The organism is Dorea sp. 210702-DFI.3.17, assembly GCF_020560825.1.
GTDB classification, from domain to species: domain Bacteria; phylum Bacillota; class Clostridia; order Lachnospirales; family Lachnospiraceae; genus Dorea; species Dorea formicigenerans.
On sequence record NZ_JAJCNB010000001.1, the window covers coordinates 115,343 to 173,013 of the forward strand.

At 40.7% G+C, this 57,671-nt stretch carries 52 protein-coding genes (2 of these 52 running past the window's edge); 47 read left to right on the plus strand and 5 right to left on the minus strand.

Features of this window, described 5'->3' with window-relative positions:
• The 7 genes from rnc to LI149_RS00575 all read left to right on the plus strand — a co-directional run.
• Positions 1-385 carry the 3' portion of a ribonuclease III gene (gene rnc / locus LI149_RS00545; RefSeq protein WP_040015439.1) on the plus strand. It extends 311 nt beyond the left edge of the window, so the window shows 385 of its 696 coding nt (coding positions 312-696); the start codon falls outside the window, past its left edge; its stop codon occupies positions 383-385.
• A gap of 7 nt (positions 386-392) precedes the next feature.
• Positions 393-3,953 (plus strand): chromosome segregation protein SMC, encoded by a 3,561-nt coding sequence (smc, locus tag LI149_RS00550; RefSeq protein ID WP_227086577.1) that lies wholly within the window; start codon positions 393-395, stop codon positions 3,951-3,953.
• Between the two features lie 68 nt (positions 3,954-4,021).
• The gene (gene ftsY, locus LI149_RS00555) at positions 4,022-4,969 is read left to right on the plus strand and encodes a signal recognition particle-docking protein FtsY (RefSeq protein WP_227078241.1); all 948 of its coding nucleotides are present in this window, start codon (positions 4,022-4,024) and stop codon (positions 4,967-4,969) included.
• Entirely contained in the window at positions 4,963-6,177 is a 1,215-nt protein-coding gene (gene ilvA / locus LI149_RS00560) for a threonine ammonia-lyase (protein WP_005332608.1), read from the plus strand. The genes ftsY and ilvA overlap by 7 nt, the downstream gene beginning before the upstream one ends.
• Before the next feature lie 220 nt (positions 6,178-6,397).
• Positions 6,398-7,054: a GntR family transcriptional regulator gene (locus LI149_RS00565; protein ID WP_005336501.1), complete on the plus strand. Its 657-nt coding sequence runs from the start codon at positions 6,398-6,400 to the stop codon at positions 7,052-7,054.
• A 59-nt stretch (positions 7,055-7,113) separates the two neighbouring features.
• Positions 7,114-8,313 (plus strand): NADP-dependent isocitrate dehydrogenase, encoded by a 1,200-nt coding sequence (locus LI149_RS00570; RefSeq protein ID WP_117494265.1) that lies wholly within the window; start codon positions 7,114-7,116, stop codon positions 8,311-8,313.
• Positions 8,314-8,328: 15 nt separating this feature from the next.
• Complete coding sequence (locus LI149_RS00575) at positions 8,329-8,832, plus strand: NUDIX domain-containing protein (protein WP_227078242.1); 504 nt, start codon at positions 8,329-8,331, stop codon at positions 8,830-8,832.
• A gap of 14 nt (positions 8,833-8,846) precedes the next feature.
• On the opposite strand, the gene LI149_RS00580 is transcribed toward LI149_RS00575, so the two are convergent.
• The gene (locus tag LI149_RS00580) at positions 8,847-10,772 is read right to left on the minus strand and encodes an ABC-F family ATP-binding cassette domain-containing protein (RefSeq protein ID WP_173785754.1); all 1,926 of its coding nucleotides are present in this window, start codon (positions 10,770-10,772) and stop codon (positions 8,847-8,849) included.
• Positions 10,773-10,974: 202 nt separating this feature from the next.
• Between LI149_RS00580 and LI149_RS00585 the strand changes: the two genes are divergently transcribed.
• From LI149_RS00585 to LI149_RS00650, 14 genes are all read left to right on the plus strand, one after another.
• On the plus strand, positions 10,975-11,616 hold the full coding sequence (locus tag LI149_RS00585) for a redox-sensing transcriptional repressor Rex (RefSeq protein ID WP_117656921.1): 642 nt from the start codon (positions 10,975-10,977) through the stop codon (positions 11,614-11,616).
• A gap of 80 nt (positions 11,617-11,696) precedes the next feature.
• Entirely contained in the window at positions 11,697-13,211 is a 1,515-nt protein-coding gene (locus LI149_RS00590; protein WP_173785755.1) for an NAD(P)H-hydrate dehydratase, read from the plus strand.
• 3 nt (positions 13,212-13,214) lie between these two features.
• Positions 13,215-14,384, plus strand: a complete 1,170-nt coding sequence (alr, locus tag LI149_RS00595; RefSeq protein WP_117656923.1) for an alanine racemase — start codon at positions 13,215-13,217, stop codon at positions 14,382-14,384.
• A 136-nt stretch (positions 14,385-14,520) separates the two neighbouring features.
• Positions 14,521-14,868: a type II toxin-antitoxin system PemK/MazF family toxin gene (locus LI149_RS00600; protein WP_005336494.1), complete on the plus strand. Its 348-nt coding sequence runs from the start codon at positions 14,521-14,523 to the stop codon at positions 14,866-14,868.
• 8 nt (positions 14,869-14,876) lie between these two features.
• Positions 14,877-15,632, plus strand: a complete 756-nt coding sequence (locus tag LI149_RS00605; RefSeq protein ID WP_227098407.1) for a hemolysin family protein — start codon at positions 14,877-14,879, stop codon at positions 15,630-15,632.
• A gap of 44 nt (positions 15,633-15,676) precedes the next feature.
• Positions 15,677-16,408, plus strand: a complete 732-nt coding sequence (locus LI149_RS00610; RefSeq protein WP_005332628.1) for a YebC/PmpR family DNA-binding transcriptional regulator — start codon at positions 15,677-15,679, stop codon at positions 16,406-16,408.
• 22 nt (positions 16,409-16,430) lie between these two features.
• Positions 16,431-17,711: an O-acetylhomoserine aminocarboxypropyltransferase/cysteine synthase family protein gene (locus LI149_RS00615; protein WP_005332630.1), complete on the plus strand. Its 1,281-nt coding sequence runs from the start codon at positions 16,431-16,433 to the stop codon at positions 17,709-17,711.
• 49 nt (positions 17,712-17,760) lie between these two features.
• On the plus strand, positions 17,761-18,432 hold the full coding sequence (locus LI149_RS00620) for a ClpP family protease (protein WP_005336485.1): 672 nt from the start codon (positions 17,761-17,763) through the stop codon (positions 18,430-18,432).
• 55 nt (positions 18,433-18,487) lie between these two features.
• On the plus strand, positions 18,488-20,950 hold the full coding sequence (locus tag LI149_RS00625) for a DNA translocase FtsK (RefSeq protein WP_173785758.1): 2,463 nt from the start codon (positions 18,488-18,490) through the stop codon (positions 20,948-20,950).
• Positions 20,951-20,972: 22 nt separating this feature from the next.
• Entirely contained in the window at positions 20,973-22,235 is a 1,263-nt protein-coding gene (locus LI149_RS00630; protein ID WP_227142863.1) for a chitobiase/beta-hexosaminidase C-terminal domain-containing protein, read from the plus strand.
• A 123-nt stretch (positions 22,236-22,358) separates the two neighbouring features.
• Positions 22,359-23,540: an iron-containing alcohol dehydrogenase gene (locus LI149_RS00635; protein WP_005332637.1), complete on the plus strand. Its 1,182-nt coding sequence runs from the start codon at positions 22,359-22,361 to the stop codon at positions 23,538-23,540.
• 217 nt (positions 23,541-23,757) lie between these two features.
• Positions 23,758-24,645: a sulfide/dihydroorotate dehydrogenase-like FAD/NAD-binding protein gene (locus LI149_RS00640; RefSeq protein WP_005332642.1), complete on the plus strand. Its 888-nt coding sequence runs from the start codon at positions 23,758-23,760 to the stop codon at positions 24,643-24,645.
• Positions 24,645-26,033 (plus strand): NADPH-dependent glutamate synthase, encoded by a 1,389-nt coding sequence (gene gltA / locus LI149_RS00645; protein WP_227078244.1) that lies wholly within the window; start codon positions 24,645-24,647, stop codon positions 26,031-26,033. The genes LI149_RS00640 and gltA overlap by 1 nt, the downstream gene beginning before the upstream one ends.
• 252 nt (positions 26,034-26,285) lie before the next feature.
• Entirely contained in the window at positions 26,286-27,059 is a 774-nt protein-coding gene (locus tag LI149_RS00650; RefSeq protein WP_227078245.1) for a ZIP family metal transporter, read from the plus strand.
• A 121-nt stretch (positions 27,060-27,180) separates the two neighbouring features.
• Here LI149_RS00650 and rlmH read toward each other — a convergent pair whose 3' ends face one another.
• Both rlmH and LI149_RS00660 read right to left on the minus strand, forming a co-directional pair.
• Complete coding sequence (rlmH, locus tag LI149_RS00655; RefSeq protein WP_168933092.1) at positions 27,181-27,660, minus strand: 23S rRNA (pseudouridine(1915)-N(3))-methyltransferase RlmH; 480 nt, start codon at positions 27,658-27,660, stop codon at positions 27,181-27,183.
• A gap of 45 nt (positions 27,661-27,705) precedes the next feature.
• Complete coding sequence (locus tag LI149_RS00660; RefSeq protein ID WP_005332646.1) at positions 27,706-27,984, minus strand: type II toxin-antitoxin system HicB family antitoxin; 279 nt, start codon at positions 27,982-27,984, stop codon at positions 27,706-27,708.
• A gap of 180 nt (positions 27,985-28,164) precedes the next feature.
• On the opposite strand from LI149_RS00660, the gene LI149_RS00665 reads away from it, so the two are divergent.
• Both LI149_RS00665 and LI149_RS00670 read left to right on the plus strand, forming a co-directional pair.
• Positions 28,165-28,509, plus strand: a complete 345-nt coding sequence (locus LI149_RS00665) for a cupin domain-containing protein (protein WP_005332647.1) — start codon at positions 28,165-28,167, stop codon at positions 28,507-28,509.
• A gap of 43 nt (positions 28,510-28,552) precedes the next feature.
• Complete coding sequence (locus tag LI149_RS00670) at positions 28,553-29,692, plus strand: glycerate kinase (RefSeq protein ID WP_117656929.1); 1,140 nt, start codon at positions 28,553-28,555, stop codon at positions 29,690-29,692.
• A gap of 11 nt (positions 29,693-29,703) precedes the next feature.
• On the opposite strand, the gene LI149_RS00675 is transcribed toward LI149_RS00670, so the two are convergent.
• Positions 29,704-30,597: a LysR family transcriptional regulator gene (locus tag LI149_RS00675; RefSeq protein WP_227142928.1), complete on the minus strand. Its 894-nt coding sequence runs from the start codon at positions 30,595-30,597 to the stop codon at positions 29,704-29,706.
• Between the two features lie 121 nt (positions 30,598-30,718).
• On the opposite strand from LI149_RS00675, the gene LI149_RS00680 reads away from it, so the two are divergent.
• Positions 30,719-31,477, plus strand: coding sequence for a DUF4866 domain-containing protein (locus LI149_RS00680; protein ID WP_227142864.1), 759 nt, complete (start codon positions 30,719-30,721; stop codon positions 31,475-31,477).
• A gap of 134 nt (positions 31,478-31,611) precedes the next feature.
• Here LI149_RS00680 and LI149_RS00685 read toward each other — a convergent pair whose 3' ends face one another.
• Positions 31,612-32,967 carry a threonine/serine exporter family protein gene (locus tag LI149_RS00685; protein ID WP_227142865.1) on the minus strand — a complete coding sequence of 452 codons (1,356 nt, stop codon included), beginning with the start codon at positions 32,965-32,967 and terminating at the stop codon, positions 31,612-31,614.
• Positions 32,968-33,173: 206 nt separating this feature from the next.
• Between LI149_RS00685 and nadA the strand changes: the two genes are divergently transcribed.
• The 23 genes from nadA to LI149_RS00800 form a co-directional block, all read left to right on the plus strand.
• Positions 33,174-34,079 (plus strand): quinolinate synthase NadA, encoded by a 906-nt coding sequence (gene nadA, locus LI149_RS00690; protein ID WP_227142866.1) that lies wholly within the window; start codon positions 33,174-33,176, stop codon positions 34,077-34,079.
• Positions 34,080-34,089: 10 nt separating this feature from the next.
• The gene (locus tag LI149_RS00695) at positions 34,090-35,319 is read left to right on the plus strand and encodes an L-aspartate oxidase (protein WP_227142867.1); all 1,230 of its coding nucleotides are present in this window, start codon (positions 34,090-34,092) and stop codon (positions 35,317-35,319) included.
• A 43-nt stretch (positions 35,320-35,362) separates the two neighbouring features.
• Entirely contained in the window at positions 35,363-36,214 is an 852-nt protein-coding gene (gene nadC / locus LI149_RS00700; protein WP_227142868.1) for a carboxylating nicotinate-nucleotide diphosphorylase, read from the plus strand.
• A 76-nt stretch (positions 36,215-36,290) separates the two neighbouring features.
• Positions 36,291-36,503, plus strand: coding sequence for a FeoA domain-containing protein (locus LI149_RS00705; protein WP_005332670.1), 213 nt, complete (start codon positions 36,291-36,293; stop codon positions 36,501-36,503).
• Positions 36,504-36,915: 412 nt separating this feature from the next.
• On the plus strand, positions 36,916-39,168 hold the full coding sequence (gene pflB, locus LI149_RS00710) for a formate C-acetyltransferase (protein WP_005336433.1): 2,253 nt from the start codon (positions 36,916-36,918) through the stop codon (positions 39,166-39,168).
• A 133-nt stretch (positions 39,169-39,301) separates the two neighbouring features.
• Positions 39,302-40,027, plus strand: coding sequence for a pyruvate formate-lyase-activating protein (gene pflA, locus LI149_RS00715; RefSeq protein ID WP_005332673.1), 726 nt, complete (start codon positions 39,302-39,304; stop codon positions 40,025-40,027).
• A gap of 148 nt (positions 40,028-40,175) precedes the next feature.
• Complete coding sequence (gene yqfC / locus LI149_RS00720; protein ID WP_005332674.1) at positions 40,176-40,454, plus strand: sporulation protein YqfC; 279 nt, start codon at positions 40,176-40,178, stop codon at positions 40,452-40,454.
• A gap of 17 nt (positions 40,455-40,471) precedes the next feature.
• The gene (locus LI149_RS00725; protein WP_173786036.1) at positions 40,472-41,758 is read left to right on the plus strand and encodes a sporulation protein YqfD; all 1,287 of its coding nucleotides are present in this window, start codon (positions 40,472-40,474) and stop codon (positions 41,756-41,758) included.
• A 5-nt stretch (positions 41,759-41,763) separates the two neighbouring features.
• Positions 41,764-42,768, plus strand: a complete 1,005-nt coding sequence (locus tag LI149_RS00730; RefSeq protein WP_227142869.1) for a PhoH family protein — start codon at positions 41,764-41,766, stop codon at positions 42,766-42,768.
• Positions 42,765-43,259 carry an rRNA maturation RNase YbeY gene (gene ybeY, locus LI149_RS00735; RefSeq protein WP_005332677.1) on the plus strand — a complete coding sequence of 165 codons (495 nt, stop codon included), beginning with the start codon at positions 42,765-42,767 and terminating at the stop codon, positions 43,257-43,259. Before LI149_RS00730 ends, ybeY begins: the two co-directional genes overlap by 4 nt.
• Positions 43,260-43,272: 13 nt before the next feature.
• Positions 43,273-44,934: a polysaccharide biosynthesis protein gene (locus LI149_RS00740; RefSeq protein ID WP_173786034.1), complete on the plus strand. Its 1,662-nt coding sequence runs from the start codon at positions 43,273-43,275 to the stop codon at positions 44,932-44,934.
• Between the two features lie 83 nt (positions 44,935-45,017).
• Complete coding sequence (locus LI149_RS00745) at positions 45,018-45,395, plus strand: hypothetical protein (protein WP_117494288.1); 378 nt, start codon at positions 45,018-45,020, stop codon at positions 45,393-45,395.
• Between the two features lie 108 nt (positions 45,396-45,503).
• Entirely contained in the window at positions 45,504-45,725 is a 222-nt protein-coding gene (locus tag LI149_RS00750; protein WP_005336417.1) for a DUF896 domain-containing protein, read from the plus strand.
• Positions 45,703-46,257 (plus strand): 5-formyltetrahydrofolate cyclo-ligase, encoded by a 555-nt coding sequence (locus LI149_RS00755; RefSeq protein WP_173786032.1) that lies wholly within the window; start codon positions 45,703-45,705, stop codon positions 46,255-46,257. Before LI149_RS00750 ends, LI149_RS00755 begins: the two co-directional genes overlap by 23 nt.
• Positions 46,258-46,265: 8 nt before the next feature.
• Positions 46,266-46,442, plus strand: a complete 177-nt coding sequence (locus LI149_RS00760) for a DUF4250 domain-containing protein (protein WP_005332682.1) — start codon at positions 46,266-46,268, stop codon at positions 46,440-46,442.
• Positions 46,408-47,847 (plus strand): tRNA (N6-isopentenyl adenosine(37)-C2)-methylthiotransferase MiaB, encoded by a 1,440-nt coding sequence (gene miaB / locus LI149_RS00765; protein WP_227142870.1) that lies wholly within the window; start codon positions 46,408-46,410, stop codon positions 47,845-47,847. Before LI149_RS00760 ends, miaB begins: the two co-directional genes overlap by 35 nt.
• An 85-nt stretch (positions 47,848-47,932) precedes the next feature.
• Positions 47,933-48,382, plus strand: a complete 450-nt coding sequence (locus LI149_RS00770) for a hypothetical protein (RefSeq protein WP_173786031.1) — start codon at positions 47,933-47,935, stop codon at positions 48,380-48,382.
• A gap of 205 nt (positions 48,383-48,587) precedes the next feature.
• Entirely contained in the window at positions 48,588-51,212 is a 2,625-nt protein-coding gene (gene mutS / locus LI149_RS00775) for a DNA mismatch repair protein MutS (RefSeq protein ID WP_173786051.1), read from the plus strand.
• Between the two features lie 3 nt (positions 51,213-51,215).
• Entirely contained in the window at positions 51,216-53,312 is a 2,097-nt protein-coding gene (gene mutL / locus LI149_RS00780; protein WP_227078250.1) for a DNA mismatch repair endonuclease MutL, read from the plus strand.
• 34 nt (positions 53,313-53,346) lie between these two features.
• Positions 53,347-54,306 (plus strand): tRNA (adenosine(37)-N6)-dimethylallyltransferase MiaA, encoded by a 960-nt coding sequence (miaA, locus tag LI149_RS00785; RefSeq protein ID WP_227142871.1) that lies wholly within the window; start codon positions 53,347-53,349, stop codon positions 54,304-54,306.
• Positions 54,300-55,586 carry a methionine gamma-lyase family protein gene (locus LI149_RS00790; RefSeq protein WP_227142872.1) on the plus strand — a complete coding sequence of 429 codons (1,287 nt, stop codon included), beginning with the start codon at positions 54,300-54,302 and terminating at the stop codon, positions 55,584-55,586. Before miaA ends, LI149_RS00790 begins: the two co-directional genes overlap by 7 nt.
• Positions 55,587-55,608: 22 nt before the next feature.
• Positions 55,609-56,847 carry an NAD(P)/FAD-dependent oxidoreductase gene (locus tag LI149_RS00795; RefSeq protein ID WP_173786027.1) on the plus strand — a complete coding sequence of 413 codons (1,239 nt, stop codon included), beginning with the start codon at positions 55,609-55,611 and terminating at the stop codon, positions 56,845-56,847.
• Between the two features lie 58 nt (positions 56,848-56,905).
• A protein-coding gene (locus LI149_RS00800) for a response regulator (RefSeq protein WP_227142873.1) crosses the window boundary here: on the plus strand, positions 56,906-57,671 show its 5' end (the start). 833 nt of this gene lie beyond the right edge of the window; only the first 766 of its 1,599 coding nucleotides appear in the window; the start codon lies at positions 56,906-56,908; its stop codon lies beyond the right edge, outside the window.

Consider the following 57,671-nt stretch of genomic DNA (forward strand, 5'->3'; position numbering starts at 1 on the left):
AGGAGAGGATGCAACAGGAGGAAGGAAGAGAGAATCTGTTACTTCTGATGCTATGGAGGCACTGATTGGTGCAATCTATGTAGATGGTGGTTTTGCTAATGCAAAAGAGTTTATCAACCGATTCATTTTAAAAGACCTGGAGAATAAAAAGCTCTTTTATGATAGCAAGACTATCCTGCAGGAAATTGTGCAGGCACATTTTAAAGAAGAACTTTCTTACCATCTGGTTGGGGAAGAGGGCCCAGATCACGATAAAACTTTCCAGGTCGAACTTCAGATCGGAGAACAGGTCTATGGAATCGGAAAAGGACGTACAAAAAAGAGCGCAGAACAGGAAGCTGCCTACAAGACCATTCTGATGCTCCGCAAAAAGAATATAAAGTAGGTGTTGTATGTATTTAAAAAGCATAGAAGTGCAGGGGTTTAAGTCCTTTGCAAACAAGATAAAATTCGATTTTCACAACGGTATTACAGGAATTGTCGGACCAAATGGAAGTGGTAAGAGTAATGTAGCCGATGCGGTGCGGTGGGTACTTGGTGAACAGCGTGTCAAGCAGCTTCGAGGCGGCACAATGCAAGATGTTATCTTTTCCGGTACAGAGAACCGTAAACCGTTAAGCTATGCGTCTGTAGCAATCACATTGGATAATTCAGATCATAAACTTGCGATTGATTTCGAAGAAGTTACGGTAACAAGAAAGTTATACCGTTCTGGTGAAAGTGAATATCTGATCAATGGCAGTGCATGCAGGCTGAAAGATATTAATGAATTATTTTATGATACAGGTATCGGTAAAGAAGGATACTCCATTATCGGACAGGGACAGATTGACAAGATCTTAAGTGGTAAACCGGAAGAGCGGCGAGAGTTGTTTGATGAGGCTGCCGGTATTGTAAAATTCAAAAGACGTAAGAGTATGTCTGTGAAGAAGCTGGAAGAGGAACAGCAGAATCTGATCCGTGTCAATGATATTCTTTCGGAGCTTGAGAAGCAGGTCGGCCCATTGGAACGGCAGTCTGAGAAAGCAAGAGAATATCTGAAGAAAAAAGAAGAACTGAAGACTTATGATATCAATATGTTTCTGTTAGAAGCAGACCGCCTGAAAGAGCAGATCCGGGATGTGGAAGCAAAAGATAATCTGACAAAGGCTCAGATGGAAGAAGCAAACCGCTTGTATGAAGATACAAAGCAGGAATATGAAAGTATTGAAGAACAAGTCGATACGATGGACGCGTCTATTGAGACTTATAATCGCAAGCTTACTGAGACAAGCATGTTAAAACAACAGTTGGAGAATCAGATTGCTCTTTTGAAGGAGCAGATCCACAGTGCCAGAATGAATGATGAGCATTACGCGAATCGTGCTCAGTCCATTGAACGGGAACTTTCCGAGCGTGAGGAACAGCTTGGTACTCTGATTTCGGATCAGACAAGACTCCAGGCAGAATTAGATTCCGGCCGAAAAGCAGAAACACTTGAAAAAGAGAATCTGAACAAGCTTCAGATCCGTATTGCAAGTCTTAGTTCTGATATTGAAAAGAACCAGAATGATATTCGGGAAATTCTCGGAAACCGTGCATCCACAAAAGCTCAGATCCAGAAGTTCGATACTATGATGGAACAGATCCAGGTGCGGAAATCCGGACTGAACCAGAGATATTTTGGTGCGCAAAGTGAAGCCGGTCTTCAGAAAGAACAATATGAGACATTTTATGCGGAGTTAAAAGAAGTATCAGATCAGATTATTTCCTTTGCAGAAGAGAAGAAGAACTATGAATCACAGATTCAGGAACTTCAAAAGTCTTTAAATGAAAAAAATGAGCAGATCCGTGCAAGTCAGAGCGCTTACCACAGAGAGCATTCACGCCTGGAGTCTCTTAGAAATATGACTGAACGCTATGACGGATACGGTAACAGTATTAAGCGTGTTATGGATAACCGCAGTCATGAAAAAGGGCTGTTAGGTGTTGTTGCAGATATTATTAAAGTAGAGAAAAAATATGAGACAGCCATTGAGACGGCTCTTGGCGGCAGTATCCAGAATATTGTTACAGATAACGAACAGACAGCAAAACGTATGATTGAATTTTTGAAAAAGAATAAATTCGGTCGTGCAACATTTCTCCCACTGACGCAGATCCGTTCCCATGGAGGAATCGCTCAGCCACAGGCATTGAATGAAGCAGGAGTTATCGGTCTTGCAGACACTCTTGTTATGGTGGAAGACAAGTACCTGGAACTGGCAGGCTCTCTTCTTGGCAGAACACTGGTTGTCGATCATATTGATCACGGACTTGCCATTGCAAGAAAATACAGGCAGTCTATTCGAATTGTAACGCTGGAAGGTGATCTGATCAATCCAGGCGGTTCTATGACTGGTGGAGCATTCAAGAATTCCAGCACCCTTTTAAGTAGACGCCGTGAGATAGAAGAGCTGGAGCAGGCTGTCCAAAAACTCCGTGCGGATGTAGCAAAGACAGAGCAGGAGATCGCGGAGCTGAAAAACAATCGTTCCGGTTACTATAATAAAATCGAACAGATCAAAGATTTACTACAGAAAGCATATGTCCGCCAAAATACAGCGAAGATGAATGCCGATCAGGCAAAGAGCAAGATTGAAGCAGCGAATCAGACTGCGCTGGAAATTCAGAAAGAGACACAGCAACTGGATCAGGAGATCAGTGATATCATGGATAATCAGCAGTCCATCAATGTAGAGCTGGATACGTCTGAACAGTTAGAACGTGACCTGAATAAACAGATTGAAGAAGGGCAGACAAAGTTAGATGATCTGAAACATCAGGAAATATTACAGCAGCAGGCTTCGGAAAATGCACATTTATCCTGTGCTGCTACAGAACAAAAGGTTCTGTTCGTAATGGAAAATGCAGAACGTATTCAGGAAGAGATGCAAAAATTCCGCGAAGAGTTGAAGGGGCTGGAAGCAAGTAAAGGCGGTACGAGCAAAGAAATCGAGGAAAAAGAATCTCAGATTCAGGAACTGCGCCAGACGATTGAGAATTCCGGAGAATTATTTGTGGAAATTCAGGATGAGATTGAAAAGGCGAAGAAGACACGTGAAGATCTGAACCAGCGCCATAAAGATTTCTTACAGAAGCGTGAAGATCTCTCCAGGCAGATTTCTGATCTGGATAAAGAAATCTTTCGTCTGGAGAGCCAGAAGAACAGTTATGAAGAAGCTGCCGAGAAGCAGTTCAATTATATGTGGGAAGAGTATGAACTCACTTATAATCGTGCGATGGAGCTTAGGAATGAAAATTTAACGGATGTTGCGAAGATGAAAAAGCGTATTCAGGAATTAAAAGGAGAAATACGCGCTTTGGGAAATGTTAATGTCAATGCCATTGAGGACTATAAAAATGTATCGGAGCGATATGAGTTCTTAAAGACGCAGCATGATGATCTCGTGGAAGCAGAAGCAACACTGGAAAAAATTATCGCAGAATTGGACGAAGCGATGCGAAAGCAGTTCACAGAGCAGTTCGCACACATTTGTCAGGAATTCGACCACGTATTCAAGCAATTGTTCGGAGGCGGAAAAGGTACATTGGAACTGATGGACGATGAAGATGTTCTGGAAGCAGGAATTCGTATTATTGCTCAGCCACCTGGAAAGAAACTGCAGAATATGATGCAGTTATCTGGTGGAGAGAAGGCTCTGACAGCAATCTCATTATTATTTGCAATTCAGAATCTCAAGCCGTCCCCGTTCTGTCTGCTTGACGAGATTGAGGCAGCACTGGACGATAGCAATGTTGACCGTTTTGCACAGTATCTGCATAAGCTTACAAAGAATACACAGTTCATTGTCATTACGCACAGACGAGGTACAATGACTGCGGCAGACCGTCTGTACGGAATCACCATGCAGGAAAAAGGAATTTCGACACTTGTGTCCGTCAGTCTTCTGGAAGATGAACTGGACGATTAGAGAAAGCGCAGGTAAGATAGAACAAAGAAATATATTGGCAGGGAGCCGGCCTTGAAAGGAGTAAAAGTATGGCAGAAGAAAAGAAAGGTTTTTTCAGACGACTTGTCGATGGTCTCACAAAGACAAGAGATAATATTGTGTCCGGCATGGACAGTATTTTTAACGGATTTACACATATTGATGAGGACTTTTATGAAGAACTGGAGGAAGTCCTCATCATGGGCGATCTCGGAGTTCAGGCAACTTATGATATTCTGGACAAATTAAGAGAAAAGGTAAAAACCCAGCATATCAAAGAACCTGTTGAATGCAGACAAATCCTGATTGACAGCATCAAAGAGCAGATGGACGTCGGAGAAGCTGCTTATGAATTTGAAGAGAGAACTTCGGTGGTCATGGTCATTGGAGTGAATGGTGTCGGAAAGACAACTACGATTGGTAAATTAGCTGGAAAACTCCGCAGTCAGAATAAAAAAGTTGTGCTGGCTGCCGCAGATACATTTCGTGCTGCAGCGGGAGATCAGTTGAAAGAGTGGGCGAACCGTGCACAAGCAGAATTGATCGGAGGCCAGGAAGGTTCTGATCCTGCAGCCGTTGTCTATGACGCAGTTGCAGCTGCCAAGGCAAGACATGCCGATGTACTTTTGATTGATACTGCCGGACGGCTTCACAATAAGAAGAACCTGATGGAAGAGCTTCGTAAAATGAATAAAATCATTGACCGTGAATTTCCGGACGCATATCGTGAGACACTGGTAGTGCTAGATGCCACAACAGGTCAGAATGCACTTGCTCAGGCAAAGGAATTTAATGAAGTTGCTGATATTACCGGTGTTATCCTGACAAAAATGGATGGAACTGCAAAAGGTGGTATTGCAGTTGCAATCCAGGCGGAACTTGGTATTCCGGTAAAATATATCGGTGTCGGCGAGACGATTGATGATTTGCAGAAATTTAATTCTGATACATTTGTAAATGCATTGTTTGATGTAAAAGGAGAGAATGAAGTATGTTAACATTAGAAAAATTTGAAGAGGCAAGCGAAATTGTAAAAAACGTAACTCTTCCGACGAAACTGGTATACAGTGAAAACTTAAGCCAGCAGACGGGCGGTAAGGTTTATCTGAAGCCGGAAAATATGCAGTATACAGGAGCTTATAAAGTGCGTGGCGCATATTATAAGATCAGCACAATGTCTGAAGAGGCAAGAGCAAAAGGACTGGTGGCTGCATCAGCCGGAAACCATGCACAGGGTGTTGCATACGCAGCACAGAAATTCGGATGCAAGGCTACAATCGTTATGCCGACAGTAACACCATTGATCAAAGTAAATCGTACAAAAAGCTACGGCGCAGAGGTGATCCTTTACGGAGATGTCTATGATGATTCCTGTGCGTATGCCGAAAAACTGGCTCAGGAGCGCGGAAGTACATTTGTACATCCGTTTGATGACCTGGACATCGTAGCAGGTCAGGGAAGTATTGCAATGGAAATTGTGCAGGAGCTTCCAACCGTCGATTATATTCTTGCGCCAGTTGGCGGCGGCGGATTGATTACAGGTGTATCTACACTTGCAAAAATGTTGAATCCAAAGATTAAAGTGATTGGTGTTGAGCCTGCTGCTGCGCCAAGTATGACAATGGCACTTGCTTCTGGCGAGCCGGTTACATTGGACAGTGCAAATACCATAGCAGACGGTACTGCAGTAAAACGTGTCGGAGACCGCATTTTCGAGTATGCAAAGAAGAACATCGACCAGATGCTGACTGTAGAAGATGATGAGCTTGTCGGAGCTTTCCTCGATATGGTCGAAAATCATAAAATGATTGTTGAGAATTCCGGACTGCTGACAGTTGCAGCACTCAAGCAGTTAGATTTGAAAGGAAAGAAGGCGGTTGCAATTTTAAGTGGAGGCAACATGGATGTTATCACAATGTCTTCCATTGTACAGCATGGACTGATTCAGAGAGACCGTATCTTTTCGGCATCTGTATTACTTCCGGATAAACCGGGACAGCTTGCGCTTGTTGCTCAGACGATTGCTGATGCCCAGGGAAATGTTATTAAACTGGAGCATAATCAGTTCGTTAGCACCAACCGTAATGCTGCTGTGGAGCTTCGTATTACAATGGAAGCTTACGGTACAGAGCATAAGAACCAGATTATGAAAGCTCTGGAAGAAAAAGGATTCCGGCCAAGAGAGATCGGTGCAAAATTATATTAAATACTTCAAAATATCATAGAAGAGAAAACCAGAAAGAGCAAGATTCAAAAAAGTTTCGGGTTTTCTCTTTTTACTATGGGATTTCTGAAAGATTTTTGTTTTGTCTCTTGACATATAAGAGTGGATTGTATACAATTATACACGAAGTGCATTATATAAAAAGAAAGGTGACTTTTTAGTGTCAAAAAGATTCCGGGAGGTCACGAAGAAGGTTAAAATTATGGAAGAGTATCAGGACCGTTCTCTTAGAGGAAGGGTATTTGAAAAATTGAGGGAGGATATTTTATCCGGTGTCTATAAGGATTGTGATGAACTCAGGGAGATTACAATCGGTGAGGAGATGGGAGTTAGCAGGACTCCGGTTCGTGAGGCACTTAGGCAACTGGAACTGGAAGGACTTGTAAAGATTATTCCTAACAAAGGAGCCTATGTAACAGGCATTACGCCGAAAGATGTTCAGGATATTTACATGATTCGTTCTATGTTGGAAGGTATGTGCGCCAGATGGGCGACAGAGCATATCACTCCGGAACAGATTGAGCAGCTGGAAGAAATTGTTCTTTTATCTGAGTTTCATTTGAAAAAGGATAAGGACAAAGTTGTTCAGGTGTCAGATCTTGACGGTAAATTCCATCATGTTTTATATGAAGCATCCAACAGCCGGATTATGGAACATACGTTATCGGACTTTCACAAATATGTAAAGATGGCACGTATGTTGTCTGTAGGTGCAAAAAACCGGGCTGAGAAGTCCATCGAGGAGCACAAGGCAATTTTGGAAGCAATCAAAAAAGGGGATGCTGATGAAGCGGAAAGACTTGCAAATCTGCACATCATGCATGTAATGGAAAATCTTCATATCGAAATTGAAGATTAATGTTTCAAATTGTAAGAATCATATAAGTAAAGTTTATATAGTGGCAGGAGGACAAAGACATGGCGAAAATTAAAATGACAACACCAATTGTAGAGATGGACGGAGATGAGATGACAAGAATTCTTTGGAAGATGATCAAAGAACATCTTCTGAATCCATTTATTGAGCTAAATACAGATTATTATGATCTTGGACTTGAACATCGTAATGAGACGAATGATCAGGTTACATTTGATTCCGCAGAAGCAACAAAGAAGTACAAAGTAGCAGTAAAATGTGCAACAATTACACCGAATGCTGCGCGTATGCCAGAGTATAATCTGAAGGAAATGTGGAAAAGTCCGAATGGTACCATCCGTGCAATTTTAGATGGAACTGTATTCCGTGCACCGATCGTTGTAAAAGGAATTGAGCCATGCGTTAAAAATTGGAAAAAGCCAATTACCATTGCAAGACATGCTTATGGTGATGTATATAAAAATACAGAAATCAAGGTTCCTGGACCTGGAAAGGTAGAGCTTGTGTATACAGGAGATGATGGAACACAGATCAAAGAACTTGTCCACAAATATGACGGACCAGGGGTTGCTCAGGGAATCCATAACCTCTGTGGTTCTATCGAGAGCTTTGCCAGAAGCTGCTTCAATTACGCATTAGACACAAAGCAGGATCTCTGGTTCGCAACAAAAGATACAATTTCTAAGAAATATGACCACACATTTAAAGACATTTTCCAGGAAATCTTTGATGCAGAATATAAAGAGAAATTCGATGAAGCCGGTATCGAATATTTCTACACATTGATCGATGATGCTGTAGCGCGTGTTATGAAATCTGAAGGAGGCTACATCTGGGCATGCAAGAACTATGATGGAGATGTTATGAGCGATATGATTTCTTCTGCATTTGGTTCTCTTGCCATGATGACATCCGTGCTTGTATCACCGGAAGGATATTACGAGTATGAAGCTGCTCACGGTACAGTACAGCGTCATTATTACAAGCATTTGAAAGGCGAAGAAACTTCTACTAACTCTGTTGCAACAATCTTTGCATGGAGCGGAGCTCTTCGTAAACGTGGTGAACTGGATCAAAATCAGGAGCTGATGGATTTTGCAGATAAATTAGAGAAGGCAACGATTGATACAATTGAGGAAGGAAAGATGACAAAAGATCTGGCTCTTATCACAACACTTCCGAATCCAACAGTGTTAAACAGTGAAGACTTTATTAAAGCGATTGCTGAAAAGTTAGTATAGAAAGAGTTGAAATGCATGGAATACTGGGATATTTATGATAAAAACAAACAGCTGACCGGGCGAAAAATGAAGCGCAATGACTGGTGCCTGAAAGATGATGAGTATCACTTGACAGTGTTAGGTGTGATCCGCCGTCCAGATGGAAAATATCTGATTACCCGCCGCGTTCTGACAAAGGCATGGGCACCAGGCTGGTGGGAAGTTTCCGGAGGCGCTGCACAGGCAGGTGAAAGCTCCGAGGAAGCGGTACGTCGTGAGGTACTGGAAGAAACAGGATTGGATGTAAATGGCTGTGTGGGCGGTTATATGTTTACCTATCACAGAGAAAATCCTGGAGAAGGCGACAATTATTTTGTAGATGTCTATCGTTTTGAGAAGGATTTTAAAGAAGAAGACCTGCATCTTCAGACAGAAGAGACTGCAGGATATAAGATTGCAACAGCTGATGAGATTAAGGCTCTGGCTGACGAAGGAATCTTCCTGCATTATGATAGTATCAAACGTGTTTTTGAAGAGTAAAAAAATGAGCTGGCTTATTCGGCCAGCTCTTCCCATTTTTCATATAAAGTTTCAAGTTCAGCGTCAATTTCTGCACGTTCTTTTGCAAGTTCCTGACATTTTACTGAATTCGTATAAACTTCCTCCTGCGACATTAGAATATCAATTTCAGCACTTCTATCTTCCAGAACACCGATCCGTTCTTCTGTCTTTTTGAATTCATTAGCGCGTTTCCGTTCTTTTGCCTGAGCTTCTTTTTGTTCCTGCCAGCTTAACTTTGAATCAGAGGCCAAGTCAGCAGCTGCAGAAGAGGAATTATTTTCTAAGCGAGACGTATTGGAATATGCGGCTGTCAGTTCTTCTTTTTTCTCAAGATAATAATCATAATTTCCAATATAATTTACAAACGTATGATTAACAAGATCCATGATACGTGTTGCAGTCTGATTGATAAAGTAACGGTCGTGTGAAACATAAAGAACCGTTCCTGTGTAATTATTCAGTGCATGTTCCAGAATCTCTTTTGATGTAATATCCAGATGGTTGGTCGGCTCATCGAGAATCAGGAAGTTCGCTTCAGAAAGCATCAGCTTTGCAAGGGACACGCGTCCACGTTCGCCACCGCTTAAGTCACTAATAAGTTTAAATACATCATCTCCGGTAAATAAAAATGCTGCCAGCACTTTACGGATCTGCGTGTTATTAAGATTAGGATAGTCGTCGGAAATCTCCTGGAAAATAGTTTTTTCCATGTGTAGAACGTGGTGTTCCTGATCGTAGTAACCAATCTTTACATTAGAACCGAGACGGAAACTTCCAGAATCAGCTTTGAGTACCTGATTTAAAATCTTAAGGATTGTTGTTTTTCCGGTTCCATTATCTCCGATGATCGCGACATGTTCCCCACGCTTGATTTCGAAGCTGACATCTTCAAATAAAATCTGTGGTGGAAATGCTTTGCTTAAATGCTCGACACTTAAGACATCATTACCGCTGACACAGGAAGGTTCCAGTGTTAAATGCATATCTGTATGTAGTTCCATCGGTTTTTCAACCGGGGTCATCTTATCCAGCATCTTTTCACGGCTTTCTGCACGCTTGATGGATTTTTCGCGGTTGAAGGAGCGGAGCTTTTCAATGACCGCTTCCTGATGCTTAATTTCCTGCTGCTGGTTCAGATACTCTTTCATTCTGGCTTCACGGAGCATTTCTTTTTTTTGGGCGTAATCTGTATAATTGCCCATGAAAGTGGTAAGCTTGCCAAGTTCAATCTCGACGACTTTTGTTACAACCCGGTTCAGGAAATACCGGTCATGAGAGACAATCAGTACTGCACCGGGATAATTCAGAAGATAAGTTTCCAGCCATGAGATGGAATTTAAATCCAAATGGTTGGTTGGCTCGTCCAAAAGCAGAATATCTGGCTTTGTGAGGAGCAGTTTTCCGAGAGAAACACGGGTTTTCTGACCTCCGGATAAAGTTGCAACCGGTTTTGCGAATTCTTCTTCTGTAAATCCCAGTCCTTTTAAAACACCAGTGATTTCACTTTCGCAGGCGTATCCATTTTCACGTTCGAATGCTGCTGTGAGCCGCTGGTATGTATTCATACGTTCTTCCAGACGTTCTCCGCTTAAATGCTTCATTTCCTGTTCAATCTCACGAATCTGCCGCTCCATGTCGAGAATATCGGCTTTTGCAGTGCGTACCTCTTGATAGATCGTATGGTCATTATTCATATCCTGATGCTGTGCCAGATATCCCATCGTCTTGCCGCGTGTCAGAACAACATTGCCGCCGTCCGCCTGAATCTCACCAACGATCATCTTAAGAAGTGTTGTCTTTCCAGCACCGTTCGGTCCTACGAGAGCTGCTTTTTCGTGGTCTTCTATATGAAAGGAGCCGCCGGAGACAATTACTTCCTCTCCAAAGGCTTTTTTGATATTGTGACATGCAAGTATCATCCTATCCTCCTTGATAAAATCCTGTGATTTTGAGAAATAAAGATGCCGCAGGGCTGCGTCCGGCGCTGCGACCGCATAATTTTGGCATCATCTTATACTATTATAACGAAAATACTACAAAAAACAACTAAAAAGTTTGACATTATACTAACGATTGCCTATAATAATGAGTAGAAATTTTTGAAGGAAGGAGGTGCGGATCATGCAAAACAGGGGAATTTCACAGGCAGTTATCCGTAGATTACCCAGATATTATAGATACCTTGGGGAGCTGATCGAGCAGGGAGTAGAACGAATCTCTTCCAATGAGCTTAGTAAAAGAATGAAAGTAACAGCTTCCCAGATTCGTCAGGATCTTAATAATTTTGGCGGATTCGGGCAACAGGGGTATGGCTATAATGTAAAATATCTGTACTCAGAAATCGGAAAAATTCTTGGATTGGAACAGGATCATAATATTATTATTATTGGTGCTGGTAATTTGGGGCGTGCACTTGCGAACTATGCATCATTTGAAAAGCGGGGATTTATCTTAAAAGGATTGTTTGATATCAATCCGGAGCTTGACGGGCAAGAAGTTCGTGGTGTTCCAATTCAGATGATGGACGAGCTTCCGAAATTTGTAGATGAGAACAGTATCGATATTGCAGCATTGACGATTCCAAAGGATGAGTCAATCAAAGTCGCAAAATTTCTGGCAGATCACAATGTTCACGGAATATGGAATTTTGCACATACAGATCTGAATCTTCCGGAAAGTGTGATTGTTGAGAATGTACATTTATCCGAGAGTCTGATGAGGCTGTCATATAATATATGCCGCTACAAGGAAGAACATAATTAAGGAGATAACGTGTAAAGACAGGTTTGTTCAGATTGCATCCTGGCTTTGCACGTTTCTTTCTATCAGGAGGAATCAAAACTATGAGATATTTGCCAGATGCTAAACAGATGAAAACGGCAGATTCATTTACGATAAATGAACTTAAAATCCCGTCCCTGGAACTTATGGAACGGGCTGCCAGAGCATGTGTAGATCACATTAAAGACTGGAAAATTAATTTAAATAAAATATGTGTCCTCTGTGGTTCTGGAAATAATGGCGGGGACGGCTTTGCGATTGCCAGAATGTTTGCATGGGAAGGGTGTGACGTAACAGCAGTTCTGGTCGGAAACAGAGATCACTGCACACCAGAGACTGCCCATCAGATAGAACAGTTGAAAAATACAGGAGCACAGTTTAAGGAGCGGTTTGAGCAAGAAGCATTTGAAAGTGAACCGTATACTTTAATTATCGATGCAATTTTTGGAGTTGGACTTTGCCGGGAGGTTGGAGGCAGATATGCACAGATTATAGAGTGTGTGAATCAGTCTGATGCAGTCCGTATGTCCGTGGATATTCCTTCCGGAATTTGCGCAACTACAGGAAATGTATTAGGAACTGCAGTGCGTGCAGACTATACTGTGACAATTCAGGAGACGAAAGTTGGTCTTGTACTTGATCCGGGAAGAAGTTATGCAGGAATCTGTGTATCCGAGGATATCGGAATTGTATCACTTCCACTGGAAAGAGATGAGGAAACAGTTTGTACACTGGAGGGCAGTGATTATGCAGCACTTCTTCCGAAACGAAATGCGGACTCCAATAAAGGAACTTACGGAAAGCTTCTTATGATCACCGGAAGCAAAGGTATGTCAGGTGCTGCATATCTTGGCGCACTTGCAGCTTACAGGACAGGTACCGGGCTGGTGCAGATCTATACTGCTAAAGAGAATCTCGTGATCTTACAGAGCCAGATCCCGGAAGCGATCATTACAACTTATGAAAAATATGATGTCAATGAACTACATCGCTTGATCGACTGGGCAGATGTCGTAGCTATAGGTTCCGGACTTGGAACAAAGAAGACTGCAAGGAAGATTTTAAAAGAAACCATTGCATATACAAAGAAACCGTGTGTCATAGATGCAGACGGACTTAATATTTTGTCTGAACATATGGATTATCTGTGTGGTGCAGATTGTGAACATTTTATCTTTACACCGCACATGAAAGAATTTGAACGGATCAGCGGTTTGAAGATTGCTGAAGTAAAAAAAGATCGTATTGTAGCACTTCGTACATTTGTTAAAGAATATGACGTTACCTGTGTACTGAAGGATTCCAGAACAACCATTGCAAAGCCGAGAGAGCGGGTAGCGGTAAATCTATCCGGCTGTGCGGCTATGGCAAAAGCCGGATCCGGGGATGTGCTGGCAGGCATTATCGCATCGTATCTCGCACAGGGACTTTCTGAATGGGAAGCAGCGCTTCTCGGTGTTTATATTCACGGAAGAGCTGGTGAGATTATAGAGAAGGAACAAGGCGCATACAGTCTTCTCGCAAGGGAACTTGCACAAAAGGCAGGAACAGCCATGACGATACAGGAGGAAAACTAGATTATGAAACAATACAGCAGAGTATGTGAACGAGTGGATCTGGATGCAATTTTTTATAATTTCCAGATGATGAAAGCAAATATCAAAGATGGAGTACAGATGATCGCAGTTATCAAAACAGATGGATACGGACATGGTGCAGTCCAGATTGCCCGGTTACTGGAACCGGTAGACTATATCTGGGGCTACGCGGTTGCAACACTGGACGAAGCTGTCGTCTTGAGAAAAAATGAAATAAAAAAACCAATTCTTGTGCTTGGATGCATTTTCCCGGATCAGTGGGAAGCAATGATTGAAAATGAAGTCCGGATGACCACTTACACAGTAGAAATGGCGAAAGGAGTTTCGAATCTTGCGGTCAAAATGGGAAAAGATGCATATATTCATATTAAGCTGGATACCGGAATGTCAAGACTTGGTTTCCAGATTCATGAAGACAGTGTAGATGCAATTGAAGAAATTTCAAAAATGCCGGGACTTAAATTAGAAGGAATGTTCACACATTTTGCAAAAGCAGATGAAACAGACAAGGCATATACAGATGTTCAGATTGGAAAATACAACTATATGCGTGATGAACTTAAAAAGCGAGGTGTCTCATTTCCGATTTACCACTGCTCAAATAGTGCCGGTATCATTGATATTAAGAAAGCGAATATGGATCTGGTACGTGCCGGAATATCCATTTATGGATTGTATCCTTCCGAGGAGGTAGAAAAAAAGAATGTTCCGTTAAGACCGGCCATGGAACTGATCAGTCATGTCTCTTATGTAAAGACAGTTCCGGAAGGAACTCCGGTCAGCTATGGCGGAACCTATGTGACAGAAAAAGAGACTTCTCTTGCGACCATTCCGGTCGGCTACGGAGATGGATATCCCAGAAGTCTTTCTAACAAAGGTTATGTACTGATCCATGGCAAAAAAGCACCAATCCGCGGAAGAGTTTGTATGGACCAGTTTATGGTCGATGTGACAGATATTCCAGATGTAAAATTTGGTGATAAAGTAACACTGGTCGGTAAAGATGGTGAAGAATTTCTTCCGGTGGAGACTTTAAGTGATCTGTCTGGAAGATTTAACTATGAATTTGTCTGTGATCTCGGAAAGAGAATTCCAAGAGAATACATTCAGAATGGGCAGGTCATAGAACAGGTCGATTATTTTGATGTGTAATAGTAAGAAAGGGTAAAAGCCCAGACTGGGATGCCTGTGAATGGATTTTGCTTTATTCTTGCATGAAAATATAAGAATACTTCCGAAAAAGCTGGAAATACTTGTAGTATCATAGTAAAATCGGAGTGTGGACATTGTGCAGGTAAGACGTGGTGATATCTATTATGCAGATTTGAGTCCGGTGGTCGGCTCAGAACAGGGAGGGATTCGTCCGGTGCTGATTATTCAGAATGACGTAGGAAACCGTCACAGCCCGACTGTCATATGTGCGGCGATTACTTCCCGTATGAATAAGGCGAAGCTGCCGACTCATGTAGAGATAGATGCAAGAAAATATCAGATTGTAAAGAATTCTGTGGTATTATTAGAACAGATCCGAACCATAGACAAACAGCGCTTAAAGGACATGGTTTGTCACCTGGATAAAGAAATGATGTACAAAGTAGATGAAGCAATCAAAGTCAGTTTTGAGCTTCATACATAATCAAAGGAGTGAAAGAAAGTAGAATTATGGACGAGGCCAGACAGGGGACCGCGGATAAGCTGATCCGTAATGTGTTCCGATACATGGATAAGAACGCCCGGGATATCATGACTCACAGGAAGAATATTGTGGCGATAGATGAGGAGGAATCTCTGGAAGATGCACTGCATTTTATGCTGGAGACGAATTATTCAAGATTTCCGATTTACAGAGGAAGTATTGATGAGATCATCGGTTTTATGCATTTGCGTGAGGCCATGACATGCTATTTGAAAAACAATTACAGAAATGTTCCGGTCAAAGAATTACATTCTTACATAAGACCTGTAGATTTTATACCGGAGTCTAAGAATATTGATCGCCTTTTTAAGGAGATGCAGGCAAAGAAAAACCACATCGTAATTGTTATGGATGAATATGGGCAGACTTCCGGTCTTGTGACACTGGAAGATATACTGGAAGAAATTGTCGGAAATATTATGGACGAGCATGACGTGGAAGAAGAATTGATCATTGTACTTTCTGCCAGTTCCTATATCGCGAGCGGTATGCTGGAGCTGGAAAAACTGGGAGACCTTTTGCATGTTACATTTGACACGGAAGAGTATGGAACACTCAATGGCTTTATGATTGACAAGCTGGAACGTATCCCGAATGAAGGCGAAGAGTGCATTGTAGTATATAAGAACTACCGATTTACCGTTCTGGAAGTAAATGATAACACAATTCAAAGAGTAAAGATTGAAAAACTTCTGATGGCGTGATAGAATAAAGAACGTGTGAAAACAGATAGAAAAGAGGAATAGAAATGTCAGGACATTCAAAATTTGCCAATATTAAACATAAGAAAGAGAAAAATGATGCAGCAAAGGGTAAGATCTTTACGAAAATCGGAAAAGAACTTGCAGTTGCCGTAAAAGAAGGTGGAAGCGCTGATCCGGCTAACAACAGCCGTCTGCGTGATGTTATTGCAAAAGCAAAAGCTAACAATATGCCGAATGATACCATCGACAGAAATATCAAAAAAGCTGAAGGGGATGCCAATGCAGCAAACTACGAGCACATTACATATGAAGGATATGGTCCGAACGGAACTGCTATCATCGTAGAGGCTCTGACAGATAACAGAAACCGTACAGCTACGAATGTAAAGAATGCATTTACAAAAGGTAAGGGAAATGTAGGAACACCTGGATGTGTATCCTTTATGTTTGATAAAAAAGGTCAGATCATTGTAGATAAGGAAGAGTTCGACGGGGATTCTGATGAACTCATGATGACCGCACTTGATGCCGGAGCAGAGGACTTCTCAGAGGAAGAAGACAGCTTCGAGATCTTTACAACACCGGAAGATTTCAGTGCTGTACGTCAGGCTCTTGAAGAAGCTGGAATTCCAATGGCAGGTGCAGAGGTTACAATGATCCCTCAGACATATGTCGAACTGACAGATGAGAAAGACATCGCAAATATTCAGAAGACTCTGGATATGCTTGATGATGATGATGACGTTCAGGATGTTTATCATAACTGGGACGAGTAAAACATAAAAAGGGGATAAACTTATGAGTAATTACAAGATTGAAACAAAATGTATCCAGTCCGGTTATGAGCCGGGCAATGGAGAGCCGCGTGTACTTCCGATTTATCAGAGTACAACATTTAAATACAATAGCAGCGATCAGATGGGTCGTCTGTTCGCATTGGAGGAATCCGGATATTTTTATACAAGACTGCAGAATCCAACCAATGATGCAGTGGCAGCAAAAATCTGCGATTTGGAAGGCGGAGTTGCAGCAATGCTGACATCTTCTGGTCAGGCAGCGAACTTCTATGCCATTATGAATATCTGTGAAGAAGGAGATCATATTGTATGTGCTTCTGCAGTATATGGCGGTACCTATAACTTGTATGCCCATACAATCAAAAAGATGGGCATTGATGCAACATTTGTTGATCCGGAATGTACGACAGAAGAGTTAAATGCCGCATTCAAAGAGAATACAAAAGCTGTATTTGGTGAAACCATTGCCAATCCGGCTCTTGTAGTATTAGATCTCGAGAAATTTGCAGCGGCTGCTCATGCACATGGCGTACCGTTTATTGTGGATAATACATTTGCAACACCGGTCAACTGCCGTCCGTTCGAGTGGGGTGCAGATATCGTAACACATTCTACTACAAAATACATGGATGGACATGCCACATGTGTCGGAGGAGCTATCGTTGACAGTGGTAACTTTGACTGGGCTGCCCATGCAGATAAATTTCCGGGACTTACAACTCCGGATGAGACATATCACGGAATCGTATACACAGAGAAATTTGGAAAAGCTGCGTATATTACAAAGGCGACTTCTCAGTTAATGAGAGATTTAGGTTCCATTCCATCACCTCAGAATTCATTTATTCTGAATCTTGGACTTGAAACGCTTCCATTACGTGTGGAGCGTCATTGTGAAAATGCTCTGGCAGCTGCAAAATATCTGCAGGCACATGAAAAAGTAGCGTGGGTAAGTTGTCCGATGCTAGAAGGTGATAAACATTATGCACTTGCTAAGAAATATATGCCAAACGGAACTTGTGGAGTGATTACTTTTGGTCTGAAGGGTGGAAGAGAGGAAGCAGTCCGCATGATGGACAGCCTGAAGATGATTGCAATCGTGACTCATGTAGCCGATGCAAGAAGCTGTGTTCTCCATCCGGCAAGTCACACACACCGTCAGATGAATGATCAGGAGTTAAAAGAAGCTGGAGTACAGCCGGATCTGATCCGTTTCAGTGTTGGAATTGAAAATATTGATGATATTATTGCTGATTTAAGTCAGGCACTTGAACAGGTATAAAAGTATTCAAATACCTCCATACTAAGAAAAAAGTATGGAGGTATTTTTTATGGAAAAAGAAACAACTGAGGAAAAAAGAAATGAAATGAAAGAAACCGGCAGCATGAAACTTGACTCTAATAACCGGAAACATAATGTACGTCTTCTGACAATTATTGGAGAGATTGAAGGTCATGAAGCGGTATCCGGGAATACAAAAGCGACAAAATACGAACATCTTTTGCCGATGCTGGCTGAAGTAGAAGACAGCGAAGAGATTGATGGACTTCTGATCCTTTTAAATACAATGGGCGGGGATGTGGAAGCAGGACTATCTATTGCAGAGATGATCGCTTCTATTAGTAAACCGACAGTTTCTCTAGTCCTTGGAGGCAGCCATTCTATCGGAGGACCGCTGGCAGTGGCGGCAGATTACTCATTTATCGTCCCGAGCGGAACTATGATCATACATCCGGTCAGATCAAATGGCATGTTTATTGGAGTACAGCAAAGTCTCCAAAATATGATCCGGACTCAAAAACGCATTACAGGGTTTCTTGCAGCTCATTCCCATATGAACGAAGAACGTATCGAAGAACTGATGCTTAATCCGACGGAACTTGTCAAAGATGTCGGCACACTTCTGGAAGGAGAAGATGCGGTCAGGGAAGGTCTGATTGATGAAGTTGGAGGAATGAGCCATGCATTAAGGAAACTTCACCAGATGATTGACGAAAAATAATCATTCATGTATACTATAGTGTGATATGTTTTGCGCATAAGGGGGAGTAAAAAATATGGCTGCAAAGTCAAAAAAGAAAACTGGCAGAAAGCAGACAAAGAAAAAAAAGACCGAACAAAGTTTTTTAGGGGAGGAAATCTTTGTCTGGGTTACTCTGGCAGTCAGTATTTTGCTATTGATCAGTAATTTCGGATTTGGCGGAAACATTGGCTATCATGTATCCGGGGCTCTAAAGCACGGCTTTGGGATCGTTGCCTATCTTGTCCCATTTTTACTGTTTGGAATCGTATCATTTTTAATATCAAATAAAGAAAATAGAATCGCATATATAAAATCTGCGCTTGTGCTGGTTTTTATGATCCTTACCTGTACACTTTTAGACCTGATCCATGAGATGGGCGGAAGACTTGGAAGCTTTATTGCAAACCTTCTTATACCCGCAGTCGGAGTGGCAGGTACATATGTAATTGTAATAATCTGTATGATTATCTGTGGAGTGATCATTACTGGTAAATCTGCTTTAAAGGGAGTAAAAGCAAAAGGTGATCAGGCCTACGGCCGCGCAAGAGAAGATGCCAAAAGAAGACGTAAAATTTCAGAAGAACGTAAAGCCAAGCGTGCTAAGATGCGTGAGCAGGAACAAAAAGCTGCCAAAAACACAAACTCTAACGAAAAACGATCGGATCACCGCGTAACGGGAGTTTCTCTGGCAACCAGACTTTCTGATAAGTTCCAGTCACCGGAGATGAAGGAAATAAAGAGTAATCCGGAAATGATACCGGAAGAAGATAAAACAAAAAAACAGCCGGATTTTGTGATCAACAGGGCTCCTGATATTCCAATAGAAGATATTCCGGAAGAATCAGATGTGACGGAGGAAGCCTTTGATTTTACACAGGCAGACAAGAATCCGACAGACTCTTCTTCGGAAAGTTCTGTGCGTAAAAGTAAGATGGGGGCAGCTCCGGTTGCCGATGAAGTTGCGCGTGTTGCAGCAGAAGCTGCGAAGACAACAGCGGCTGTAAGAACAAAAGCATATAAAATGCCACCGGTATCACTTCTGAATCGTGGTAGTGAAGGACGTCAGGAATCGGATGCAAAGCTTCGGGAAACTGCTATGAAGCTTCAGGAGATTCTGGCGAATTTTGGAGTAAATGTAACAGTTACAAATGTAAGCTGTGGTCCTGCTGTCACGCGTTATGAGCTTCAGCCGGAAATGGGTGTGAAAGTAAGTAAAATTGTCGGACTGGCAGACGATATCAAGCTGAACCTGGCCGCCGCAGATATTCGAATCGAGGCACCGATTCCGGGAAAAGCAGCTGTAGGAATTGAAGTTCCGAATAAGGAAAATTCTACAGTCATGCTTGGGAATCTTCTAGCGTCCAAAGAATTTAAAGACAGTACCTCTAAAATATCGTTTGCAGTTGGAAAAGATATCGGAGGTAAGGTTGTCGTTACAGATATAGCAAAGATGCCACATGTGCTGATCGCAGGTGCTACAGGTTCCGGTAAGTCTGTCTGTATTAATACATTGATCATGAGCATCCTTTATAAAGCAACTCCGGATGAAGTCAAATTAATTATGATCGATCCTAAAGTTGTAGAATTAAGTGTTTACAAAGGCATTCCACATCTGATGATCGACGTGGTGACAGACCCGAAAAAGGCAGCTGGTGCTCTGAACTGGGCAGTAGCTGAGATGACAAGGCGTTATCAGGCATTTGCGTCATTGAATGTACGTGATATCAAAGGATATAATGCGAAAATTGAATCTATGCCGGATCATGCAGATGAAGCAAAAGGACATAAGATGTCGCAGATTGTCATTATTGTAGACGAGCTTGCAGATCTTATGATGGTTGCTCCTGGCGAAGTTGAAGAAGCAATTTGCCGGCTGGCACAGCTTGCAAGAGCAGCAGGAATTCATCTGGTCATTGCAACACAGCGTCCGTCTGTCAATGTTATCACAGGATTGATTAAAGCAAACATGCCGTCAAGAATCGCGTTTTCTGTAACTTCTGGAGTTGATTCCAGAACCATCATTGATATGAATGGCGCTGAAAAATTACTTGGAAAAGGAGATATGCTCTTTTATCCATCCGGTTATCAGAAACCGGTACGAGTCCAGGGAGCTTTTGTATCGGATAAAGAAGTGCAGAAAGTTGTTGATTATTTAATTGACAAAAATGGAAATGCCAATTACGATGAAGAAGTTGTCAATCATGTAAATACATCCAATATTGGCATGGTATCTTCAAACGGACCAGGTGCCGATGAAAGTAATGGGCGAGATGCCTATTTTATAGACGCAGGTCGTCTTATCATTGATAAGGACAAGGCTTCCATAGGGATGCTGCAGAGAGCGTTCAAGATTGGCTTTAACCGTGCAGCACGTATTATGGATCAATTGTGTGAAGCGGGGATTGTCGGTGGCGAAGAGGGAACAAAACCGCGCAAAATCCTCATGACACCAGAAGAATTTGAACAATACATACAAAATATAAATACTACTGAATAATCAGAGGAGGTCAGTATAGACAATGAAATGCAGGTATTGTAAGGCAGAAATACCAGAAGGGGAATTATATTGTAAAAAATGTGGGCGAGAGGTACAGATTGTACCAGATTACAATCCACTTGAAGAAATGTTAACGGCTCAGATCCAATTAGATGGCAATGAGCAGGAATCGGAGCTCGATCAATATATAAATCAAAAACGCAGAAATAATAACAGGACAGGACAATCTGCTGGCAGAAATACAGGAAGAAGTGCATCACGAACAACAGCGGCTATGACTGGAAGAAGAATGACCGGGAATACTACGGGGCAGATGCTAACTGAAAAGGAAAGAAGAAAACGGCAGAGCGCAAAAGCAGCAAGAAAGAAAGCTTTGCGCAGAAAAAGACGAATCGTCCTGCTTATTATGGCTGCAATCGTAGTATTAGCAGGTGCCGGATTCTATGTTGTATATCAGAATTCCTATAACGGGATTATGAAAAAAGCACAAAAAGCCGCGCAGTCAAAAGATTATACCACTGCAGAAGCTTATTATAAACAGGCAATTTCCAAAAATACTAAAAAAGCAGATGCTTACACAGGTCTTGCAGATGTTTATCAGTCACAGGATAAGACAGATGAAGGTACAACATTATTTGAAGAAGCAGTTAGCAAGCAATCTGGTAATGTTGAACTTTATAAAGCATGTATGGATTTTTATTTGAAATCAGATCAGAACATGGAAATTCCAGAACTTTTGGATTCTGTCAATGATTCCATGTTGGAGAAATTAAGCGATTATGTTGTAGATGAACCAAAGTTCAGTCTGGAGGATTCTACGACTTATGATGATGTCCAAAAATTACTTCTGACTGCAGATAAAGATACAATCTACTATACAACGGATGGTACAGATCCTAATCTGACAAGTACGAAGTACACTAGTGAAGGCATACAGATCAGCGAGGGTGAGACAACCATAAAAGCAATTGCTGTCAACAAAAAAGGGGTGCCGAGTGCAATCGGTAAGAAGACTTACACGGTAGAATTCCCTGTAGAAGATGCACCGGCGGTCTCCCCGTCAACAGGACAGTACGATGAAGCAGTTCCGATTGAAGTAAAAGTACCGGATGGATATACTGCATATTACACGACAGACGGTACAGACCCGACAACAGCATCTACAAAATATACCGGGCCAATCGACATGCCAAAGGGAGAAACTCTTTTTAAAGTCGTACTTGTCAATGGAAAAGGGCGTATGAGTGGTATTACCACTAGAAATTATATGTATGATAACCAATAATTGTTATCTTATTATGTAGAAAAAGAAAAAATTACCAGAAAAATATTGCGTTAAATTATTATCAATGCTATAATGCAACTGTGATAAAAATTTAACGCAATTATTTTATGGAGGAAAAAAATCATGGCAAGATTTACATTACCAAGAGACATTTATCATGGAGAAGGAGCTTTAGAAGAGCTGAAGAACTTAAAAGGTAAAAAGGCAATCGTTGTTGTCGGTGGCGGCGCAATGAAACGCCAGGGATTCCTTGCAAAAGTTGAAGACTACTTGAAAGAAGCTGGAATGGAAGTTGCTCTTTTCGAAGGTGTAGAACCAGACCCGTCTGTTGAAACTGTAATGAAAGGTGCAAAGGCTATGCAGGAATTCGAGCCTGACTGGATCGTAGCTATGGGTGGTGGATCACCGATTGATGCGGCAAAAGCTATGTGGGCTTTCTATGAGTATCCGGAAATAACATTTGAAGATCTGATTACACCATTCAGTTTCCCGGAATTAAGACAGAAAGCAAAATTTGCAGCAATCCCTTCAACCTCCGGAACTGCAACTGAAGTAACAGCATTTTCTGTTATCACAGATTATGCAAAAGGAATCAAGTACCCTCTGGCAGATTTTAACATCACACCAGATGTTGCAATTGTTGACCCGGCTCTTGTAGCTGAACTTCCTGTAAAGCAGGTTGCTTACACAGGTATGGATGCCTTGACACATGCGATTGAAGCATATGTATCTACATTGAACTGTCCATATACAGATCCGCTTGCACTCAAAGCAATCGAGATGGTATTTGATTATCTTCCGGCATCCTACAGATGCAATATGGAAGCAAGAGCAAAAATGCACGATGCACAGTGTCTGGCTGGAATGGCATTCTCTAATGCATTACTTGGAATCGTACATTCTATGGCTCATAAAACAGGAGCTGCATTCTCTACAGGACATATTACACATGGTCTTGCAAATGCAATGTATCTTCCATATGTAATCAAATATAATGCAAAAGATCCTGTAGCAGCTAAGAGATATGCTGAAATTGCAAGATTTGTAGGACTTGGTGGAGCATCTGAAAAAGCACTCATCAACAGTCTTTGTGAGAAAATCAATGAATTCAATGTTATCTTAAATATTCCGGCTACATTAAAGGATTTCGGAATCAAAGAAGATGAATTTAAAGAAAAAATTGCTACAATCTCTGAAAATGCTGTTGGAGATGCCTGTACAGGTTCTAATCCAAGAACAATTGATCCAGCTACAATGGAAAGACTGTTTACATGTATTTATTATGGAACAGAAGTTGATTTTTAATTAACAACAATGTTAAAAAAATAATTTTAATAAAATAATGATGAAACGGCAGGTATTATAATAATATTTGCCGTTTTTGGTGCGGTTTTCAGAATTTATTTAGAAATTAAATTCACAGCAAGTTACTTGATATTTTCATAACAATGTTGTATCATTATATAGATGATTATTATTATTCCCGGTATTTCAATGGGGGTTAGAATTAGGAGGAAGCAAGATGTATAAGATATTAAAAGCTGAAAAATTAGCTGACAAGATTTATCTTATGGATGTTGAGGCACCACGTGTTGCAAGACACTGCCAGCCTGGACAGTTCGTTATCGTTAAGATGGACGATAAGGGAGAACGTATCCCACTTACAATCTGTGACTATGACAGAGAAGCAGGTACTATTACAATCGTATTCCAGGAAGTCGGAGCATCTACTGTAAAGATGGCTGACTTAAAGGCCGGGGATTCATTCCGTGATTTCACTGGACCTCTTGGCTGTGCTTCAGAGCTCGTTGAAGAAGACATAGAAGACTTGAAAAAGAAAAAAATCTTATTCGTAGCAGGTGGAGTTGGAGCTGCTCCTGTATATCCACAGGTAAAATGGTTACATGAACACGGCGTAGCAGCAGATGTTATTGTCGGAGCAAAGACAAAAGATATGCTGATCCTTGAAGATGCTATGGAAGCTGTATCTGGTAACTATTACCCATGTACAGATGATGGTTCCTACGGACATGCCGGAATGGTTACAACAATGGTCGAAGAACTTGTAAATAATGGAAACAAATATGATGTATGTATTGCAATCGGTCCAATGATCATGATGAAATTTGTCTGTCTCCTTACAAAGAAACTGGAGATCCCGACAGTTGTCAGCATGAACCCGATCATGGTTGATGGTACAGGAATGTGCGGTGCCTGCCGTCTGATCGTTGGAGACGAAGTGAAATTCGCATGCGTAGACGGACCAGAGTTTGACGGACATCTCGTTGATTTTGATAACGCTATGAAGAGACAGCAGCTTTACAAGACAGAAGAAGGTCGTGCAATGCTGAAATTACAGGAAGGTGACACTCATCATGGTGGATGCGGAAACTGCGGAGGTGACAAATAATGGCAAATGTATTAGAGAGAGTTCCTGTAAGAGAACAGGATCCAAAAGTAAGAGCAACAAACTTCGAAGAAGTATGTTATGGATATAACAAAGAAGAAGCAATGGAAGAGGCACAGCGCTGTATCAACTGTAAGAATGCAAGATGTATCCAGGGCTGTCCTGTATCTATCAATATTCCAGGATTTATTAGTCATGTAAAAGAAGGTAATATTGAGGAAGCTTATAAAGTAATCGGAGAGTCCTCAGCACTTCCTGCTATCTGTGGCCGTGTATGTCCACAGGAGTCCCAGTGCGAGAGCAAATGTATCCGTGGAATCAAAGGTGACCCGATTTCAATCGGTAAACTTGAAAGATTCGTTGCTGATTACGCTCTTGAGCATGACATTAAACCTGCAAAACCTGAGAAGACAAATGGACATAAAGTTGCAGTTATCGGTTCTGGTCCGTCCGGACTTACATGCGCCGGAGACCTTGCAAAGCTTGGTTATGAAGTAACAGTATTTGAGGCACTTCATGAGCTTGGCGGAGTACTTGTATATGGTATTCCAGAGTTCCGTCTTCCAAAAGAGAAAGTCGTAAAGAAAGAAATCGAAAAAGTAAAAGAATTAGGTGTACATTTTGAGCCAAACGTAGTAATCGGTAAATCAACAACAATCGATCAGTTGATGGAAGAGGAAAACTTTGAAGCTGTATTCATCGGTTCCGGAGCAGGTCTTCCGATGTTCATGGGAATTCCGGGAGAGGCATCAAACGGAGTATTCTCTGCAAACGAGTATCTGACAAGAAGCAACCTTATGAAAGCTTTCGATGATTCTTATGATACACCGATTGCAGCAGGTAAGAAAGTTGCAGTTATTGGTGGCGGTAACGTAGCAATGGATGCTGCCAGAACAGCACTTCGTCTTGGAGCAGAAGTACATGTAATCTACCGTCGTGGCGAGGAAGAACTTCCAGCCAGAGTTGAAGAAGTACATCATGCAAAAGAAGAGGGCGTTATCTTTGATCTTCTTACAAATCCAAAAGAAATTCTTGCAGATGAGAATGACTGGGTAAAAGGAATGAAGGTTGTTAAGATGCAGCTTGGAGAGCCTGATGCATCAGGAAGACGACGTCCGGAAGAAATTCCAGGATCAGAGTACGAGATTGAACTTGATACAGTTATCATGTCTCTTGGAACATCTCCAAACCCATTGATCGCTTCTACAACAAAAGGTCTTGAGACAAACAAGAGAAAATGTATCGTTGCAGAAGAAGAAAATGGACAGACATCAAAAGCATGTGTATTCGCTGGCGGAGATGCTGTAACAGGAGCAGCAACAGTAATCCTTGCTATGGGTGCCGGAAAAGCCGGAGCAAAGGGAATTCATGAATTATTAAGCAACAAATAGTTCATATTGGGGACGTAGTAAAGCTTTAAAATGCTACGTCCCCATCATTGATTAAGGGTGTCCCTTTTTTCATAAAAGGGGTGCCCTTAGTTTATGAAATTGCCTTTTTTATTGACACTTCTAAGTCTTTTGTATAAAATAATATCAGAATTAATTATACCTAACCTCCACAGATTAATTTAATACTGTTATTCTAGGATATCGAGATTCTGAATATAATACTAATAGATAATAAAAAGGAGTGTTTGATACATGACAATTTTCTGGGGACTAATGATACCGTTCATCGGAACAACTCTTGGGGCATTATGCGTATTATTTATAAAAAATGAATTAAAACCTGTGATTCAAAAGTCTTTACTTGGTTTTGCAGCGGGAGTTATGGTTGCGGCCTCTGTATGGTCACTTTTAATTCCAGCTATGGAAATGTCTGATCATCTGGGAAAACTGGCATTTTTACCGGCTGCTGTTGGCTTTCTTGTCGGCATTGTATTTCTTCTTGCACTGGACCGCATCATTCCACATCTGCATCTTGGGAGTGAAGAATCAGAAGGTCCTAAAGCTTCATTAAAGAAATCGACGATGCTGATCTTGGCAGTTACAATTCACAATATTCCGGAAGGAATATCTGGTGGCGCAGTATTTGCAGGACTTCTTATGAATAATTCAAAAGTGACACTTGCCGGAGCATTTGCACTGTCTATCGGTATAGCAATTCAAAATGTACCAGAAGGCTTTATTGTTTCACTGCCTGTCAGAAGTGAAAAAGGGCGGATAAAAGCTTTTTTATATGGTATGTTTTCTGGGATTGTTGAACCAATTGGTGGTGGTATAACAATTTTGCTTGCATCTAAAATTACACCTGTATTGCCGTATCTACTTGCATTTGCAGCAGGTGCTATGATTTATGTTGTAGTGGAAGAGTTAATTCCGGAATCATCTGAAGGAACCCATAGCAATGTCGGCACAATAGGTTTTTCGCTTGGGTTTGTATTAATGATGATATTAGATGTAGCGTTGGGCTAGAAAGCATAAAGATGAATAAAAGGAGAACATGTTCGATAAAGTAACATGTTCTCCTTTATTCTTTTAATTTATAAACTTACACTAGTTATGACGATTGATAACAGAATGTAAAAAATCTCATTTACTTGTGATAGGGTTCATGATTTATAATTCGATAACTGCGATATATCTGTTCCAATAAGATCACACGCATTAATTGGTGAGGAAACGTCATTTTTGAAAAACTGAGTGCATAGTCTGAGCGTTTTAAAACTTCTTTGCCAAGACCAATAGAGCCGCCTATAATAAAAATAATATGACTGATGCCTTGAACGCCAAGCGTGTCGACTTTTTCGGAAAGTTCTTCAGAGGTCAGCATTTTGCCGTGAATTTCCAATGTGATCACATATGCGTCTTCTTTGACATATTTCAGAATCCGTTCGCCTTCTTTATCCCGGATTGCATTTTCAACAGTCTCGCTTGCGTGATCCGGCGTCTTTTCGTCAGCAACTTCGACAATCTCAAGCTTACAATAACGGCCGAGCCTCTTACTGTATTCTGCAATAGCATCTTTTAAATATTTTTCTTTTATTTTTCCAACGGTAATTAAAGTAATTTTCATAAATGTCTCCAGTTAAAAAATAGCTTCAGTTAAAATAGCTGGATATTATTCGTCCCAGCCCTCGTAAAACCGGATATTTACAGAAATGTTACGAATAAATTCCCCTTCTTTTAAGTCAATATCTTCCTCGTCAGATACATACGGGATGAATGGATCTTCTTCTGTAAGTTCCAGACTCAGCCAGTTTCTGGCGGCCTCATTGGCATCATCTATGGCATCATCTATCGTGTCACCTTCTCCGTAACAACATTCTAAATCAGGGAAATAGCCCTTGTATTTTCCATCTTTTTCTTCATGAAATACTGCTGGATATATAAATTTCATTTTTCTGTCCTTTCTAAACTCTTATAAGTCTTTTACATTATATCACGACTTGACAGGAATACAATAGCAAACACTTTTTAATTATTCTTTCATTTTTCTGTGATTTATTAAGTTATTATGCACAAGATATGCTATGATATACTTATAATATTAAAACTGAATTCAGGAGGTTCTAGAACAATGACAAGAGCAGGCGAACGTAAGATTGCAAAAAAAGAACAGGTAAATGGCGGAGCAGGTCATGTGCTTATGGAGGCTCTTTTAAATGAAGAAGAACGAGGAGAGCATTGCCGTATATTTTCTCAGGTAACCATTGAGCCAGGCTGTGAACTTGGTTATCATGAGCATCATGGAGAAACTGAGACTTATTATGTACTTTCCGGCAGTGCGACTTATATGGACAACGATAAAGAATACGAGATCAAAACCGGCGATGTTACATTTTGCAAAGATGGAGACGGACATGGAATTAAGAATCACGGAACAGAACCAATTGTATTTGTAGCACTTGTATTAAAAAAATAAAAATCTTTTTATTTTATAAAGAGGTAATTACAGGAGAAAGCTTATGAAATTTTTATTTGCTTCAGATTCATTTAAAGGGAGTTTATCTTCGCAAAAGACAGCAGAACTTCTGGCAAAAGCAGCCCGGGAGATATTTCCGGACTGTCAATGTGACAGCATTGTCGTTGCAGACGGTGGCGAAGGTACAACAGCGGCAGTACTTGCGGCTACAAATGGAAAAAAATTACCTGTGCAAGTTCATGGACCTCTCTGGGAGGATATTACAAGTAATTATGGCATGCTGGATGAAAATCGTGCAGTAATGGAAATGGCTGCAGCTTCCGGACTGCCTCTCGTTCCAGAAGAGAAAAGAGATCCACGCTATACTACATCTTATGGAACTGGAGAAATGATTGCAGATGCTCTTAGAAGAGGATTCCGGGATATATCCATAGCCATCGGCGGCTCTGCTACAAACGATGGTGGAATCGGCTGTATACGCGCCCTGGGTGGAAAATTTTTAGATGAGAATAATCAGGAATTAAAGGGTTGCGGCGAGGATTTGATGAAAATTAGAAAAATAGATCTTTCTGGACTTAATCCATTGATAAAAGAATGTAAATTCACGGTAATGTGTGATGTCACAAATCCGCTTTGTGGAAAAGACGGAGCTACTTATACATTTGGCAGACAGAAAGGTGCAACCCCCGAGATTCAAAATGATCTGGAAGCTGGTATGTGTAATTACCGGGACATTATTAAAGAGCAATTTGATCTGGATATGGATAATATACCGGGGTCCGGAGCAGCTGGTGGTCTCGGGACCGCTCTTATGGTATTTTTAAACGGAACATTGAAATCTGGAATTGAGACGGTACTTGATCTTGTGGATTTCGATGAACATCTGAAAGATGTCGATATTGTCGTAACCGGAGAAGGTGCTACAGACTGGCAGTCTGTATTTGGCAAAGTCATGCAGGGAGTTGGTGTACACTGCAAAAAGCGCCATATACCAGCTGTAGCGATTGTCGGAAGTATGGGAAGCGGTGCAGAAGATATCTTCGATTATGGAATTGAATCTATTATCACAACGGTAAATAATATTATGCCTCTGTCTGATGCTTTAAATCATGCTGAAGAATTATATCTTGGTGCAGCAAGACGAATGTTCCGACTCTTAAAAGCAGGAATGCAGATGCGTTAACAAATAAATTGTTATATTTTATGATATTCTTGAATGAACTTGATCATCTTACGAACGGCAGTACTCTTTGCAGTGCTGCCATTCGTAACTAAATAAATTTTCCGAAGTGGCAGTTTTTCTTCCAACGGAATCTGATATACATCACCTTTGGTCAAAGCTAGTTCAGCCATTTTCTTAGGATAAAAACCGATTCCAAGGTTATGAGTGATCAAAGGAAGCATCTGATCGGTTGTCGCGGTCTCCATATCCGGTGCAAAGGAAAGTCCATGTTCCAGAAAAAAACTGTTATATAATTCTCTTGTACTTCTATTTTCATCAAGACTAATAAATGGAAGAGAAGCAATATCTTCAAGCTTCTGGGTATGTTCTGCAAGCTTTTTGTATTTTCTCCCTCCGATTAGTATTTCGCGGTAAGAGGCAAGAGGTATTTTCTCCAGTGGACTTTTGATGTCAAGTGGTGTTGTCACCGCAGCAAAATCCACAATATCACTTCTTAATGCCTGAATTGCCTGTGGCGTCGAATGATTCGAAATACGAAGTCTGACATGCGGATATTGTTCATGAAATTTTTCAAGTCTTGAAAGTAGTACCAGTCTCAGCGCGTTTTCGCTGGCACCAATGGATACTAATCCATTCTCCAGTTCACCATTCTGACGGATTTCTTCTTCGCCAATTTGTAACTGTTCATATGCAATTGCTACATGCTCATATAATTTCTTTCCCTCTGGTGTTAACGAAATACCACGGTTAGACCGTAGGAAAAGAGTGCATTTTAATTCTTGCTCCAGGATATTCATGCAGCGTGTAATATTGGGCTGATTGTTGCCAAGCATTTTTGCTGCTTTTGTAAAGCTCTTATAACGTGCTACAAAATAAAATATGCGGTAATAATCGTAAGTAATCATATCTAGTCCTCTCATTCCAAATTGATATATCCATGATACTAAATATATCTTTTACATTTTGACGTAAGACAACTATAATATATAGCAGATAAAAAATCAATAAGAAAAGAGATGAATAAAAATGGCAACCATATTTCCAAGAGAAGAAAAAGCAGAATACTTATTTGACAAAATTCTGGAAAATTCGCAGGCATGCGAACGGTTGATGGAAACATTTTATGAATCAGTAGAATCTGACGGCGAATATTCAGGAGAAGTATTGCCGCCGGAGAAATTTGCAAAAGCTTTATTTGATGCTTATAAGAATAAAGATCTGACCGCTTTCCTTCTGGCAATCTGTCAGCACAGCATGTTCGATCTTCTTAGAAATGCATACCTTGTTCCGTTTCGTTTTAACGCTGACGGACATACCAATCCTTATATTTTAACGGATGGATCCGGCAATCTGTTAAATGATTGCAAGAAAGCTGTACCTGACAAAATATATCATAAATTCCAAAAAGTCTACGCACAAAATAATGATGTGAAAATGTATCTGGCGGAAGGATATCGAAAAAGGCATTGTTATGATGAAGTGACTATGGAAGTAAAAGATTATCGAATGGGAGAGCAGTTAGGTGTTTTGCTTGTATATGAACTGCCGGATACTATCAAAATGAAAGAGACTGAAGCTCAGTCTTATGTCGCCGTTATGGATCTGGTTATGCAATTGCAGGAAGAATTGCCAAAATCCATTGTTTATTATGGACAAGAACGTCTTGAAGAAAAAGGCGAGCATTTTGATGAACTTGGAGTTTTTCTTCCATTTACACATTTTTCAGAACGACTGGAAAAACATATTGAGACAGCGAAGAAGATTGTTTATCAATATAAAGAATAATTTGTCATATAATCTATAAGAAAGAGGAACTATTCACTTGAAAATGAACGGTTCCTCTTTTAGTTCAGTTGAGAAGACTCCCAATTATATAAGTGACAAGTGAACTTATATAATTGAGAGTCGAATCTTTGAATTTACGTGCAATAACGAAATGTTTTATCTGTCAAAATCCTTGCAAAAATCAATCCAAGCGGCAATGCAAGTATGATCATAAATGCGGCAGCGAACCACTCTGCTGATGTATGCAGGGACATGATTCCCAGATTATAAATAGCACGGTACAAATAAAGGCCAGGTACCATAATTACTATAGAAGGTACCGTTACGGATATTCTTGGAAATCCCGCAACATTTTTAATCATAGAAGCAAGAATTCCTGCGACAAGCGCGCCGATAAATGCAGCAGCAGCTGGGGGCATATTTGCAAGGTCCACCATTTCCAGACGAAGAGTATTGGCAACGGCTCCGATACATCCGGCTGTAGCTGCCAGTTTTCTTGGACTGTTAAACATAACAGAGAATCCGAAAACTCCACAAAAGCTTGCTGCCAGTCGGAAGAGAATTTGTATCGGGACTTGCAAATTTAATGTTAGAAAATCCACCGGCTGCAATTTTAAGATAAGTGCCATAATCCAGGCAGTCATTGTTGCAACAGTGATGATAATGATTGCATAAGTTAATCGTTCCAGACCTGATCTCATGTCCAATTTTGCAAGGTCAATACCACTGGTAATGAATGGGAATCCTGGAATGATAAATAACATAGAACAAATATATCCCGCTTCATGTTGTTCTGACACCCCAAGTATCAGTTTCATCACTTCAAATAATCCTGCATAGACCAGACAGGCTGATGTTACGGAAACGAAGATACATAAAAATAGTGTAAAATGATGCTTCCCCAGTTTGCATCGGACAAAATTTCCGATACCGGCACCTACAAATGCACAAAACATTTCTACCGGTCCGCCTCCAAGTAAAAAGGTAAATGCGCCACAGGCAAGTGCGGCTGCAAGACCAAGTGCGGTCGGAGAGTAGAGACCATGTATTTTTTCAATCTGATCCAGATGAGAATGTAATTCCTCACCAGTCATGTATACACCTTCGGATGAAAATTTATTAATAAACTGTTCCAGACGATTCAGTTTTGATGTATTTACTCCTGTGTTTGTAAGACATAAGGACTGCGAGTAACATTCCTCTCCGTCGAAACAGGTGTATTCAATAGACATTAATCCGATGTCTGCAGTACAAGTCAACCCTAACTGTTCTGCGAGTGTATTCATAGATTGTCTGACACGCCAGGCTCCGGTTCCACATGACAGAAGCATAAGACCTGTCCGTCCGATCACAGAAGATTTTTCAATAATTCCAGCATTTGTAATCGGGATATCGTCAATTGCTTCTGCATAATCATGCCATAAAATTTCCATGTGATTTTTGTGAATCACTTGCATATAAATCACTTCTTTCTTCACTGAACTGACCATATCGTCAGCTTAGTATAAATATTTTTGCAGCCATATAAATTATGTATGTTTGATATTTTAATTATACATATATAGCATATTATATTCAGCTTTAGTATAGTCTTTATTTCTTGTTTGTCAATAATTACTTACTGTCTTGTCACATGTAAAAACATGTGTTATAATTGTCTGCAATGAAATTTCAGATCATATGGGAGGAAAAACATATGACAATTGTAGAAGAAATACAAAAACTAAAACAAGAAAAAAATGCAGTGATCCTGGCTCATTATTATGTCAGACCTGAAGTTCAGGATATTGCAGATTACATAGGAGATTCTTTCTATCTAAGCCGTGTTGCAACAGAGCTTTCTGAGAGTACGATTGTATTTTGTGGCGTTTCTTTTATGGGCGAGAGCGCAAAGATCTTAAATCCGGACAAAACTGTTCTGATGCCGGATCCGACTGCTGACTGCCCGATGGCACATATGGCAGATGTAGAATCCATTAAAAAAGTCCGCGAAGAGTATGAAGATGTAGCAGTGGTCTGCTATATTAATTCTACAGCAGCTTTAAAAGAATATTCCGATGTATGTGTAACGTCAGCAAATGCTGTCAAGATAGTAAAAGCGTTACCGAATAAGAATATCTACTTTATTCCGGACCGGAATCTGGCTCATTTTGTAGCAGATCAAGTTCCAGAGAAACATTTTATCTATAATGAAGGTTTCTGTCCGACACATGAGCGTATGGAAGTTGATGAAGTCCGCGAAGCAAAAGAAGAACACCCGGATGCACTGGTGTTATCTCACCCGGAATGTAATACAGAAGTATTAAAATTATCCGATTATATAGGAAGTACTTCAGGAATTATTAAATATGCAACGGAAAGTCCATGTAATGAATTTATCATCTGTACAGAAGAGGGCGTACACTATAAACTCGTTCAGAATAATCCGGATAAACATTTTTACTATCCGAAGACTGTTCCGGTATGTCCGAACATGAAAAAGAATACTTTGGAAAAAGTGCTTCATGTATTAAAGACCGGCAAGAACGAAGTTCATGTCAGTGACAGCCTTCGTGAAAATTCAAAAAAACCTCTGGAACGTATGTTAGAGCTTGGAAAGTAGGCATTTGAATATGAATCAAATAGATAATATGAAAAATGTAAGTAATAGTAAGGAAAATAATTTGCAGGCCGATGTGGTCATTGTCGGCACAGGCGTAGGTGGCTGCTTTTCAGCCTTGAATCTGTCCGAAGATTTATCCATTATTATGATTACAAAATCAGATCTTGAAAGCAGCGATTCATTTCTCGCACAAGGAGGGATCTGTGTGTTACATGATGACGATGATTATGACAGTTATTTCGAAGACACAATGCGGGCTGGTCATTATGAAAACAGGAAAGAGTCTGTAGATATTATGATCCGCGGTTCACAGGATGTAATTCATGATCTGATCGGGTATGGTGTGGATTTTGCAAAGGAAGATGGTAAACTTCTGTACACAAGAGAAGGCGCCCATTCCAGACCTCGAATTCTGTTTCATGAAGATATTACTGGTAAAGAAATCACAAGTAAGCTTCTTGCACAGATAAAGACACGTAAAAATATCCAGATTATGGAATATACGACGATGACTGACATCCTCATTTCCCAAGGGGCATGTGCCGGGATTGAGGCTGAAACATCTGATTATAAAAAGATTTATATCCACGCTGATCAGACTATTTTTGCAAGCGGTGGAATTGGAGGTCGTTATCAGCATTCCACAAATTTCCCGCATCTTACCGGAGATGCACTTGATATTTCCAAAAAACATGGGATCAGGCTAGAACATTTAGATTATGTACAGATTCATCCAACAACACTTTATTCTAAAAAACCGGGGCGCAGATTTTTGATTTCCGAATCTGTGCGTGGGGAAGGTGCTCTGCTGTATGATAAAAATGGAAATCGATTTGTAGATGAACTGCTCCCAAGAGATGTTGTCACAAAAGCCATTCAGGAACAGATGAAGAAGGATGGGACAGATCATGTGTGGCTGTCATTAGAAAAGATTCCAAAGGAAATAATCCTAAGTCATTTTCCGAATATCTACCAGCATTGCCTGGAAGAAGGTTATGATGCGACAAAAGAGTGGATTCCAGTCGTTCCGGCTCAGCATTACTTTATGGGGGGAATCTGGGTTGACTCCGATAGTCATACCTCTATGCCAAATTTATATGCAGTAGGAGAGACAAGTTGCAACGGTGTTCATGGAAAGAACCGACTTGCAAGCAATTCTCTTTTGGAGAGTCTTGTATTTGCTAAAAGAGCTGCCAGGAAAATCATGTCTGAAAAACAGATGAATAAGGCAACCGCATAAAACAGTAATAAAATGCTATAAAAAAGGAGATTTTCAAAGAGTCATGAATACAATTACGATGAAACTACAGGCTGACCATCTCATCGAAGAAGCCTTAAGAGAAGATATATCAAGCGAAGATGTAACCACAAATTCAGTCATGAAAGAAGCTGTTCAAGGAGAAGTTAACCTGATCTGCAAACAAGATGGAATCATAGCCGGTCTGGATGTGTTCCGGCATGTTTTTGAACTTTTAGACGAAAAAACAAAGGTACAATTTTATAAAAAAGACGGTGATGAAGTAAAAGTGGGAGAGCTTCTTGCTGTAGTGACCGGAGATATTCGAGTTCTGTTGTCTGGAGAAAGGGTAGCTTTAAATTATCTTCAACGTATGAGCGGAATTGCCACATACACGAATTCTGTTGCAAAATTGCTTGCCGGAACTAAAACGAAACTTTTGGATACAAGAAAAACAACTCCGAATATGCGTATTTTTGAAAAATATGCAGTTCGCGTCGGAGGCGGATATAATCACCGCTATAATCTATCGGATGGCGTCCTTTTGAAGGATAATCATATTGGTGCAGCCGGAAGCGTCACAAAAGCAATACAGATGGCAAAGGATTATGCACCGTTTGTTCGGAAAATCGAGGTGGAAGTAGAAAATCTTGACATGGTAAAGGAAGCAGTAGAAGCAGGTGCAGACATCATTATGTTAGACAACATGTCTTATGACGAGATGAAAGAAGCTTTATTAATCATTGATGGACGTGCCGAGACAGAATGTTCCGGAAATGTTACAAAGGAAAATATTGAAAAACTGACCGGACTTGGTGTGGATTATATTTCCAGTGGAGCACTGACACATTCCGCACCGATTCTTGATGTTTCCTTAAAAGGACTTCATGTAATATAAGTCTATGCATAGTGTTGCTGTTGACTAACATTTATTTCTCGCTCTACAATAAGAAAAAAGCAAAGAAGGTGCGAGTATGCAGGCTTTGTCAACAGCAGCACCCGGTAAAGTATATACCATCAAATGGATGTTCGGTCTCCCGGAGGTTTTGGATATCATCCGTAACTGTCAGATTGAGGAGGGCAGTGAAATCCGGGTCTTTGAAAAGTTCAATGGTGGTCTGATTATCGGGAACAAACACAAAAGAATCGCAATTAGCGATGATGCAGCGGCAAGAATACAAGTTTAAAGTTGTATTTTTGATACTCTTAAAAAAGTATTTGTCGTAAGAAAAAAGAAGTATGAGAATCCATTTAAGATGTTTCATGCTTCTTTTTCTTATATCTGAACAGCATTTTTATCATTTACATATGCGGATATCAGGAAAAAATCTAAATTATGATATCATATATTTTGAGGATAGCCGTATTACTTTCATTTGAATTTGTCAATAGTTTAACAAATATTTCTTGTATAAAATTACATACAAAACACATGAATTGTACTCTCTAAAATGCAATTTCTCAGTGAAATTGCACAAAATCAAGTACAAGCGCTTTTTGATTAATTGTACTCATTTAAATACTTGCAATCGAAAAAACCCGATGCTATACTGTGCCCGTAAAAAGAAATACATATTTAGGAAAAGGAGACGTAAAGATATGGCACAGTACGAACAGTGGGCAGGATTTAAAGGAAGAAACTGGACGCATTCTGTAGATGTTAGAAGTTTTATCCAGGATAACTACACTCCATATGAAGGAGATGACTCTTTCCTGGAAGGACCAACTGAAGCAACCAACAAATTGTGGGGAAGACTTCAGGAGCTTCAGAAAGAAGAGCGTGCAAAAGGTGGCGTTCTTGATATGGAAACAGATGTAGTATCCGGACTGACAGCATATGGCCCAGGGTATATCGATGAGAGTATGAAAGACCTTGAGCAGGTTGTAGGTCTTCAGACAGACAAGCCTCTTAAGAGAGCATTCATGCCTTACGGTGGAATTAAGATGGCAGAGCAGGCTTGTACAACTTATGGATATGAGCCAAACCCAAAACTTCATGAAATCTTTACTAAATATCATAAAACACACAACCAGGGAGTTTTCGATATCTACACACCAGAGATGAAAAAAGCTCGTCATAACAAAATCATTACAGGACTTCCGGATACTTACGGACGTGGACGTATCGTTGGTGATTATCGTCGTGTAGCTCTGTACGGAATTGATTTTCTTCTTGAGAAAAAACAGTATGATTTTGAGCGTTACGCAAGACACGGCATGAAAGGTACAGACTTCCGTCTTCGTGAAGAGCTTGCTGATCAGATGAGAGCACTTCGTGATATGAAAGAAATGGCTGCTGCTTACGGTTATGACATTTCACAGCCTGCAAAAGATGCAAAAGAGGCTGTACAGTGGTTATACTTTGGTTATCTTGCAGCAATCAAGACTCAGAACGGTGCTGCTATGAGTGTTGGACGTGTGTCTACTTTCCTTGATATATATATTGATCGTGATATTAAAAACGGTAAGCTTACAGAGAAAGAAGCTCAGGAATTAATTGATCACCTTGTAATGAAGTTCCGTATGGTTAAATTCGCAAGAATTCCTTCTTACAATGAACTGTTCTCAGGAGATCCGACATGGGCAACTCTGGAAGTAGCCGGACTTGGACAAGATGGACGTTCTATGGTAACAAAGAACGATTATCGTTTCCTTCACACATTAAAGAACATGGGTCCTTCTCCAGAGCCGAACTTAACAGTTCTTTATTCTTCAAGACTGCCAGAGAACTTCAAGAAATTTGCTGCTCGCATTTCTGTTGAGACAAGTTCTATCCAGTATGAAAATGACGATGTTATGCGTCCGGTATGGGGTGATGACTACAGCATTTGCTGCTGCGTATCTGCCACAGAGACTGGTAAAGAGATGCAGTTCTTCGGAGCCCGTGCAAATCTTGCAAAATGCTTAATGTACGCAATCAACGGTGGTGTTGATGAGAAGACAAAAGCACAGGTTGGACCAAACTATCAGCCAATCACATCTGAGTATCTTGACATCGATGAAGTACTTGCTAAATATGACGAGATGATGGAGTGGTTGTCCAAGTTGTATGTTGATACACTGAACATGATCCACTACATGCATGATAAATATTACTATGAAGCAGCGCAGATGTCCCTCATCGATACAGATGTAAAACGTTCATTCGCTACAGGTATCGCAGGATTCTCACATGTAGTAGATTCCTTAAGCGCTATCAAATACGCAAAGGTTAAACCAATCCGTGACGAGGACGGAATTGCCGTTGACTTTGAAATTGAGGGAGACTTCCCAAGATATGGTAATGATGATGACCGTGCAGATGACATTGCAATCTGGCTTCTGAAGAAATTTATGCACAAATTAAGCAAATGCCATACTTACAGAGAGTCTACACCGACAACATCTATCCTTACAATTACATCAAACGTTGTATATGGTAAGGCTACAGGATCTCTTCCAGATGGAAGAAAAGCAGGAGAGCCATTATCTCCAGGAGCTAACCCATCATACGGTGCAGAAAAAGCAGGACTTCTTGCTTCCTTGAACTCTGTTGCTAAGCTTCCATATGAACTTGCATTAGATGGAATTTCTAATACACAGACAATCAGCCCAGGAGCACTTGGACACAATGATGAAGAGAGAAGTGTAAATCTTGCACACGTATTAGATGGATACTTTGATCAGGGAGCTCATCATCTGAATGTCAATGTATTTGGTACAGAGAAACTGATCGATGCTATGGAGCATCCAGAGAAACCAGAGTACGCAAACTTTACAATCCGTGTATCTGGATACGCTGTAAAATTCATCGACCTGACTCGCGAGCAACAGTTAGATGTAATTTCCAGAACATGCCATAAAGAAATGTAATTTTCACACATATAAGACCTCGTGTTTGACAATGCTCTTCGCGGGGTCTTATAATTAATTATGTAAATTCTCAAAATAATAAACCATTATTGAAAATACATTTTTAAAAATATATAGATAGGAGATTGTTATTATGGAAGGATACATTCATTCCACAGAAAGTTTTGGTTCTGTAGATGGACCAGGAGTTCGCTTTGTCATTTTTACTGCAGGATGTCCCATGCGTTGTCAGTTCTGTCATAACCCGGATACATGGAATATGAAAACAGGTACACTGACTTCTACGGATGACCTGATCAAAAAAGCTCTCAGATATCGTTCTTACTGGGGGAATGAAGGTGGCATTACTGTCAGTGGTGGTGAACCGCTTCTTCAAATTGATTTTCTGACTGAACTTTTTAAAAAAGCAAAGGAAAATGGAATTCATACAACACTAGATACAAGTGGTAATCCTTTCACAAGAGAAGAACCTTTCTTTAGCAAATTTAATGAATTAATGCAATATACAGATCTCATTTTGCTTGACATCAAACACATTGATGAAAAGGAGCATATACGTCTGACAGGGCATACGAATAAAAACATCTTAGATCTGGCAACTTATCTGTCTGATATGAAGAAGCCTGTCTGGATCAGACATGTTCTTGTTCCTAAGCGCAGCGACAAAGATGAATATCTGGACAGACTGCATGAATTCATTCTGACTCTTCATAATGTAGAACGCGTAGAAGTTCTACCATATCATACACTTGGTGCATACAAATGGAAAGAACTTGGTATGGAGTATCCATTAGAAGGAATTGATCCTCCGACTGCTGAGCGTGTAGAGAATGCCAGAAAACGTCTTGGAGCATTTTAATAATACCAATTTATAATTTGATAAAAGAAACATATAGCTTATGATATTTTAAAGCTGTGTGTTTCTTTTTTACTTCAGTAATGAAAGACATACCTTCATTCATACATTATTACAAACGATATTTTCATAAATTGAAAAATGGAGTTTTATGAGTATAGATTTGGAAAATAGCAAAAGAAAAGCTGCCAAAGCATCCAAATTTCCAGAAGATGTTGTTCTTGGAATGCCTAATGTTGAAATTCTGGGACATTCTGAAATGCGAATTGAAAATTATCGGGGACTGATTGAATATACAGATCAACTCGTTAGAGTTCAGACAAAAATCGGTCAGATACGAATTACCGGAAAGCACCTTCAAGTTGATTCTTATACAAATGATGATATGAAAATTACGGGGAAAATTCAGAATATTGAATATCAGACATAAGGTGGAGGATTCATTCATTGCTTTTAAAAATATATCAATATATTCGAGGATATGTAAGAATCCGGATTACCGGTCATCGTATGGAACGGTTTATTAACGCATGCAATTACCGAAAAATAAAAATCTGGGATTTATCAGCCAGCGATGGCTCTTACGAAATGAATCTATGGGTAAAAGATTTCAAAAAGCTGCGTCACATTTCTCATAAAACTTCCACAAAAATTACGATTGTAAAAAAATATGGACTTCCTTTTTATCTGTTTGACCATCGAAGACGCAAGCTTTTCTTTGCTGGCATATTTGCTGCCACCGTTTTGCTATTGATAATGTCTGGTTATATCTGGGATATTGAAATCCTTGGCACACATACACAGACCGAAGAAGTCATAAGAACATTTCTAAAGGAGAATCATGTAAATACCGGCATACGTCGCGGAAACATTGATTGCGACCGTATTGTAAAAGATATTCGGAAAGGATTTGACGACATCATCTGGGTATCTGCATCTATAGAGGGGACCAGACTAATCATTCAAATCAAAGAAAACGAAGATGCTAAAATAGACAATAAAACAGATAATAAAACAGATATAAAAGAGGATATATATCCAAATTCTGATGCTGGGACGGACCTTGTTTCAGATTCCACAGGGACTATTGTACGCATTATCACTCGAAAAGGTATTCCTATGGTGCGGGAGGGAACATCTGTAAATCCCGGTGATATTCTTGTTTCCGGTCAGATTCCTATTCTTAATGATGCAAAAGAGATCACAGGATATGAGTCCTGTCATTCAGATGCTGATATTTTCATCCAGACTCAACTTCATTACGAGAATACTTTGCCCAGAAAATACGTAAAAAAAACAAGTGTAAAGTTCCCCCGTTTGTTCTATCTGTATTTTCGCATTGGTAAATATCGTCTGTCACCATTTTTCATCTGGTCTCCGTATGAACACTATTCAAAAAGCACAATGGAGTCACGGCTGAAACTTCTAGATCATTTTTATCTGCCGGTATATATCGGCGTTGTAGGTCTGACCCCTTATAAACCTGTTATGAAAAAATATACAGATCAACAGCTTCAAGACAAATTGAACAGATATTTCTTAAGATATTGTGAAGATTTAGATAAAAAGGGGGTAGAAATTATTCAGAATGATGTTAAAATAGACACAGGGTCAAAAGAGGGAGCTATATCTGGTACACTGACCATCATCTGCAATACCGGACAGTCCCGACAATCTGAGATTCCGCAGCTTCCGAATGATCCGGAAGAACAAATTGAACAATTAGGAGAATAAGATATATGGGAATTATGGAAACTGTTCTTGAAATCCCGGCTGAGCATGAAGCAAATGTATTCGGGCAATTTGATGCTTTTGCAAAAAAGATTGAGCGCTCCCTTCATGTGACACTGATTTCCAGAGATGGTGTTGTCAAGATCATGGGGGACAGCAATGCTGCAGAGCGCGCAAGAAATGTACTCTCACAGCTTCTTGAATTATCCCGTCGAGGTAACACGATTTCAGAACAAAATGTGAATTATACGCTGGCACTTGTCATGGAAGACAGTGAAGATAATGTCTTGGAAATTGATAAAGATATTATCTGTCACACCTTACAGGGGAAGCCGATAAAGCCAAAGACACTTGGGCAAAAACAGTATGTAGATGAAATTCGGGAAAAAATGATTGTCTTTGGACTAGGTCCTGCCGGAACAGGAAAGACATACCTGGCCATGGCTATGGCAATCACTGCATTTAAAAATAATGAAGTTGGTAGAATCATTCTGACAAGGCCTGCCATTGAGGCGGGAGAAAAGCTTGGATTTCTTCCGGGAGATCTGCAAAGCAAGATTGATCCTTATCTGCGTCCGCTTTATGATGCTCTTTATCAGATTATGGGAGCAGAAAACTTTTTAAAAAATTCTGAAAAAGGACTGATTGAAGTTGCACCACTTGCTTACATGCGTGGTCGTACATTAGACAATGCATTTATCATTCTGGACGAGGCTCAGAACACAACTCCGGCGCAGATGAAGATGTTTTTAACAAGAATCGGATTTGGCTCAAAAGTTGTAATTACCGGTGATGAAACACAAAAAGATTTGCCAAGTGGTCAGACTTCCGGACTTGATGTAGCTGTCCGTGTTGTCGGCAAGATCAATGACATTGGAGTATGCCGTCTTACAAGCAAAGATGTTGTCCGCCATCCGCTTGTCCAGAAAATTGTAAAAGCTTACGAAGAATACGAGACAAAGACACAGAACAAATCAAGAAATCGCAGCCGAGAGAAAAGGAGAAAATCATGACATTATTTTATGAAGAAGAAGGGGCATTAAAGCTCCCTTTTGATTGCCAGGCGCTTGCCCGTGAAGTCATAAATGGCGCATTGGAATATATTCATTGTCCATATGAAGTTCAGGTCAATCTCTTACTCACTATGAATGATGAGATTCATGAGATGAACCGGGATTTTCGTAACATTGATCGTGCAACAGATGTACTTTCTTTCCCGATGCTGGAATATGAAACTCCGGGAGACTTCTCTCATTTTGAAAGCGAAGAAGACTGCTTCGATCCGGAGACAGGTGAGCTTCTGCTTGGAGATATTGTGATTTCCAAAGAAAAAGTCATCGCACAGGCTGAAGAATACGGTCATTCCGTCAAACGTGAATACGCTTTCCTGATTGCACACTCGGTCCTTCATCTTTCCGGTTATGATCATATGGAAGAAGAGGAACGTATTGAAATGGAGACTCTTCAGCGTGAAATTTTAAATGAGCTAAATATATTACGTTAATATGGAGTAAATTATGAGTGAAAACAAAAGTGAAACCGGGAAGAACTTTCTCGTTCAGGGTTCCATTCTGGCTATAGCCGGAGTCATAACTAAAATTATCGGAGCAGTGTACCGAATTCCCCTCGTAAATATACTGGGTGATAAAGGTATGGGCTACTACGGAGTCGCGTTTCAGATTTACGCGATTGCACTTACACTGACTTCTTACAGTCTGCCCCTTGCAGTATCCAAGCTTGTCTCTGCAAGACTTGCAACAGGACAATATAAAAATGCATATCGCGTCTTTCGGGGTGCCATGACATTTGCAATTGCAGCAGGCGGTATCGTCGGTGCCATCATATTCTTTGGCGCTGATTTTATCGCATCGAATCTGATGGCAATGAAAATGAGTGCGTTAGCTTTGCGAGTATTGGCTCCGTGCATTCTGATCGTGGCAATCCTTGGTGTATTCCGTGGATTTTTCCAGGGAAATGGATCCATGGTTCCGACAGCTGTTTCCCAGATCATCGAACAGATTGTCAATGCAGTTGTCAGCGTAGTCGGTGCTTACATGCTCCTTAAGGTTGGTAAAGAAGTTGCTGCCCAGAAAAATAATGATTCTTATGGTGCGGCTTATGCAGCATCTGGCGGTACACTAGGTACAGTGATGGGAGCACTTGCTGCGTTATTATTTTTATTTTTCTTATTTTTAGCTTTCCGGAAGAAATTCCGCCGTCAGATAGAGCGTGATCGTGGAAATAAAACTGAAAGTTATAAGAGAGTTTTTAAAGTGCTTCTATTAACGATTGCACCTGTTATTTTAAGTGCAACGGTCTACAATCTTTGTGGTGTTGTAGATAATGCTATGTTTGGGACAATTATGTCTATTCAGGGGCATAAAGAAAGCGAATATGCCGCCCTTCTTGGTATTGTAACTGGAAAATACGATACACTGATGAATGTGCCTCTTGCGATTTCCAGTGCCTTTGGATCTTCCTTGATCCCAAGCATTGTACTGACTGCAAAGACCGGAAACCGCAGACAGGTTCATGAAAAGATTGATATTTTTACGCGTTTTAATATGATTATTGCGATTCCATGTGCAGCCGGATTTATCGTACTTGCAAAACCACTTCTGGATTTATTATTCTTTACAGAGAATAATACTCTTGGCGGTGTATTATTACAGATGGGAGCAATCTCTGTTGTATTTTACAATCTTTCTACTGTAACGAATGCAGTACTTCAGGGACTCGATAATATGATGGTACCGGTAAAAAGTGCCGCCATCTCTCTTGTTATACATATCATCTCCCTGTTCCTTATGATGGTTGTTTTCAAATGGGGCATTTATGCAGTTGTTTTGAGCAAGATTGTTTTTTCTCTTTCTACCTGTATTTTAAATGCACACGCATTGAGAGAACGAATCGGATATGTTCAGGAGCAGAAGAAAACATTTGTCATACCGGCAATTGCCTCGATCATTATGGGAATCGTTACACTTGTTGTACATTTGTTATTTGAATTGTTCGTAGGAACAAGAATTGCAACTGTCATTGCATTGTGTGTTGCTGTTGCAGTTTACGGTGTTGCGCTTGTACTTCTTGGCGGTGTAACAGAAAAAGAGCTATCTTCCATGCCAAAGGGACCAATGTTAGTCAAAATATGCAAGAAAGCTCATTTATTCCGTTCCTAGGCTGTTCTTAATGCTGCATGACACGGATCATGAATAGAAGTAAATAATAAAGTCAATACTGTACTTAAAAAGGAGATATTTCCATGAAAAGTAAGTACAGTATTGGCTTTTTAAGTTGTTGTGCATGCCTGATCATCGCCATGACATTTGCATATCAGTTCAGTTATCAAAAAGCAAAGGCGAGAGCTGAAAAACTAAAATTAGAAGAGCAGCAGACCATGGAAAATGAAGATTCATCTTCTGTCACGACCGGCAGCAAGGCTTCCAAAAATGACTGCTATTATCTGATGGAAGTGAACGGATACATTGTTGTGTATTTCAGCGATAAGAAAACACCTTATGAGTATACAGACATTCATTATGATGAACTTCCAGAACTTTTAAGACAGGAAATCAGAAATGGAAAGTACATTGAAAGTACCGCTGAGCTTTATGGCTTTCTCGAAAATTATTCCAGTTAATGTATACAACGAATGTACAAATGTATCGTTGATTTTTCTGTAGACTTCTTGTTCCGGATAGTGTAAGATAAATAGATGACGTCTTTATTAAGAAAGGAACGAAAGCACATGGACGAAAGCAAAATTGCCCGTATTAATGAACTCTATCACAAATCCAAAGAGGTCGGATTAAGTGATGCAGAATTAAAAGAACAGCTTATCTTAAGAAAAGAATATATTGACAGCGTCCGCCGTAATCTTAGGGGACAGCTTGACAACATTTCTGTCAAAGAGGCAGATGGAAGTATTACGAATCTAGGTGAAAAATATGGAAACAAAAAAGTCCATTAGGCAGATTATCCGTAAGCAACGCAAAGAACTGGATCCAATTATCTGGCAGTCACAGACGGCTGAAATCTGTCGTAAGACATGCGAACTGGATATATTCCGGGAAGCAACAGATATTTATTGTTATATAGATTTCGGAGGGGAAGTGGGGACTCGGCCACTTATGCTGGAAGCCTGGAAACTCGGAAAAACTGTCTGGGTTCCGAAGGTTCACGGCGAAACAATGGATTTTTATGAAATTACTTCTTTTGATGAATTAAAACCTGGTGCTTATGGTATTCTCGAGCCCGATGCAGGTATTCCGGCATCGGCAGACGACGGACTTATGATCATGCCAGGAGTTGCCTTTGATACAAACCGCCATCGTATCGGCTATGGAGGCGGTTATTATGACCGATATCTGGAGTCACATCCTCAGCTTCATACACTAGCACTGGCTTTTGATATGCAAGTCTTATTTGAAGTCCCGGCAGAGGAACAAGATATTAAGCCACAGCTTCTTGTGACAGAAACAAACATTTATCAGGAAGGATAATATTATATATGGAATTACCAAAAGATCCAGTCATGCTTCTTAGCGTGATCAATACAGAACTCAGAGATAAATATCCATCGCTGGACGCACTATGCGAAGACCGCGAAATCACGAAAACATCTATTACAGATACGTTGAAAGGGATTGATTATGAATACGATAACATCAGGAATCAATTTGTCTGATCCTGCACCGCATAAGGAACCGGAAAGACAATATTATTTCATAGAAAAAGCGAAAGAATACGTAAGAAAAGAAGCAGAAGAAGCAGGAAGGCCGATGACTTTCTGCGTCACAACCTTTGGGTGTCAGATGAACGCTCGCGATTCGGAAAAATTACGTGGAATTCTACTTGAAATAGGCTACGAAGAAGCGTCTGAAGAAGAGGCAGATTTTGTAATCTTTAATACATGTACTGTCCGGGAAAATGCGAATACGAGAGTTTACGGACGCCTTGGCCAGTTAAAGTCACATAAAAAGAAAAATCCACATATGAAGATTGCCTTGTGCGGCTGTATGATGCAGGAACCGGAAGTTGTAGAAAAACTTCGTACAAGCTATCGCTTCGTAGCTCTTATTTTCGGCACACATAACATTTATAAATTTGCGGAACTAATTACTGCAGTTTACGAAAGTGGCCGCATGGTCATTGATATCTGGAAAGATACTGATAAGATTGTCGAAGATCTTCCAAACGACAGGAAATATTCCTTTAAATCCGGAGTCAACATTATGTTTGGCTGCAATAATTTCTGTAGTTACTGTATCGTGCCATATGTAAGAGGACGTGAGAGAAGTCGTAAACCAGAAGCAATTGTGCGGGAAATCGAACGTCTTGTAGCTGATGGTGTTACAGAAGTTATGCTTCTTGGACAAAATGTAAATTCTTACGGAAAGAACTTGGAAGAACCGTTGTCCTTTGCAGAACTACTACAAAAAATCGAGCAAATTGAGGGACTTCACCGAATCCGCTTTATGACTTCCCACCCAAAAGATCTTTCTGATGAATTGATCGAAGTGATGGGCAAGAGTAAAAAAATCTGTAAACACCTTCATCTTCCCGTACAATCCGGAAGCAGTCGTATTTTAAAGAAGATGAACCGCCATTATACAAAAGAACAGTATCTGGAACTGGTAGATAAAATCCGTGCCGCTGTGCCGGATATCTCCCTGACAACAGATATTATTGTCGGATTTCCTGGTGAGACGGAAGAGGACTTTCTAGAAACTTTAGATATTGTAAGAAAAGTGCGATACGACAGTGCGTTTACATTTATCTACTCCAAGAGAACCGGAACACCTGCTGCCACAATGGAAGATCAGGTTCCGGAGGATGTTGTAAAAGATCGTTTTGACCGTCTCCTGAAAGAAGTTCAGACAATTGCAGCAGAGGTATGTGCTGTACACGAAGGAACCATTCAGGAAGTGCTGGTCGAATCTGTCAGTGACCATGATGACCATATGGTGACCGGACGACTCAGCAATAACATTCTTGTTCATTTCCAGGGAGATGCATCTATGATCGGCGATTATGTCAATGTGAAGCTGGATCAATGTAAAGGCTTCTATTATATTGGAGAACAGGTATAGAAAAATATACCAGTGATGCTATTGATAAAACGAGTAGAAAACGCTCACACTATTTTGTAAGAACAGATAGTGAGGGCGTTTTTACATGAAGAATAGCTTATCAAAGAAAAATATTTATTTAAAAAATGTAAGTGAATATCTTGTACTATGGGCTGTCGGAGGATGTATTTATTATGGGATTGAAGTCTTATTTCGCGGTTTTTCACATATAAGTATGTTCATGCTTGGCGGACTGTGTATGCAGTTTTTTACATGGCAGGGACGGCTGACAGAATGGCAGGATGCTCTGCCAAGACAGATTACACGTTGTACGATCTTTGTTGTGAGTATGGAATTTATCACTGGAATTATCGTAAACAAATGGTATCACCTGGCAGTTTGGGATTATTCGGATATGCCATTGCAGTTATGGGGGCAGATTTGCCTTCCCTTTGCGCTTATTTTTTCTTTTTTATGTACTATGGGTATCCTTCTGTCCGGATATCTGCTTCATTGGTTCTATAGAGAACCAATGCCACATTACCGCATTTGGTAGTGTTACATCATCCGTTTTGATATTTGATAAACATGTGGCAGGTAGTGATAACTAATCTTTTCCTGTTTGTCTAAAATTTCGTCTTTCATGAAACAGGATGAGATGTTATAATATAAAGATGCCGAAGTTTCGAGATTGCCAATGGCATTCCTGAATTCACAAGTATTACACAAGAGGAGATAAAAAAGTGGCTGAATTAACACCTATGATGCAGCAGTATATGAAAACAAAAGAAGAATACAAAGACTGCATTTTATTTTATAGACTGGGAGATTTCTATGAGATGTTCTTTGATGATGCACTGGTAGCATCAAAAGAACTGGACATCACCCTTACCGGAAAAAACTGTGGACTGGAAGAACGTGCACCGATGTGCGGTGTCCCGTTCCATGCAGTAGACGGTTATCTGAACCGGCTCGTATCTAAAGGTTACAAGGTCGCCATCTGCGAACAGATGGAAGATCCAGCAACTGCAAAAGGAATTGTCAAACGTGAGGTTGTCCGGATTGCCACACCTGGAACGAACCTGGATATGCAGGCATTAGACGAGACAAAGAACAACTACATTATGTGTGTTGTCTACATGGAAGATCGTTTTGGGTTGTCTGTCGCTGATGTTACGACCGGCGATTATTTTGTTACGGAGATTAATACAGAAGAAAAACTGTTTGACGAAATCTATAAACTTATGCCGTCGGAACTTATCTGTAATGAAGCATTTTTCATGAGCGGCATGAACATCGAAGATTTGAAGAACCGCCTTGGAATTACCATTTATTCACTGGATCCATGGTATTTTGATGATGCGATCTGTCAGGATACATTAAAAGAGCATTTCAAAGTCGGATCATTGACTGGTCTTGGTCTTGCAGATTATGACTGTGGGATCATTGCTTCCGGAGCCCTTTTGATCTATCTGAAAGAGACTCAGAAGACATCTCTTTCCCATATGTCGCGTTTGATTCCATATGCCGCCGGAAAATATATGCTCCTTGACAGTTCTACAAGACGGAATCTTGAACTTTGTGAGACTTTAAGAGAGAAGCAGAAGAGAGGGAGCCTTCTCTGGGTACTGGATAAGACGAAAACCGCTATGGGCGCCAGAAATCTCCGGAAATATATTGAACAGCCACTGGTTCAGAAAAATGATATTGAAAAACGTCTGGATGCTCTCAATGAGCTTTTAGATAACGCGATTTCAAGAGAAGAGATCCGGGAATATCTGTCGCCAATCTACGATCTTGAGCGTCTGGTCAGCAAGATTACATATCAGTCTGCGAACCCGAGAGATATGATCGCATTTGAAAGTTCTCTTTCTATGCTGCCTCATATCAAATATATTTTAAGTGAGATGACAAGTCCGCTTTTGAAAGAACTTTATGAAGATTTAGATACGCTGGAAGATCTGTGCACACTGATCAAAGATGCAATCAAAGAAGATCCGCCGCTTGCCATGAAGGAAGGCGGTATTATCCGCGACGGGTATAATCCGGAAGTCGATAAGCTCCGCTCGGCTAAGTCTGACGGGAAAGACTGGCTTGCAAAACTGGAAAGTGACGAGCGTGAGAAAACCGGCATCAAAAATCTAAAGATTAAATACAATAAAGTATTCGGCTACTATCTGGAAGTGACCAATTCTTTTAAAGATCTGGTTCCGGATTATTATACAAGAAAGCAGACCCTTGCCAATGCAGAGCGTTATATTATTCCGGAATTAAAAGAACTGGAGGATACGATTCTCGGTGCGGAAGATAAGCTTTATTCTCTGGAGTATGAGCTTTACAGTGATATCCGGAGCCGTGTTGCCAAAGATGTTGTCCGTGTCCAGAAAACTGCCAAAGTGATCGCCCAGATTGATACACTGGCTTCTCTGGCTCTTGTTGCAGAGCAGAATAATTATGTGCGTCCGAAGATAAATGAAAAAGGTGTCATTGACATCAAAGACGGCCGTCACCCGGTAGTTGAGAAAATGATTCCAAATGATATGTTCATTTCCAATGATACATATCTGAACGATAAAAAAGACCGGATCGCAATTATAACGGGACCGAACATGGCCGGAAAGTCTACCTACATGCGCCAGACAGCCCTGATTGTTCTGATGGCTCAGATTGGTTCTTTTGTTCCTGCCTCCAAAGCCGACATCGGTCTGGTAGACCGTATCTTTACCCGTGTAGGAGCTTCCGATGATCTGGCAAGTGGTCAGAGTACATTTATGGTCGAGATGACGGAAGTCGCAAATATTTTAAGAAATGCCACTAGCAAGAGTCTTTTAATACTTGACGAGATCGGCCGTGGAACGAGTACATTTGACGGGCTCAGCATTGCCTGGGCAGTCATCGAACATATCAGTAACAGCAAACTTCTTGGTGCTAAGACTTTATTTGCCACACATTACCACGAGCTGACCGAGCTGGAAGGCAAAATAGATAACGTGAATAACTATTGCATTGCTGTTAAAGAGAACGGCGACGATATCATTTTCCTTAGAAAAATTGTCAAAGGTGGTGCGGACAAAAGTTATGGTATCCAGGTAGCGAAGCTTGCAGGGGTGCCGGAGTCTGTTACTGACCGGGCAAAGGAAATTGTAGAAGAACTGGTTCAGACGGATATTACAAGCCGGATCAAAGATATTGCTGTTTTGGGTGCCCCAAAACCTAAGGCGAAAAAATATGATGACGTGGATCTGGCTCAGATGTCATTGTTCGATACAGTGAAAGATGATGACGTATTAAAAGAGTTAAAAGAGCTTGATCTTGGAAACCTGACACCAATTGAAGCACTCAATACCCTTTATCAGCTTCAGAACAAATTAAAAAACAGGTGGTAGACCATGAGTAAGATACAGGTATTAGACCAGATTACAATTGATAAAATTGCCGCCGGGGAAGTCATAGAACGTCCGGCATCCGTAGTCAAAGAGCTTGCTGAGAATGCAATTGATGCCGGTGCGACTGCTGTAACTGTCGAGATCAAGGAAGGCGGCATTACATTTATGCGAATCGCTGACAACGGAATCGGAATTGATAAAGAAGATGTCCGTGCTGCATTTTTACGCCATTCTACAAGTAAGATCCGAAGTGCAGAGGATCTTGCACACATTTCATCTCTTGGTTTCCGCGGTGAAGCACTTTCCAGTATTGCAGCGGTCTCTCAGGTAGAGCTTCTGACCAAGACAAAGGAAGCAGAATTTGGCGTGCGATATAAGATTGCCGGTGGAAAGGAAGAATCACTTGAAGATGCCGGTGCCCCGGATGGCACGACATTTTTGATCCGACAGCTTTTCTACAACACACCTGCCAGAAGAAAGTTTTTAAAAACTGCTATGACAGAGGCAAGTCACGTCGGAGACCTGGTCACAAGACTGGCGTTGTCTCATCCGGAAGTTTCCTTCCGTTTTATCAACAACGGTCAGGTTAAACTTCATACTTCCGGCAATGGAAATTTGAAGGATGTCATCTATCATATATACGGACGGGAGATTGCATCGAATCTGATTGAAGTAGATTTTGAAAGAAAAGGAATCCACATTACCGGATATCTTGGAAAGCCCTTGATTTCCCGCGGCAACCGTAATTTTGAAAATTATTTCGTAGATGGAAGATACATTAAGAGCAGTATCATCTCCAAGGCAATTGAAGACGGATATAAAGATTTTACTATGCAGCACAAATACCCATTTGTCGTGCTTTACCTGGATGTAGACACAGAACATGTAGATGTTAATGTGCATCCGACCAAGATGGATGTCCGTTTTAATAATCAGCAGGAGATTTATAATACCCTGTTTGCAGCTGTCGATGACGGACTACATGAACGGGAGCTGATTCCCGAAGTGACATTGGATGATATAAAAATTCCAGAAGAACCGAAAGATTGTAAAAGTAATTTTCCAGAAGAACCGAAAGAGTCGAAGAAGAATCTGCCGAAAAAAAGTGAGGCAGAACATACCGAAAAGCTGCGAACCTCTTTGCAGTCACCACAAAATGAAGATGAAAAGCTGCAATACTTTATGAATGAGATGAAGAAAAGAGTATATTCTTACCATGAAGCACTGCACGAAAACAAGCAAGAAACAACACCTGCTTTATCCAATACCGACTCCTGTAAACCGCAGAAAAATGTATCAGTGCAGGACTCCTATAAACCGCAGAAAGATATACCGGTGCAAGACTCCTATAAACCGCAGAAAAATATACCGGTGCAAAACTCTTATAAACCACAAAGAAATGTGCAGGCACAAGGCTCGCAGATCGCAGAGGCGCCAAATTATACTGCAAAACAAGTTCCTGCGAAAAAGCCACAGCAGCTCAATTTCTTTGAAGAAAAACTTCTGGAGCCACAGGCAAAAGCGGAACATAAGATTATCGGCCAGGTCTTTGATACCTACTGGCTGGTAGAATTTCATGATAACTTATATATTATCGACCAGCATGCAGCTCATGAGAGAGTTCTGTATGAACAGACATTGAAGGGCATGAAGACACGGGAGTTTACTTCTCAGCTTATTAGTCCGCCAATCATACTGAATCTGTCTATGCAGGAGGCAGAACTTCTCAGACTTTATATGGATCAGTTCACAAGGATCGGCTTTGAGATAGAAGAATTCGGGCAGGATTCCTATGCAGTCCGCGCTGTACCGGACAATCTGTTCAGTATTGCAAAAAAAGAACTGCTCATGGAGATGATCGACAGTCTGTCTGATGAAATCAACCGAAATGCGCCATCTAATCTGATTGACGAAAAGATTGCATCTATGTCCTGTAAGGCAGCTGTCAAAGGAAATATGCGATTGAGCGCTGCAGAAGTAGACACATTGATCACGGAACTTCTGTCACTGGACAATCCTTATCACTGTCCACATGGGAGACCCACCATTATCGCCATGTCAAGGCGCGAACTGGAAAAGAAATTCAAACGTATTGTTTAATATCGAATATGAAAAATGTAAGGGATGATATATCATGCAAAAACAACCTTTAATCATTCTCACCGGACCTACTGCAGTCGGTAAAACAAAGGCTTCCATTGGTCTTGCAAAAGCAATTGGTGGTGAGATTATTTCTGCAGATTCCATGCAGGTCTACAAATATATGGATATTGGTTCCGCAAAAATCCGTCCGGAAGAAATGCAGTATGTTCCACATTACTTAGTAGATGAACTGGAACCGGATGACGAATTTCATGTTGTCCGTTTTCAACAGATGGCAAAAGAAGCTATGAAAAAGATCTATGCTGCCGGGCATATTCCAATTGTAGTAGGCGGAACCGGATTTTATATTCAGGCACTACTTTATGATATTGATTTTACAGATAATGATAATGACACCTCGCTCCGCGCAGAATTAGAATCATTTGCAAAAGAACATGGCGCAGAGGCACTTCATGAAAAACTCCGCGAAGTGGACCAAAAGTCGGCAGAAACTATCCATGCAAATAATATAAAGCGAGTCATTCGGGCATTGGAATTTTATCAGAAAACCGGAATGAAAATTTCTGAACACAATGAAACAGAGCGGCAAAAAGAGTCGCCCTATCAATTTGTATATTTTATCTTAAATGATGACCGCAAGAACCTGTACCGCCGTATAGATCTACGAGTCGACCAGATGATAGAAGAGGGGCTTGTCGCGGAAGTTAAGGCTTTAAAAGCGCGTGGCTATGACCGCAGTATGGTTTCTATGCAGGGACTTGGATATAAAGAAATTCTGGACTATCTGGACGGAGCATGCACATTAGAAGATGCCATTTACAAAATCAAACGAGATACAAGACATTTTGCAAAACGTCAGATTACATGGTTCAAGCGAGAGAAGCATGTGACATGGATTAATAAAAAAGATTACAATTATGATGAAGATAAGATTCTGGAAGTGATGCTCGAATCTATTAAAAAAGATATTTTGGAGGAACAATCATGTTAAATATAGAAGATATGTATCTGGAAATGGGAATCCGCAGAGAGGTTTACGATTTCGGAAGCCAGATTGAAGGAACTTTAAAAGAACGTTTTGATGCCATCGACAAAGTGGCAGAGTACAATCAGTTGAAAGTCGTGCATGCAATGCAGAAATGTAAAGTCAATGCCGGCTGTTTCAAATACGCCAGCGGATACGGTTATGACGACCCGGGACGTGACACACTGGAAGAAGTGTACGCAGAGATTTTTCATACAGAAAGTGCTCTTGTAAGACCGCAGATCACATGCGGAACTCACGCACTGGCACTGGCACTGGCTGCAAATCTGCGCCCGGGCGATGAGCTTCTATCTCCAGTCGGAAAACCTTATGACACATTGGAAGAAGTCATTGGAATCCGCCCATCGAATGGTTCTCTTGCGGAGTACGGAATTTCCTATCGCCAGGTAGATCTTCTGGAAGGCGGTGCATTTGACTATGACAATATCAAAAAAGCAATCAATGAAAAGACAAAGCTTGTAACAATCCAGCGTTCCAAAGGATATCAGACAAGACCAAGCTTTTCCGTCTCACAGATTGGAGAACTGATCGCATTTGTAAAGAGTATCAAACCAGACGTTATCTGTATGGTCGATAACTGTTACGGTGAATTTGTAGAGAGGATTGAGCCAAGTGATGTGGGTGCAGATATGGTCGTTGGTTCCCTGATCAAGAACCCGGGCGGTGGACTTGCGCCAATTGGCGGATATATCGCAGGACGAAAAGATCTGATTGATAATTGTGGATACCGCCTGACTTCTCCAGGACTTGGAAAGGAAGTTGGTGCATCTCTCGGTGTCATGCAGTCCTTCTTCCAGGGACTTTTCCTGGCACCGACTGTGACAGCAGGTGCTTTAAAAGGAGCCATCTTTGCAGCAAACATCTACGAAAAATTAGGTTACAGTGTCATTCCAAATGGTACGGAGAGCCGCCACGATATTATTCAGGCAGTAGAACTTGGAACACCGGAAGGTGTCATCGCATTCTGTAAGGGAATCCAGGCTGCTGCCCCGGTTGATTCCTATGTCACACCAGAACCATGGCCGATGCCAGGATATGACAGTGATGTGATTATGGCAGCCGGAGCATTTGTTCAGGGATCCTCTATCGAGCTGAGTGCCGATGGCCCGATCAAAGAGCCATATGCAGTGTATTTCCAGGGCGGACTTACATGGCAGCATGCAAAGCTTGGAATATTAATGTCCTTAGAGTACATGGTAAGAGAAGGTCTTGTGACAGAGTTATAATATAAAGTTAAGGAGTACAGATATGAAAACACTTGCAATTATCGGAGGCGGTGCTTCCGGTATGTTGGCGGGCATCACCGCCCTTGAGACAAATCCAGACATTCAGGTCATTATCTTTGATCAGAAGGATATTCTTGGAAAGAAAATTTTGTCTACCGGAAATGGGCGCTGTAATCTGACAAATAAAAACATGTCTTTGGATTATTTCCGAAGTGATGAGCCGCAATTGATTTCTTCTGTTCTAAAAGCCTTTGGATATTCGGATACCATTCGTTTTTTCGAAAATCTGGGACTTCTGATGAAATCCAGAAATGGATACATTTATCCGAGATGTGATCAGGCGTCTGTCGTCCGTTCTGTTCTGGATAATCGTTTAATAGAATTGGGCGCAGACATCAGACGTGAGAACGCAGTGACATCCATATGCCGGACAAAAAAAGGATTCCAGATTGAAACCGGCAGCGAAAAAATTCAAGCTGACCGCATCATTCTATCAGCTGGCGGAAAAGCTTCTTCGAAACTCGGCTCTGATGGCAGCGGTTATAGTCTTGCCAAATCACTGGGGCATTCTGTTGTGCCGGTTGTTCCGGCACTGGTGCAGTTAAAAGTAAAGGATTTTGCCTTTCAAAAAGCTTCAGGAGTCAGGACAGATGCAAAAGTAACAGCCTTGATCAACGGGCGTATGGCTGCCTCAGATACCGGCGAACTTCAGATTACCAATTATGGCATATCCGGAATTCCTGTATTCCAAGTCAGCCGCTATATTTCCAGGGCTTTATATGAAAAGAAAAATGCGCAGGTTATGATTGACTTTCTGCCAGAATTAGAGGAAGCTTCACTTAGAGAACTATTTAGCAAAAAGCTTCAGCACCTGAGCGAGAACCAAAAGGCAAAACCGGAAGACCTTCTGACCGGAATTCTTCACACAAAACTAATTCCGGAAATACTCCGAATCTCAGGCATCCGTTTTTCTGCGAAACTAAATATGATCAAAGGAGCAGAACTTACAAGACTGTGTGAGGTCATAAAGTCTTGCAGGTTAAACATTTCTGATACCAACGGGTTTGACAATGCTCAAGTTAGCGCAGGCGGTGTCAGTTTAAAAGAAGTAGATATGGAGACGATGCAGTCCTGTATTACAAAAGATCTCTATCTTGCCGGAGAACTTCTTGACGTTGATGGAATTTGTGGCGGTTATAATCTACAGTGGGCATGGGCTACCGGTTATCTGGCAGGAAAACATGCGGCATCTGATCTATAACAATTGCTTTAAGAAACATATAAATTCGGCCAATTCATAAAAAAAGTGAGGAAAAAGAATGGAATTACTAAAACTGGTAATTGTGGACGATGAACCAATTTTATTACAGGGACTTTTAGATACCTATGACTGGGAGAGCATGGGATTTGAGGTTGTCGGATCTGCCAAAAGTGGAGTTCAGGCACTGGAAGTCATCAGACGTGAACAGCCACATGTCGTTCTAACCGATATTCGAATGAAGCAAATGACAGGACTTATGGTTATGGAAGAAATTCAAAAAGAACAGATCTCATGTCTTTTTGTAGTACTTAGTGCATACCGTGATTTTGAATATGCAAAACATGCCTGTGATCTTGGCGCCTACGCATATCTTTTAAAACCAATTGATGACGAACAGCTTCGCTCCACAATGACCGGAGCCTATAACACATGTATCAAACAGCTACGCAGTGAAGAAAAATACGAAAGCTGGGAACAACTCCTTTTAAAAGACGGTGACAGTTTTCTGCAGGTCGTAATACAAAAATATGTTCAGAATCTGATCCCGGAGGAAAAGATTACAGAAGTATTCTCTGTACTTCATGATTTGCCGGATAATCATGATTTTTTTATCACAGTGTGCGCCGATATTGATTTAATTTATAAAATTACAAATTCTTTAGATTATGAAGCATCCAGATATGCCGTAATCCAGGAAATAGAAGCACATGTTTTTGAACATTTTTCGTACTGGAAATTTGAAGGGGAAGACGGCAATTATGTTTTCATTATAAAAACTCAGCAAAAGAATGCAGTAAGGCAGATCAAAACTTTATTAGAGCAGG

What these genes read in the sequence shown, in the direction of transcription:
- miaB (WP_227142870.1), top strand. Translation starts at nt 46,408, where the DNA reads ATGAATACGATAACATCAGGAATCAATTTGTCTGATCCTGCACCGCAT.
- ilvA (WP_005332608.1), top strand. Translation starts at nt 4,963, where the DNA reads ATGTTAACATTAGAAAAATTTGAAGAGGCAAGCGAAATTGTAAAAAAC.
- LI149_RS00680 (WP_227142864.1), top strand. Translation starts at nt 30,719, where the DNA reads ATGGCAACCATATTTCCAAGAGAAGAAAAAGCAGAATACTTATTTGAC.
- nadA (WP_227142866.1), top strand. Translation starts at nt 33,174, where the DNA reads ATGACAATTGTAGAAGAAATACAAAAACTAAAACAAGAAAAAAATGCA.
- gltA (WP_227078244.1), top strand. Translation starts at nt 24,645, where the DNA reads ATGGCAAATGTATTAGAGAGAGTTCCTGTAAGAGAACAGGATCCAAAA.
- smc (WP_227086577.1), top strand. Translation starts at nt 393, where the DNA reads ATGTATTTAAAAAGCATAGAAGTGCAGGGGTTTAAGTCCTTTGCAAAC.
- LI149_RS00755 (WP_173786032.1), top strand. Translation starts at nt 45,703, where the DNA reads ATGGAAACAAAAAAGTCCATTAGGCAGATTATCCGTAAGCAACGCAAA.
- LI149_RS00625 (WP_173785758.1), top strand. Translation starts at nt 18,488, where the DNA reads ATGGCTGCAAAGTCAAAAAAGAAAACTGGCAGAAAGCAGACAAAGAAA.
- miaA (WP_227142871.1), top strand. Translation starts at nt 53,347, where the DNA reads ATGCAAAAACAACCTTTAATCATTCTCACCGGACCTACTGCAGTCGGT.
- LI149_RS00770 (WP_173786031.1), top strand. Translation starts at nt 47,933, where the DNA reads ATGAAGAATAGCTTATCAAAGAAAAATATTTATTTAAAAAATGTAAGT.
- LI149_RS00730 (WP_227142869.1), top strand. Translation starts at nt 41,764, where the DNA reads ATGGGAATTATGGAAACTGTTCTTGAAATCCCGGCTGAGCATGAAGCA.
- LI149_RS00575 (WP_227078242.1), top strand. Translation starts at nt 8,329, where the DNA reads ATGGAATACTGGGATATTTATGATAAAAACAAACAGCTGACCGGGCGA.
- LI149_RS00685 (WP_227142865.1), bottom strand. Translation starts at nt 32,967, where the DNA reads ATGGTCAGTTCAGTGAAGAAAGAAGTGATTTATATGCAAGTGATTCAC.
- LI149_RS00790 (WP_227142872.1), top strand. Translation starts at nt 54,300, where the DNA reads ATGTTAAATATAGAAGATATGTATCTGGAAATGGGAATCCGCAGAGAG.
- alr (WP_117656923.1), top strand. Translation starts at nt 13,215, where the DNA reads ATGAAACAATACAGCAGAGTATGTGAACGAGTGGATCTGGATGCAATT.
- LI149_RS00580 (WP_173785754.1), bottom strand. Translation starts at nt 10,772, where the DNA reads ATGATACTTGCATGTCACAATATCAAAAAAGCCTTTGGAGAGGAAGTA.
- LI149_RS00660 (WP_005332646.1), bottom strand. Translation starts at nt 27,984, where the DNA reads ATGAAATTTATATATCCAGCAGTATTTCATGAAGAAAAAGATGGAAAA.
- LI149_RS00760 (WP_005332682.1), top strand. Translation starts at nt 46,266, where the DNA reads ATGGAATTACCAAAAGATCCAGTCATGCTTCTTAGCGTGATCAATACA.
- LI149_RS00590 (WP_173785755.1), top strand. Translation starts at nt 11,697, where the DNA reads ATGAGATATTTGCCAGATGCTAAACAGATGAAAACGGCAGATTCATTT.
- LI149_RS00705 (WP_005332670.1), top strand. Translation starts at nt 36,291, where the DNA reads ATGCAGGCTTTGTCAACAGCAGCACCCGGTAAAGTATATACCATCAAA.
- ybeY (WP_005332677.1), top strand. Translation starts at nt 42,765, where the DNA reads ATGACATTATTTTATGAAGAAGAAGGGGCATTAAAGCTCCCTTTTGAT.
- rlmH (WP_168933092.1), bottom strand. Translation starts at nt 27,660, where the DNA reads ATGAAAATTACTTTAATTACCGTTGGAAAAATAAAAGAAAAATATTTA.
- LI149_RS00585 (WP_117656921.1), top strand. Translation starts at nt 10,975, where the DNA reads ATGCAAAACAGGGGAATTTCACAGGCAGTTATCCGTAGATTACCCAGA.
- LI149_RS00615 (WP_005332630.1), top strand. Translation starts at nt 16,431, where the DNA reads ATGAGTAATTACAAGATTGAAACAAAATGTATCCAGTCCGGTTATGAG.
- LI149_RS00795 (WP_173786027.1), top strand. Translation starts at nt 55,609, where the DNA reads ATGAAAACACTTGCAATTATCGGAGGCGGTGCTTCCGGTATGTTGGCG.
- nadC (WP_227142868.1), top strand. Translation starts at nt 35,363, where the DNA reads ATGAATACAATTACGATGAAACTACAGGCTGACCATCTCATCGAAGAA.
- LI149_RS00740 (WP_173786034.1), top strand. Translation starts at nt 43,273, where the DNA reads ATGAGTGAAAACAAAAGTGAAACCGGGAAGAACTTTCTCGTTCAGGGT.
- LI149_RS00695 (WP_227142867.1), top strand. Translation starts at nt 34,090, where the DNA reads ATGAATCAAATAGATAATATGAAAAATGTAAGTAATAGTAAGGAAAAT.
- LI149_RS00745 (WP_117494288.1), top strand. Translation starts at nt 45,018, where the DNA reads ATGAAAAGTAAGTACAGTATTGGCTTTTTAAGTTGTTGTGCATGCCTG.
- ftsY (WP_227078241.1), top strand. Translation starts at nt 4,022, where the DNA reads ATGGCAGAAGAAAAGAAAGGTTTTTTCAGACGACTTGTCGATGGTCTC.
- LI149_RS00620 (WP_005336485.1), top strand. Translation starts at nt 17,761, where the DNA reads ATGGAAAAAGAAACAACTGAGGAAAAAAGAAATGAAATGAAAGAAACC.
- LI149_RS00630 (WP_227142863.1), top strand. Translation starts at nt 20,973, where the DNA reads ATGAAATGCAGGTATTGTAAGGCAGAAATACCAGAAGGGGAATTATAT.
- pflA (WP_005332673.1), top strand. Translation starts at nt 39,302, where the DNA reads ATGGAAGGATACATTCATTCCACAGAAAGTTTTGGTTCTGTAGATGGA.
- LI149_RS00570 (WP_117494265.1), top strand. Translation starts at nt 7,114, where the DNA reads ATGGCGAAAATTAAAATGACAACACCAATTGTAGAGATGGACGGAGAT.
- LI149_RS00640 (WP_005332642.1), top strand. Translation starts at nt 23,758, where the DNA reads ATGTATAAGATATTAAAAGCTGAAAAATTAGCTGACAAGATTTATCTT.
- LI149_RS00670 (WP_117656929.1), top strand. Translation starts at nt 28,553, where the DNA reads ATGAAATTTTTATTTGCTTCAGATTCATTTAAAGGGAGTTTATCTTCG.
- LI149_RS00650 (WP_227078245.1), top strand. Translation starts at nt 26,286, where the DNA reads ATGACAATTTTCTGGGGACTAATGATACCGTTCATCGGAACAACTCTT.
- yqfC (WP_005332674.1), top strand. Translation starts at nt 40,176, where the DNA reads ATGAGTATAGATTTGGAAAATAGCAAAAGAAAAGCTGCCAAAGCATCC.
- LI149_RS00750 (WP_005336417.1), top strand. Translation starts at nt 45,504, where the DNA reads ATGGACGAAAGCAAAATTGCCCGTATTAATGAACTCTATCACAAATCC.
- LI149_RS00610 (WP_005332628.1), top strand. Translation starts at nt 15,677, where the DNA reads ATGTCAGGACATTCAAAATTTGCCAATATTAAACATAAGAAAGAGAAA.
- LI149_RS00675 (WP_227142928.1), bottom strand. Translation starts at nt 30,597, where the DNA reads ATGATTACTTACGATTATTACCGCATATTTTATTTTGTAGCACGTTAT.
- mutS (WP_173786051.1), top strand. Translation starts at nt 48,588, where the DNA reads ATGATGCAGCAGTATATGAAAACAAAAGAAGAATACAAAGACTGCATT.
- mutL (WP_227078250.1), top strand. Translation starts at nt 51,216, where the DNA reads ATGAGTAAGATACAGGTATTAGACCAGATTACAATTGATAAAATTGCC.
- LI149_RS00565 (WP_005336501.1), top strand. Translation starts at nt 6,398, where the DNA reads ATGGAAGAGTATCAGGACCGTTCTCTTAGAGGAAGGGTATTTGAAAAA.
- LI149_RS00665 (WP_005332647.1), top strand. Translation starts at nt 28,165, where the DNA reads ATGACAAGAGCAGGCGAACGTAAGATTGCAAAAAAAGAACAGGTAAAT.
- pflB (WP_005336433.1), top strand. Translation starts at nt 36,916, where the DNA reads ATGGCACAGTACGAACAGTGGGCAGGATTTAAAGGAAGAAACTGGACG.
- LI149_RS00635 (WP_005332637.1), top strand. Translation starts at nt 22,359, where the DNA reads ATGGCAAGATTTACATTACCAAGAGACATTTATCATGGAGAAGGAGCT.